Consider the following 57671-nt stretch of genomic DNA (forward strand, 5'->3'; position numbering starts at 1 on the left):
GAATCGGGTATTCGCAAAACCGTGCAGTGGTATTTGGATAATCCCCAGTGGTGGCAGCGGGTGTTGTCGGGGGATTATAAATTGGACCGGATTGGTGATGGCTAATTTTTTAGTCATTCTGCATTTGCAACGTAGTCATTCTGAACTTGATTCAGAATCTGATGCTACGGAGCTGGCTGGGTGCTGCCCGATGAGATACCGGATCAAGTCCGGTATGACGGTGTTTAAAAGCTCGGTATGACGCATTTTTTCCGTCCGGTATGACGGCGATGTTTTTGAAGTCATTCTGAACTTGATTCAGAATCTGGTGCTACGGAGCTGGTTGGGTGCCGCCCAATGAGATACCGGATCAAGTCCGGTATGACAGCTTTTAAGTGCTCGGTATGACGACTAGGTTTTAATTGTACGCTTGGCGCGCCACAGCGCAGCCGCTAAAGGAAACACCATGAGTAAAAAATACAAAGGCATTATCCTCGCCGGCGGTTCGGGCACGCGCTTGCACCCAATTACCATGGGCTGCTCTAAGCAGTTATTGCCAATCTATGACAAGCCAATGATTTACTACCCCTTGTCAGTGCTGATGCTGTCGGGCATTAAAGACATACTGGTTATCTCTACCCCCACTGACTTGCCTGGTTTTCAGCGCTTATTAGGTGATGGCAGTCAATTTGGCACTAGCATCAGCTACGCCGAGCAGCCGAGCCCAGATGGTTTGGCCCAAGCCTTTACCATTGGCGCCGATTTTATTGGCAATGACAATGTTAGCCTCGTGCTTGGCGATAACATTTTTTACGGCCAGCGTTTCTCCGATAATCTCAAAAGCGCGATTGCCAAAGAGTCAGGCGCCACGGTGTTTGGTTACCACGTCACCGACCCAGAGCGCTTTGGCGTGGTTGAATTTGACGAGGCTGGCAAGGCGATCAGCATTGAGGAAAAGCCTGCCAAGCCGAAATCGCCCTATGCGGTTACCGGCCTGTATTTTTACGATAACGACGTGGTTGAAATTGCGCGCAACATTAAGCCCTCTGCGAGGGGTGAGTTGGAAATCACCGATGTGAACCTCGCCTACCTCAAACGTGGAGACCTAAATGTTGAAGTGCTGGGTCGCGGCTTTGCTTGGTTAGATACCGGCACCCACGACTCCTTAATCGACGCCGGTCAGTTTGTGCAGACTGTCGAACACCGTCAGGGTCTCAAGGTCGCCTGTTTAGAAGAAATTGCCTATCGTCAGGGCTGGATTAGTACCGAGCAATTAATACAGCAGGGCGAAGCCCTTAAAAAGACCGGCTATGGCGAGTATTTATTGCGTGTTGCCGCGGGGTATAAATGAAGCTGATTCCTACCAAACTTAAAGACTGTGTGATTATCGAGCCCAAGGTGTTTGGTGATCATCGCGGTTTCTTTTTAGAGACCTTTCAAGCCGAGCGCTACCGAGAGATGGCCAGCATTAGTCTGCCTTTTGTGCAAGACAATCACTCGCGCTCTGCCAAGGGCGTGTTGCGCGGCCTGCACTTTCAAAAGACCAAGCCGCAAGGAAAGTTGGTGCGGGTGGTCAGCGGCGAGGTGTTTGATGTGGCGGTGGATATTCGCCAAGACTCGCCGAGCTTTGGATTGTGGGAAGGGGTAATCCTCTCCGAAGAAAATAAACGCCAGTTCTGGGTGCCGCCGGGTTTTGCCCACGGCTTTGTGGTGCTCAGTGACACCGCCGACTTCGAGTACAAGTGCACAGACTATTACGACCCCTGCGATGAAGGCTGCCTTATTTGGAATGATCCCGCGATGGCAATTGATTGGCCGCTGGAAAACCCCACCCTGTCTGCCAAAGACAGCGCCGCCCCCACTCTTGCCGAGCTATTTCAGCAATGAGTGAGCCGCATGCTATGCATTTGCTGGTGACCGGCGCCAATGGCCAGCTAGGCCAATGCTTGGCCGATCAGCTCCGAGTGCAAAATATTACCCACACTCTGCTGAGCCGCGAAGACGCCGACATCAACGACACCGTGGTCTTGGAAAAGCTGATTGCTGATAAAGGGATCACGGCGATCATTAATGCCGCCGCGTATACTGCGGTGGATAGGGCGGAGTCTGAGCCGGGTTTAGCCAAGCGCGTCAATGAAGATGGTCCACTAGCTTTGGCCAAACTCAGCGCCCGCTTTGATATACCTCTGCTGCATGTGTCGACCGACTATGTATTTGATGGCACTAAAATTACGCCCTACGAGGAATCTGACGCTACTGGGCCCACTGGTATGTATGGGCAGACCAAACTGGCTGGCGAGCAGGCGATTAGCCGCCACGCCACTAAATATATTATTATGCGCACCGCTTGGGTGTTTAGTGAATACGGCAATAATTTCTTTAAAACGATGCTGCGCTTGGCGAAAGAGCGCGACACTCTCGGGGTGGTGGCAGATCAGTTTGGCTGTCCTACGTATGCTGGTGATATCGCCAAGGCCTTGATCGCCATCGCAAGTCAGCTGCATTCCAGCGCTGGGGGGAATGAGGCGCGCTACGGTATATACCATTATGCTGGCGTCGAGGCGGTTAGTTGGCACGGTTTTGCCGAGGCAATTTTTGAGCAAGCACATAAGCAAGGCGTTATTACTCGCCGACCCACGGTAAATGCGATTGCCACCGATGCCTATCCAACGCCGGCAAAACGCCCGACATATTCGGTGTTGAGTTCGGCTAAGCTTGCACAAGATTACGGTGTGCCGGCGAGTGAGTGGCGGCTGGCACTTGAGGGTTTGTTGCGCTAAAGCGCATGGCTAGGACGCGGGGAATTAACATTTTTGTAAAATGGTTTACGAAAATGTCGTAATGAATAAGGTGGAGTACACGGCGAGCATGCAAGATCTTTTTAGTGAGATGACCTTAGTCACCATTACGTATAACAGCGCCGAGGTGCTGCCTGAGCATATCGAATCTTTGCGTAATAGCGCGAAAAATAAACTGCCGCGCTGGTTGATCGTCGACAATGCAAGTACTGACGGCAGCGAAGAGCTGCTCGAGCGATACGGGCAAGATGTTGAGTTAGTAAAGTGTCCCAAAAATCTTGGTTTTGGCAGTGCCTGTAATTTAGGTATTAAGGCCAGCACAACCCGCTATGTGGTGGTATTAAATCCCGACACCCAGCTAGATGAGGCTGAGTTAGAAAAGTTGCTGGCCGAGCTGAAAAATAACGGCGCGGCGATTGCTGGTCCCGCGCTAGAGCCAACGACGGATAAACGTGTTGAAGCGGCTGATTGGCTCGTTGGCGCGGTACTGCTATTCGATACCGAATTGATGAACGCAGTTGGTTATTTTGACGAGCAATTCTTTCTGTATGAAGAAGACGTCGATATTTGTAAGCGCGCCAATGACGCTGGTCTAAAAGTAATCCACTGCCGTAATGTGAGTATTCCCCATGTTGGTGGTGGCTCAACGGTGCGCAATAAAGCGGTCAACGAATTTATTCATTTTCACAAAGGGCGATCTTTTGTGTTGTACGCCCGCAAACATGGCTCGCCGGCTAGCGTCGTTGAAAAATATGTTGGCGATAATCGCCGCCGCAAATTAATTGCCTTGCTGACTTTTGGCCGCAACCGCTATTTACGTGCCCGCGCCAAGCTTGCCGGCGTTGCGTCGGTTTTGGCTCCCGGTGAAACATGCTGAGTGGATACGCTAATTGTCGGGAGTGATTTGTGGTAGTACTTCAGTGGCTCGTGATCGTAACGGTCTAATGCGTGGTGTACAGATGAAAATATATATTGCCACTCACAAAGATTTTGCCGGTGAGGTACCTAGGATATATCAACCCATTTTAGTGGGTAGTGATATTAATCAGGCTAGCTCGCCAATTAAAAAAGATAATACTGGCGATAATATTTCATCTAAAAATCCCTATTACTGCGAGCTTACCGCGCTGTATTGGATGTGGAAGAACGAAGCGGCTGACATTCAGGGCCTTGTTCACTATAGGCGATTTTTTTCTGGTATTGATATGCGGGGAAGCCTTTTTGGCTTGCTGAGCGAAAGTGAGATCAGTCATTACCTTGCTAATCATGACGTGATTCTCATCAGGCCCTATGAGTTTAAAGATCGTAGTGTGGGCGAACAGTATAAGGCATTTCACGTTGATAAAGATTTGCAGGCCATGAAACAGCTGATAGCTATTCGCTGTCCGGATTATAGCGCGGCCTTTGAGCAAACTATGCAGGGCAATAAATTGATCCGTTACAATATGTTTGTCGCTAGAAAAATGCTGGTGCAGGATTATTGTAGTTGGCTTTTTCCTCTGTTGTTTGAACTTGAAAAACAGGTCGATCTGTCAACTTATGACAATTATCAAAAGCGAGTTTTTGGCTTTTTAGCCGAGCGTTTATTCACAGTTTGGCTAATGAAAAACAAGCCAAAAGCAAAATATTTGCCCGTGCGTAATATTGGTCGTCGCGGGCGAAGTTATTCGCTGCGGTTATGGCTGGCGGCTGTTTTTCGGCGGCTTTTTTCGTGAATGTTTTTCATTTTCACGCCGGCGTAGCGGCGCAAGGCTGTTTGCTAGGGAAGGCAATGATATGAGCGAGGATGTTGTAGCCGTCACATTTTTGGTGCTGTGTTATAACCAGCAAGCATTTATTGATGATTGCGTGAAGGGCGCGCTGGCGCAAGATTATCCCGTGGCGGAGTTTATTTTTTCGGATGATGCTTCCAGTGACGGCTGTTATGAAAAATTATGTCTCGCGGTAGAGCGCTACGGTCAAGGTCGCCCAGTCGTTGTTAGGCAAAATCCAAAAAATATGGGTTTGATTCCGCATTTTAATTTAATGATGTCGCAGGCCAAGGGTGAGCTCGTGGTATTGGCTGCCGGCGACGATATTTCTTTTCCCGAGCGGGTTTCGCATCTGGTAACGCGTTATCTGTCCACGGGAAAACCGGCGCTATTGTGCTCTGATGTGGCGGCGATTGATCAAAATGGCGATGCGGCGGCCTATGAACCGCCTGGCGGATTTATGTGCCCAGCACTAAATGTTCGCGAAGCCGCCTTGTCGAAATTCACCTATTTAGGTGCTACTGGCGCTGTATCGCGGTCTTTATGGGAAAATTACGGCGACATTCATTACCCATATGCCTACGAAGATTTGGTATTAGGTTTTCGTGCGGTATTGGATAATAGCGTAGAGTTTATCGATAAGCCGCTGGTGTATTACCGCCTTGGCGTCGGTATATCGACAATTGACGAGCCGAGGGGTATTCATCGCGAGGAGCTGATTAGCTGTCGCCTAAAAGAAGTGCGGCTTAGGCATGATGTTCTCGCGCAGCGATTGCGAGACTTACACCGTTCCGAGCAGGATTTGCCTGCGGTGGTCGCGGTGCTAAACAAGCGTGTAGCGCGCTTGGCGGTTAGGGTGAATTTTTATAGTGCACGCTGGAAATTGTTTTTCGATCTGTTTCGGCGGCCTGCGGCATTTTGGTCCGGATTTAAACGAGAGTATCGTTATCTTCGGGACCGTACTTAATATCGTTGCGGAAGTAACGGCGGCAGGTGTCTTATTAGCAAGCTTGAGACGGTCTGTTAAATGATTTTTAGGAGGAAGCTTGAGTTTAATTGAGCTAATTGATCTACCTGCTTACGGCGATAGCCGTGGCCAATTAGTCGCCCTTGAGTCTGGGAAGAATGTGCCCTTTGAATTCAAGCGAGTCTACTATATTTTTGATACCGCGCAGGGCGTAGCGCGCGGCTTTCACGCTCACAAAAACCTTAAGCAAGTGTTGGTGTGCGTAAGTGGTCGCTGTCGAGTGATTTTAGATGACGGGCGCAAGCGTGAAGAAGTTTGGTTAGATAATCCTCGCCAGGGCTTGCTGGTCTGCGACATGGTCTGGCGCGAGCTACATGATTTAAGTGAGGGCTGCGTATTGCTGGTGCTGGCAGACGAGTATTATTACGAAAATGACTATATTCGGAATTACGACGATTTCTTGGGGAGCTTAGCGTGGAAGCCATAGGTAGTCGTAGTATCTATTTGCGTTTGGTCGAAACACAGGACGCAGAGTTTGTTTATTCCCTGCGGGTAGATCCACGTTATAATCGTCATCTGTCGGCGGTGAGTGGCGGGGCCGAGGCTCAGCGAGCGTGGCTGCAAGCATACAAGCAGCGCGAGGCAGCTGGCCAAGAGTATTATTTTATTATTTGCCGCCGTCGTGACGATATGGCCATTGGCACGATACGCGTGTATGACTTTATTGGCGGCCGTGATTCCTTTGCGATTGGCAGTTGGATCTTAACCGATAATAAAACTGCGTCTTCTGCTCTAGAAAGTATGAGCCTAGCCTATCGCTATGGCTTCGAAGTACTGGGCTTTCGCTCCTGTCATTTAGATGTACGCAAAGAAAATACGAAAGTGATTAGCTTTCACGAAAAATTTGGCGCGGTATTAAGTCATGATGACGCCGACAACGTCTATTTTACGATGGCGCCCGAGGCCTTTAGCAAATTTGCTGAAATGAATAAGCGATTTTTGACAGCGAAGTAAGCTATTTTCAAAACCTATCACATAGCCTTTAGCAGTTTGTGCAGAGTCTCTTTGTGAAACTTTGTCGGGAGACTCTTGGTGGTTCCGTTTTTTAATTTACACGCAATAAACCAACAGTATCGCCAAGAAATATTGGCGGCGATGGCGCGGGTTGTCGATTCGGGTTGGTATATTCGCGGCGAGGAGCTCGCTGCATTTGAAAGCGAGTTTGCCGCCTACTGTGGCAATCGCTTTGCGGTAGGGGTTGGCAGTGGTTTAGATGCCTTAAGCTTGACCTTAAGGGCGTGGATTGAACTGGGCAAACTTCGGGTGGGCGATGAGGTTTTGGTGCCCGCTAATACCTATATAGCGACAATTTTAGCGGTACTAAATAATGGCCTGCGTCCCGTTTTAGTTGAGCCAGATACAAAGAGTTTTAATTTGTGTCCGCTCAATGCGGCTAAGGCAATCACTGATTGCAGTCGGGTTATTTTGCCGGTGCATTTGTACGGGCAATTGGCCGATATGACGGCGATTAATCGGTTGGCAGAACAGCACAATTTACTGGTGCTAGAAGACGCCGCGCAAGCGCACGGAGCGGTAGCCGCAGGGCGGCGAGCGGGAAGCTTGGGTCACGCAGCAGCGTTTAGCTTTTATCCGAGTAAAAACTTAGGCGCTCTTGGTGACGGTGGCGCGGTGGTAACCGCAGACCAGGAACTGGCAGAGACGGTTCGTCTACTGGGCAATTACGGCAGCGCGCAAAAATATGAAAATACCTTAAAAGGTGTAAACAGCCGCCTTGATGAACTGCAGGCGGCGGTGTTGCGCGTGAAATTGCGTTTTCTCGATGTGGAAACCCAACGACGTCAAGCGTTGGCCAAGCAGTATCGCGATCTCATTAGGCACCCCGATATTGCCCTGCCGAGCTTTAAGGATGATGGCTCGCATGTATTTCATTTATACGTTGTTCATACGGCGCGCCGCGATGCTTTACAGGCCTACTTCGCAGAAAATGGCGTGGAAACCCTAATCCACTATCCAATTGCGCCGCATAAACAAAAAGCGCTTAGCGAATGGAATGCCATGTCGCTGCCGCTAACTGAGCACCTGAGTGATACCGCGCTGAGCCTGCCGCTGGGGCCAGCGATGAGCGATGAACAGCTGTCTGAGGTAGTGCAGCTCTGCAATGGCTGGCGCTAGGCTCACGCTTTGTGGTGGCGTAACGCTATTTGCTGTAATAGCGACGCCACAGCTGTAATCGTCGCTTAATTGATAGTGGCGATCGTTTTTTGTCGATGCGATGTACCCGTGAGTTAAGGCAGCGAAGCTGGTTCTTTTGCAGCCAAACATTGAACAGGCGCTCGGCGATAAAACCGTAGATTCTACTCTGATAGCTGTCGTAGCTGGAAATATCACAGAGCTCTTCTAGTTCAAATAAAATAGGAAACAACCAGCTGCAGTAATTGTCGACGAGGGGCTTCTTGGCAACAAACATATTGAAGCCGGAAAAACTGTAACTGGCCATTACTGCGTCAAAATCACTCAAGTAATCTGGGCACTGCTGTGCGATAACATTCCGACATTTTTCTAGGTCTTGAATGTGGTGGGCGTCGCGATATTGCTCATATACGGTTTTACTGTCGTGTACTGACGGATTGGCAATAATAATATCGAAATTATCTAGAAACTTGTGGACCTCTTTTTCGGACAACAAGTTTGGCGTTAGACCGCCGCGGCCACTGCTCAGGCCACTAAAAAAACGGCGGTAATGCACAAGGCCGGTAATCGCGGCGCTGTCATTTTTCCATATCCAATACAGTGCTGTTAGCTCGCAAAAACTGGGATTGCGGTCTGCAATTTGCTCGCCACTATTATCTCTTAGCATCGCTTGGGCAGCGCTATTCACATTGCTGCCGACCAGTATTGGCGTGTAAATATCAGGTAGTTTGGCCGTAAAATCTTTGTGGGTGGCTATGAAGATGCGCACAGGGCTATTCATTAGTTAGTTTCCGCCAAGGGCTGTAGAGAAAGGCTAGATAAATCAATGCCAAATTGGGTTTTTATCCGAGTGCGGATGTCATCAGCTTGGTACTGCTGTTTGCCGCTGCCCTGATCGACCCAAATAGAGTGGCCAGAGTGGCCTTGGAATCCGTGTTGATACCAGTTAGAGCGCTGGTTGATGTTGATCTGCTGGGGCAGTGACTCTTCCGGCAGCGGGTCGGCGATCTTATAGCCTAATTTAACCGCATTATAAAACCAGAGGGCCGCGACATCGGCGCGGCGATAATAATTGCCGAATAGGCAGCCGCTTTTGCGGCTTATCTCGCGGCTTAGCGCAACATCAAGCATGCAGCACCATTCGTTGATGCGACAGGCGAAATGTCCCTCGTCGGCGCTGAAACTAGCTGCTTTGTCGGCTGATGGGGCGGTCATTGGCCAATGCGGCGAGGGGCGGTAGCCGTCCATAATACGCTTGGGGTTGCAGCTGGTGGCGTGGCCGCAGCGCCAGCACTGGCCTAGATCACCAACGGCAGCGGTATTGGGCTTGGCATTGATCGCTTGCAAGTATAAGCCGACGATATCGCGCCGAAACTCGACATCGTCATGAATAATGAACAGAAACTTCTTGTCGGTATTGTCGATGGCGTACTGATAGCGCACATCGTCTTTGTTGTGGGTGCTGCTGTTGTAAAAGCGGTGAATTTTACTGATAAAAAACCACAGCCCCATGTATTTGGGACGGTATTTCGCTAAGTAGATTTGCTTGACGCCCGCGGGCTTGGAATTAGACCTGAGGTGGATCTTCCACGGTTTAAAATACGCCCGTATGGTCTCGTTTTGGTAGTAGGCGAGTGTTGCGTCGCCTGAACAGTCGTCGTTGATATACACGGTGTCGATGCGGTCGCCAGCCACCGCTTTTAAGGTCATTAATGTATAGAGCAATGACTCTGGCTTTTTGTAAGACTGCACTGCAACGTCGACTTTTGCGAATTCCATTTTGTCGCCTTATAAAAAATTCATTGTGGACTATTCGTCTTAGCTCATGGATTGCAGGTCTTTTAGCGCGGAGCCGATAATTTGATGCATATCGTAGTAGCGGTACTCGGCGAGGCGTCCGCCAAAAATGACCTTAGTGTCGGCCTTGGCCAGCGCGCGATAACGTCGGTAAAGACTGTCGTTAAGCTCATTGTTGATTGGGTAGTAGGGTTCCATGCCCTCCTGCCACTCAGCGGGGTATTCCCTAGTAATAATAGAGTGGGGGGTGTCCACGGGGTCGAAATGCTTGTGCTCAATGATGCGAGTATAGGGCACGTCGCGCGCCGTGTAATTGACCACGGCATTGCCTTGAACATTGGGAGTTTCATGGCGCTCAGATTCAAAGCGCAGGCTTCGGTACTCTAGCTTGCCAAATTGATAAGAGAAATATTGGTCGATTGGCCCAGTGTAAATAATGTGCTTAGCAAGGCTGCGATACTCCGCCTGCTTTGTAAAGAAATCGGTGTTGCAGCGCACCTCGATGCCGGTCAGCATTTTTTCAATGATCTGCGTGTAGCCGCCAATGGGTATGCCTTGAAATTGGTCGTTAAAATAGTTGTTGTCGTAGGTGAAGCGCACCGGCAGCCGTTTGATGATAAAAGCAGGTAGCTCAGTGGCCGAGCGACCCCATTGCTTCTCGGTATAGCCTTTAACCAGTTTTTCGTAAATATCGCGGCCCACAAGGCTAATAGCTTGTTCTTCGAGATTGCTCGGCTCTCGACCGTCGAGTTCTTGGCGCTGCGCAGCGATCTTCGCTTGGGCTTCTGCTGGGGTGCGGCTGCCCCAAAGCTGATAAAAGGTGTTCATATTAAAGGGCAGGTTGTATATTTTGCCCTGATAATTAGCGACCGGCGAGTTGGTGTAGCGGTTGAAATCGGCAAATTGATTGATGTAATCCCAAATCTCGCGGCTATTGGTGTGGAATATATGCGCGCCATAGCGGTGAACTTGAATGCCATCGACATTTTCGGTGTAAATATTGCCACCAATATGATCGCGTTTTTCGATGACCAGCACGCTTTTACCGCGTTTTTTAAGCTCGTAAGCGCAGGTAGAGCCATAGAGGCCGCTGCCTACAATAAGGTAGTCGAACATTGCTGGTTTCTCGCAGTCATATTGCTGTTGGCGTGCGTGGCATGCCGAAAAAGAATGTGCGTAATATAACATTTCGCCACTGGAGTCTGCAGGTGTTTCTTTAGCTTGGCATCGAGTCGGCGTTAGGCTGGGAAACCGCGTATAATCGCTGCTCTTCCGCGCGCTTTAGCCGCCTCGGGGTAGTAGGGCTAGACTGAGCTGTTTGCGTTTGCACAATCGCTACAGCTATTAGTGCGCGGCGCTAGATCATAGTGTTTAATCTAGGTGTGCAGCCTTGCTGGGTAGTCGTGACTAATTCGAGCTGTTAAGCATTGGCGCATATTCACAATAATGGTCGTTGAAATTGGATTGTAATGATACTGATTAGCATGGCGGGTACTTTTGGGCTTGGTGATACTGTCGATGGCGCAGGCATAGCGTGCGCGCGGCGCAAGGAACTAGCGTGAAAATTCTATTTACGCTAGGTGTCTATCAAGAAGATCGCCCCGAGCGATGGGCCTCAAAGCACAGTATTTTTGCTAGCCTGTCAAACTCGCTGACTAAGCTTGGTCACGAAATCACTTTTTACTGCAACCCTAAATCGATTAAACAAAAATTCATTTCTGCACAAGATAAGTATTATTTTGAAGGCGAAGCAAGCTTGCCTGAAGTACTGGTTAATAACGATATTCGCTGCGTAGTTGTGTGGGGCGGGCGAACTGAGGCGGACGATCGTCTTCGGTCTGAGTGTCCGGCGGGCACGAAATTTGTCTATGCCGAGGCGGGCTGGTTTCCCCAAGCTGGAACCTGCTACTTTAGTGAGTTTGGCACGAATGCCAATGCTCGCTTTATAAAAGAAGGCCTTGAACCTCACCAGTTTAATCAAACTAAATTTATGCGCGCGCGGCGTAAAGTATTGATTTCGTCAATTGGCCTACTGGGTTATATCAAGTCGCGCGACTTTTTTGAGCAAAAACAGTTTGATTCAACTAAGCCAATATTTGTGCCCTTACAAGATGAGGGTGACACCAATATAGTGCTGTCATCGCCTGTAAAAACTATGGCCGACTTTATAAATGCCTTGGTGGCAAAGTACCCTCACGTTAGCTTCGTTGTTCGCCCCCATCCGCGAGCGAGCTATACCGATTTGCCGCAGCACAACACCGTAACGTATCAAAGCTCGGAGCTTAGCCCATATACCAATTATGTCGATTACGGCGGCGTTGTTGGTATAAATTCGACAATGCTTCTGCAATACGCTTTGTTGGGGGTGCCTGTTGCGGGTGTAGGCCTGGGCATTGCTAGCGGCAGTGGTGCGTATTTTGACCTGGCTTACGATCAGCTTCCTGAGCAGCTTGACGATATCAAATACGATGTCAACTCCTCTGCAAAATTCTTTGACTATTTGTTGCGGAATAAGCAGTTAAATGCAAAAAAATTAAGACATTTAAGCTATGTAAGTAAATCCTATTTACCTAGTATATTTAATAAATAAGGGGAGCATATGCGATTGGATTTTTGGTTTCGTCGATCTTTGCTTGCTTATCGTTTGCGAAAGAAAAAAACGCCGCGTATTTCTCTAAGCGATAGCGCGCGCATACAAGAAAACACACGGATATTTATAGGTAAAGGGTGTAGCTTTTTTGAGCTGGGCGACGGTTCAGAAATACGACGCCTTGTTGATATGCAAGTTGGCGGTGGATTTTCGCTGGGCATTAATTCAGTGGTTGGGGTTGGTTCGTTTATAGAAGCCTTTGGCTCTGTCCGAATTGGCGATCGGGTGTTGATGGGGCCTCATGTCAAAATATTTTCGAGTACACACGAATACGGTAGCCCTGGCGATTTACATAAACCGCTGGCGGTTGGTGACGTAAGTATTGGGGATGATGTGTGGGTTGGTGCTGGAACTGTTATTGCCACCGGCGTGACCATAGGTAATAACTCAGTGGTTGGCGCTAATGCCTTTGTAAATGCGGATGTCCCGAGCAATTGTGTGGTTGCTGGCTCTCCCGCTAGAGTGGTTAAGCGCCTTTAGCCCGGAATACTTAGGCGCACTTTTTCTCGAAATCTGCTGTTTTTGCTCCCGCGTATGCAGAATGGAATGATGTTTTCGCATGCGCAGCTCCCGTTCATATACGCCATCGAGGCGTATTGCCTCGCTTGTTTGGCGTTCTCCCTTGCTAAAGTCGGCTTTCTATTGTGACTTTGACCCATATTGGAGTGGCATTAATCATACAGTGTATAATGCCGGTCCTTTACGCAAGGTTGCTTGTGCTCCCCTATAAATTTCAGGTTGATTATGCTTTTGTTATCGAAGAAAGAAGACTGGCTGGGTAATATCCGTGGGGATATTCTGGCGGGTTTGGTTGTTGCCCTTGCCCTCATTCCTGAGGCCATTGCCTTTTCTATTATTGCTGGTGTCGATCCAAAGGTCGGCCTTTACGCCTCTTTTTGTATTGCGGTGGTAACGGCAATTGTTGGCGGGCGCCCAGGTATGATCTCGGCGGCCACCGGTGCTATGGCGCTGTTGATGGTGACCTTGGTAAAAGAGCACGGGTTGCAGTATTTGCTGGCCGCGACTTTGTTAACTGGCGTTTTTCAGATCATCGCGGGCTACTTCAAGCTCGGTCAGCTAATGAGCTTTGTGTCGCGCTCGGTGGTTACCGGTTTTGTTAATGCCTTGGCGATCCTCATTTTTATGGCGCAATTGCCTGAACTGACCAATGTTACCTGGCATGTCTACGCGATGACGGCCGCGGGGCTTGGGGTGATTTATTTATTCCCGCTGTTGCCGGTGATTGGCAAGGTTATCCCTTCGCCGCTGGTTTGTATTCTGAGCTTGACCGCATTTAGCCTGTTGGTGGGGCTGGATATTCGCACCGTTGGCGATATGGGCGAGCTGCCAGACACTCTGCCCATTTTTCTGTGGCCAGAAGTGCCACTGAATATGGAAACCCTCGCTATTATCTTTCCATACTCAGCGGCCTTGGCAGTGGTTGGTTTATTAGAGTCGTTGATGACGGCAACGATTGTTGACGACCTAACCGATACTGGCAGTGATAAAAATCGCGAGTGTAAGGGGCAGGGTGTCGCCAATATATTTTCGGGTTTACTCGGCGGTATGGCCGGTTGCGCCATGATTGGTCAGTCGGTAATTAACGTAAAATCCGGTGGTCGCGGTCGCTTGTCAACCATGGTTGCTGGGGTAATGTTATTGACCATGGTGGTGTTTTTAAGCGATCTGGTGTCGATCATCCCAATGGCGGCACTGGTTGCTGTTATGATCATGGTGTCGATTGGTACTTTTAATTGGGGTTCAGTGACCAATTTAAAATCTAATCCACTGTCGAGTAATGTGGTCATGATTGCCACTGTTGCCGTGGTGGTCTGGACGCACAACCTAGCCTTTGGGGTATTTGTTGGTGTGTTGTTGGCAGCCTTGTTCTTTGCCAATAAAGTTAGCCACTTTATGTATGTAGACAGTCAGCTGGACGGTGATACTCAGGCGCGCCGCTATCGAGTAATTGGTCAGGTGTTCTTTAACTCAGCCGACAAATTTGTCGCCTTTTTCGACTTTAAAGAAGCTAACGAGAAAGTGATTATCGACCTCAGCCGCGCCCATTTTTGGGATGTTTCTGCAGTGGCGGCGCTTGATAAAGTAGTGTTGAAATTTCGCCGCGAAGGCGCAGACGTTGAGTTAATCGGCTTGAATGAGGCCAGCGAAACCATCGTCGACCGCTTTGGCGTTCACGATAAGCCGGAAGAAATCGAAAAAGTTCTCGGAGGGCACTAATGAATAATAATTACATACTAGGATGTATCGACGGCGCGAGCCTCACTACTGCGGTTTGCGACTACGCAGCTTGGCTGGCCGGTAAAACCGGTGCGCCGGTGAAACTGCTTCACAATCTCGAACATCGCCCGCAGGCGCCAATTGCCGATCTCAGTGGCAGTATTGGCCTTGGCAGCCAGGAAGAGTTGCTCGAGGAGCTGATTAAGGTCGAGCAGCATCGCAGCCGGCTGTTGATGGAAAAGGGCAAGTTAATGCTCGACGCCGCTAGTCAGCGGGTGGAGAGCAAGGGTGTAAGCGATATTGAGACATGGCAGCGCAATGGCAGCCTGCAAGAAACTTTAATCGAGCATGAACAAGATATTCGCGTGCTGGTGATGGGCGTGCGCGGCGAAGAGCACCGTGAGGGCCAACTTGGCGCACATCTCGAGACCGTTATTCGCTCGCTGCATAAGCCGGTACTGGTGGTAAATAAGGCCTTTGCTGCGCCGCAGCAAATCATGTTGGCCTACGATGGCCAAGAAGCTTCGCGCAAAGCTTTAGATATGGTGGTGTCTAGCCCCGCGCTGAGCGATATACACTGCCATCTGGTGTATGTGGGCGATGAGCAAAGTGCCGAGAGCATTCTGGCCGAGGCATCTGCAACGCTGACCCGCGGTGGCGTCGCGCACCAGCTCGTGCACCTGCCCAAGGGCCGCAGCGATGAGCAGTTGTGCCAATACCAAACTGAGCAAAATATTGATCTCACGGTGATGGGTGCATATAGCCATCACCCCTTGCGGGATATGTTGCTGGGCAGCCTTACCGCTAAAATGCTGCAAAAAACTCAACAACCACTGTTGTTATTGCGGTAGCTCGTCCTCAGGCTGAGTGCTGTCCGTCGATAGACGGGAGTCTCAGCTTGCCAATCACCCCCAGTTTTTTATGTCATAGTGGCGGCCGGTAACTAATCTACGGCCGCTAAGTGTGATGGGGTTCTCGTTTTGAGTTTGGTCTGGTTTTGTTTGTCTCCTATCATTGCGACTCGTGAATTTCCGTAACGTTTGAGCGCTATGACGAGCCAAGGAGCGGCCGAGAATAAGCATACAGAAGGTGCTGATGTCCTATCTTGATCTTCACTCAGGCATAACGCGTACACCATTAAAATAGAACTAGGAATCATCATTGCACTATCGAGCTGATATTGATGGCCTGCGAGCGCTTGCCGTTGTCCCTGTAATTCTTTATCACGCTGGCGTGGGTGTCTTTTCGGGTGGGTATATTGGCGTTGATGTGTTTTTTGTCATTAGCGGCTATCTGATTACCCATATGATTCTTAGTGATATGGATGAGGGAAGTTTTAGTCTCTCCGATTTTTATGAGCGTCGTGCGCGCCGTATTTTACCTGCGCTGTTTTTGGTTGTGTTTGCTTGTCTTTTGCCCGCTTGGTATTGGCTGGTGCCAATTGATATGAGCAGCTTTGCCGAGAGCTTAATAGCGGTTCCGAGCTTTCTGTCTAATATTCAGTTTTGGCTGGAGAGCGGTTACTTTGAGCGTAGTGCCGAGCTTAAACCACTGCTCCACACTTGGAGTTTGGGGGTAGAAGAACAGTACTACCTTTTGTTTCCTTTACTCATTCTGGGCTGCTGGCGGTTTGGTAAGCGGCGTTTGAATTTTATGCTAATTGCCTTGGCGGCAGTGAGCTTGCTGTTGTCGCGCTGGGCTGCTCATAAGGCGCCAGAAGCTAATTTTTACCTTCTGCCCACTCGGGCGTGGGAAATCTTCAGCGGCGCATTCATTGCATTTTATTACAGTCGCGGCGGTGTATTAAAAGTCTCATGGCGAGTGCGGCAGAGCTTGGGTGTGTTTGGTTTGTTTATGTTGTTGCTGGGCGTATTTATTTACGACCGCGACACTCGTTACCCTGGGTTTTATGCGCTATTGCCAGTGCTGGGTACCGTGCTGATTATCTTGTTTTCGGCGCCAAATACCTTGGTTTACGGGCTGCTTAGCTCCCGTCTATTTGTTGGTATGGGGCTGCTTAGTTACGGCGCCTATTTGTGGCATCAGCCCTTATTCGCTTTTGCTCGCTACTACTATATTTTCCAAGGCGAGCCACCCGCACTGCTGATGGCGCTACTGGTTCTGCTCTGCATTGTTTTGGCGTATCTCTCGCGGCGCTATATAGAGGAGCCATTTCGTAATAGAGCGAAGGTGAGTTCGCCGGTGTTTCGCCGTGCGGCAGTTTCGGCGGCGCTGGTCCTGATGGGCGCTGGCGCGCTGGGGGTGGCAGATAAGGGCAACGTCTTCCGCTTTGATCCTGATTTGTTGACTACCATTGAAGCGGCGCGCAATAGTCGCAGCCCCGCTGCGGAGCTGTGCCGCACTGATGCCGGCGAAGAATTTTATATTCCGCAAGCGGAATGCTGGTACGGCAGCGGCCAGAAAAAGGTATTGGTGTGGGGTGATAGCCATGTTGATAACACCGCGGCGCAATTGGCGGATTACCTGCCGCAAGCCAAAATTTATCATGCTGGCTACGCTTCGTGTCCGCCAATTAAAGGCATACACCGCGTCGATATTGATTATTCAGATTGTGCCGCCTACACCGACACCGTGTGGCAGTGGGCCAAAACCGAGGGTTTTGATGCAATAGTACTGAGCGCGCGTTGGCGGATATTCGCTGAGGCAAGTAAGTTTGACAATGGCGAGGGTGGAGTCGAAGACTTTGTTGTTAATTTCGTTCCCGATGGCCAATACGGCAATGAGGCGGAGCGCCGTGCTGGCGTTTTGGCGGCCTATAAAGCATCAATTGCCGCTTTGGCTGATGAGTTTGCTAATGTGCCGATATTTTTGGTGTATCAAATACCTGAGGCGGGTTCGGATGTGCCAGATCTCTATTTGCGCGCGGCAACACGTGCGCATGAGCCCCTGCTGCTAAGTACCGATTACGGTGTATACAAGGCTGCAAATCGCCGAACTAATGAGGCGCTAGGCAGTATTGATAAGGCCAATATTCAACGTATTCGCCCTGACGAAGTATTTTGTAATGCCGCGATAGCGGGGCGCTGCGTTGTGGCTCAGGGCGACTCATTATTCTATCTTGATGACGATCATCCCTCATACGATGGCGCCGCACTGCTTGCGAAGTATTTTGCCGAGCTAATCGGGCCTAGTCTTTAGTTCTCTAGAGGCAGTGAGTATGTCTATGTTACTTTGCTGAAACCACGTCGCAAATCTCCGCCCGTAGTACAGGCTGCCAAATAAGCTTAAATGATGGGAGTCGCGGTATAAGGTGTGGCCATCGCGCAGAATACTGCAATTGTCACCGCTGCAAAAAATGCTAGTTGGGTCATTAATCTTAACATTGGCAAAACGAGCGCCTAGTTCCGCGAGTCGGCGCCGATGCAGTGCTTGCCTAGTGATGGCTTCCTGCTTAGAAAACGCACATTCAGTTTTGCCTTTAATACAATCTAGTGGAAAGAAGGTGAGCTCTGGGATATCTACCATTACCACCACCTTGATTTTTAGCTGGTTTAGCAGCTCTAGGGTTTTGGCTAGCCCGCCATAAAAAGCATCCGCTCTGTTTAATTGTGGGTTTTTAATGTCAGTAATGATGCTGTCGCGAGGGTCGAATTTTCTTTGCACATGGTCTGCGGCTATAAATGTATCTAGCGGGTAGGCGTGGGCAAAAGACAGTACCACTAGCTCAAGCTGCTCCTGGCTTCTTATATAGTTAAAAATCTTCTGCAGGCGTTCGGTGCACACTGTTCCGTCGGCGGCCTTTAAATTTACACCGAGCAAAGGCGGGCAGCTAGAATTACCAATTAACTGCCATTGATATTGATCCATGGCCTTGGCAATACCATAAAATTTATCATCAGCGTGGCTGTCGCCAACAACAAGCGCCGTCGGGTGGTTGCTCGTACCATGGCAATAATCGAGGCTTGGCTTATTCTTACTTAGGGATTCTGGGCACTTCACATAACCTAGCCGGCTAGTGTTATAAGCTAGGTCTTTAAATAGGGCTTCGTTGCGTTTTTTTGCAAAGCCGTCGGATGTTATACCCATAACGCCAAAAATACATATGCCAGCTATGGCTGCGCTGGAGAGTGAAAAAATGGTGGCGCGGCGAATAATGGTTTTGAGTCGAAACGGTTGCTCAATATATCGCCACGACAGGTAGGCGAGTGCTAGCGTTACTCCAATTAAGGCCACGTAGCCGGTCGCATGTTGCACGGTGGTGGCGTGCCGATAAAAAGCGAAAACGGGCTGGTGCCAGAGGTAGAGGCTATAACTGATCAGCCCTATGCCGACAAGTAATCGCGTGCTTAGCAGCCGCGCGGCGTAGCTGCCTTTATTCCCGTAAATCAAAATTAAGACGACGCCCAATACCGGCACCAGTGCATAAACGCTGGGGAATGGCGTACTTTCATCAAAAACCAAAATAGAGAATAACAGGGCGGCCAAACCGAGGAAGGCTAAGCTATTGTTATTTTGAATGCCGCGGCGCTGAACAATAAATGCGCCGATTCCTCCAGCGAGCAACTCCCAAGCCCGCGTTGGCGCTAGATAAAAATTAGCTGTAGGGCTGTTTCGCCAGCCCCACTCGCTCAGCAGCAGACTTGCGCTGGCAAGCGTCACAACAAACCAGAATACGCGGGCCTTGCCAAACCGCCATGTTGACACCAAAAACAGCGGAAATAATACGTAATACTGTTCTTCTACGGCTAGGCTCCACGTGTGGAGAAGGGGCTTTAACTCATTGGCGGAATCAAAATAGCCGCTTCCCAGCCAAAACAATATATTCGAGCTGAAACTCGCCGTAGCCACTAAGCTCTGGCTAAAGTCTTTCATTTCTTGTGGGGGGAGCCATGCCCAAGCAAACGGAATGCAGCACAGCATGACTAAGAACAGAGCGGGCAATAGTCGTCGTGCGCGCCGCTCATAAAAACTAATAATACTAAATTTTTGCTGTTCTAGGTCTTCTATGAGGAGGGTGGTAATCAGATAGCCGCTAATAACAAAGAAAATATCCACGCCAACAAAACCGCCATTAAAAAACTCAAATCCGGCGTGGAATAAAATAATGGGGATGACTGCAACGGCGCGTAAGCCATCTATTTCTGCGCGATATTTCAAAATATTATTCCCTTAATAAAGCGCTTAGGTCGATTGCTGTGCGCTAAATCATCGCTTTTTTCTGATCATAGTAACGGCTTCATAATTGTACCTATGGCTGCTGGTTAGACGAATGAATTATTGTTTGGGGCGCGACGAATGTGCGCTAAGTCGCGTATTTTTATCGCTATGACACATTTATGTTAATTTGCAGTGTGAGCATGTCGGCGTGACTGGCTTGTTAGTGTGCGCTTGGTGAGCACTTGCCGTTGCCAGTTTTTTGCTCAAGAAGCGGCCGTTGTCACAATATTTGCTGGTACCGTTGATGCTGTGATTATCTGTATTTTGATGGATTTAAACGCCGGAATTTGTCGTGGCGTGTGCAATTAAAATTGCAGCGAAGGCCGCTGACTATTTGCAAGGGCAGGGTGGTGGCGAGCGCGCCTCATGTTGGGCGTTGGTTGATGGCTTGTCGGCTATGTCACAAATTGTTGGTTTTGTGATGCCACTCGTTGACAAAAAATCAGGTCGTCTTGCGGGCCTGTAGCGTGCAGCTTGGCTAGGTAAAGAGTGGCGGCTGTGTTTTGATTTTAGGCAAAGCAAATGAATTTACTCTGTTTCGCTTTCCGCTAGGTTGGTGTTAATTAGCGCATAGAGCTGCTCGGCAAGGGCTTTGAGTTGCTGGGCATCTTCGACGGGCATGTCTATTTTTCCACTGATATTGTCGGGAATCCGGCGCGCGCGGTCGGCTAGATCCTTACCCTGCTCGGTGAGCACAATTACTTTTTGTCGTGAGTCGGAGCTTGCTTTAACCATGGTCAACAGTTGCTTGCTTTCGAGGCGCTTAAGAATGGGGGTGAGGGTGCCTGCATCAAAGCGGGTGCGCTGTACAAGGCTTTTGATAATGACCTTATCTTCGTCCCAAAGGGCGAGCATCACCAAGTATTGGGCATAGGTTAGCCCCAGCTGATCGAGCAGCGGGCGGTATGCGCGAATCAACGCATTGGTGGCCGAGTACAGTGAGTGGCAAATTTGGTTTTTTAGCTTGAGGGCTGGAATATCGGTCAAGGCTGGTCTCCGAGGTTTAAAATATTTTGCGCGCAAAACATTGACAGGTCAATAATGGCCTGCCATTATTTTGCGCACAAAGTAATTTGGTGGCGGGAATAGATATGAAGGGTAAGGCAATGCAAATCGTCTTAAGCGCTATTGGTATTCTCGTTGTATTGTTTTTGGCGCGAGTGATTATTCAAGGCAATCAGGTTCCCGAATTGGGTGTGCAAGACGGTAAGTTAGCCGCCATTAGCAGTAAGCCCAATAATGTCTCTAGCCAAGTCGACGACCCAGCGAAGAAGGTGGCGCCGCTGCCATTCAAAGATTCCCAAGCAAGTACCCTGCGCGCCCTAAAGACGGCGGTGGCTAGCTACGGTGGTGGCAGCATTGTGGAGGAGTCGGACGATTATCTGTATGTGGTTTTTACCACGTCGTTGATGCGTTACCGCGACGATGTAGAATTTTGGCTTGATACCAAAAACCAGCAGGTGCATTTTCGCTCCTCCAGTCGCGCAGGCTATTCGGATCTAGGTTTGAACCGGGAGCGTTACAATAAATTGGCTGAGCTGTATCGCGAACAGCGCTAAACCTTCTTGCCGCCAAATTAAGGTATTAAAAAAAATTACATTTCCAAAAATCAAAGGAGTAAGTCATGTTAAAAGCACAGTACACCGAGCGCGGACCAATTCCCCAGCAGTCGATTTCTGCGGTTGAATTTGAAGCGCCTGCATTAGCCGAAGATGAAGCGCTGGTAGAATTGATCGCCTCGCCAATTAACCCTTCAGACGTGCTTACTCTCACCGGCGAATACGGCATATTGCCACCCTTACCGGCTATTGGTGGCAACGAGGGTGTGGGTAAAATAGTTAAACTTGGTGGCAAGGGCCCCGCTATTGGCCAAACCGTAATGCTGCCTGTTGGCATAGGCACGTGGGCCACTCACATGGTGTGCAAAACCTCGCAGCTTATTCCTGTACCAAACGAGGCCGACGCCAAGCAGCTGGCAATGATGACCATTAACCCGCCAACTGCACTGCTCATGCTAGAAGAATTTGTAGACCTACAGCCCGGCGACTGGGTTATTCAAAATGCCGCTAACTCGGGTGTAGGCAGTTACTTGGTGCAATTAGCAAAAATTAAAGGCCTTAAAACAATCAACGTGGTTCGCCGCGAATCTGCAGTGGAAGGCGTAAAAGCACTGGGCGGCGATGTGGTGCTGGTAGACGGCCCAGGTCTCGCTAAAGAGGTTGCTAAAATTACCGGCGATAACAAACCGAAACTGGCAATTGATGCCATTGGTGGCGCCGCGACAGATCGCATTGGGGCCTGTCTTGCGGTGAGTGGTACCTTGGTGAACTACGGATTGATGAGCGGTGAGCCCTGCCATTTGTCAGCAAAATCTTTGGTGTTTGGCGATGTTACGCTCAAAGGCTTCTGGCTTGCCCGCTGGTTCCGCACGGCTACACCTGAACAGCAAATGGCGGTATTTGGTAAAATCACGAAATACATTATTGATGGTACGCTAAAATCGAAAATTCATGCCGAATACCCTGTAAGTGAGATCAAACAAGCGGTTGCAGCGGCGGCCGAGGGTGGCCGCGACGGGAAAATCTTAGTAGTCGGCTGAGGTATTAAAATTAGGGGGTGAATAATTTAAAGGCGAGCTGGGCGCAGTTCGCCTTTTTTTAATTATTATCTGATTTTTTGTCTGCTGATCAATAAGCTAGTCGGTTGACTAAGTTGTCATGCTTACATATTTGCAAAGTACATCCGGCTAAGTCTGTGGCGCAATCGAAATACCTTCGTTGCGATCCAGGTGGTTAGCGCCAGTGTTTAGCTATTTGGTGTGGTATCGGTGATGGCTGTTTGGGATGTTTCGGCTAGCTCAAATCAATTTATACCCCCACTTTAAGCCGACTATGATCCGTCCAGCTTAAAATCAGTAACATAAATATCGCACGATAACATCGCTCACTTTTTTGTGTTTCTTTATTGCTAATAATCTGTTTTTAAAGGGATATTTTGGTAATCATCTTTTGTGTGGCTCCAATGTGCAGGCAATAAAAAACCCCAAGTCTTGCGGCTTGGGGTTTGATACTTGGTGGGCCGGCGTCACTTTAATAGCCGTATTAACGCACTGATATTAAAAGGTTTTAAGTTTAAGAGATTAATTTGTGCCCCCATAAGTGCCCCCATAAGTGCCCCCATAAGTGCCCCCAAATTAATTTACTGCAGGCATTTTTGGAATGAATTTATTAGTGGCTCACTAACGAGGGTGTCTGGGTTAAGCGATCTAGTGCGAGCTCAAGTTTGGGCAAGTTGAATATCTTTTGTTTGCGCTTCGCCCACGGCTCACCTGCAGGCCAGTGTTTAACCCCGTCCCAAATAGAATCGACGTTTGGGGCGGCGTGTTCGTGTGTGAGCAGCCAGTCAACGGTAGACAGTAGCTCCATGCCAAAGGGTGATTCAAAGCCGTCGATGAGTTTGGAGGTCTTCTCGAGTGCACTGAGATAGGCCTTGCCTTCGGTTTTAAGGTAAGTCTGAACGACCTCTTTTTTGGCGTCGTTAAACCATATCGAATCAAGAGGGTCACAATCGCTGATTCGCTTCTCGCTTTTTAGGTAGCTGCCATCCAATGCGTCTAATAAATGACGCAGCCGGTCAGCGTAGGGGCCGTAGTAATGTGCCTCAAACTTGAGGTCTAGCGGGTTATCGAGCCCTTCAGATTCAATGGCGCGCTCTAAGAACCACGCCAGCTTCTGGATTTCCATTAAGCTGCATTCCATGCCTAGCACCCAGTAACGACGTACCAATTCCGCAATTAAGGCTCGCGCAGGTGTAAGTGTTTCCACGCCTTTGCTCTTGGCTACATTCTGGTAGCGTGCGCTTGGTTCATAAACGATAACGTTCACGTCTAAGTCGCCAAGAGCTTGATCTATGTGCGGTTTTACATGCGCCCAGTTTAAACCGCCATTGCCAGCGCCAAGGGGCGGGACGGCTATGGAGCGCACTCCGTGTTCGGTTATGAAGTTACGTAAGTCTGCTAAACCGTCGACAATCCACTGTAATTGCGACTTGGCTCGCCAATGTTGTTTGGTGGGAAAGTTGATAATCCACTTCGGCCCCATTAGCTCATTGGTTTCGGTGACAAACACTTTGCCAACCTGAACTTCCTTAGCTTTGCAGGCTGTGGCATAGGCAGCCATATTCGCGGGGAAGCGTTCTTTAAACATCAGGGCTATGCCCTTACCCATAACGCCAACAGTATTCACGGTGTTTACCAGCGCGTCGACGTCTGCATCCAGCAAATTGCCTGTTGTGTAGGTGATCATGACTAATCTCTCAAAAATACCAATTTGGTAAACAGTGTACTTGTAGCGATACGCCAGCAGCCTTGGCCTGCGCTTGTAAGTCTAGCTGTACCTGTGGCGTATAGCATACCGCACCAAGCAGCGCTTGTATTGGTAGGTGTTGATGAATAAGTGCCTCCGCCTGATAGCGTTCTATTTGCTCTGGGTCATCAGGGTTCCGTTTAAAATTACGGACTTGTAGTAGCGGCCAGTCGATTTCAGGTAGCGAGGCTAAGTTATTGAAATATTGAGCTGTTACTGGGTAAGCGTGGCGATCTGTAAAAACAAAGGGCAGCCCCATGGCCGATATTTTGTGAAGATCTGAAACGAGAATGACAATGTCTGGGTTTGCCACCGACCGCACGTCACCGCGCCCTGTGTGAATGTTATACATCATTGGTGAGAAGGGCGTGAAATAAAAAGGTACATAGTCGTTCAACACGCCGCCGGGTGGCAAAGGCACGCTTCTATGCGCTCGGCGGCCTATTAGGTCTTCATTGCCAATGGTCACCCAGTCGTCGAAGTGGGGCGCGCTGTTTCCCGCGTACAGGCCATTGGCCAGTATCCACGGGATGTTCTGGCGATGTGTTATACGCCAGATTAGTGCTTTATCCGCATTTAGGTTCGGGTAATGGCTGGTCATTATTTCACTCGGCTCGCTTCGGTTGTCATAGCTTAACCTTGGTTTGCTGTTTTTTTTGCCTTTCTTGGGGGTGTAGCTGCAGCCCGCTCGGCCTTGATGCGTTCCAGCAGGGCGGCGGCGCTATTGTCGCCGCTGATGAGTTCGGGGTTGTCTTTGCGCCATTGCTCGGTGAGTTCGCCTCTAAAGGCTTTGGCGAGTATCGACTGGGTGAGCTGGTTAACGCGGGTTTGAGCGTTTTTGACTTGCTGCTCGAGTTGGTCGGCGTAGGTGAAGAGTTTTTCTACGCGGCGGACTATTTCGGTTTGTTCTTCGAGGTTGGGTATAGATACAGGATAAGAAAGTATCTGTTTCCCGCTTATGTGTGGAATATCACTGCCAGTTTGATTGGGTATCAAGTAATTGGAGAACGATGGATCTTCCAGAATTAACATTAGAAAATTGGCGTTTAGTCCTCGGAAGTTTTTAAATCGTGCAACCCGTTGCACAAGTAGGCATGGCAAGTCTTCAGGCTTTACGCGGGCTAGTTTTAGACCGGCTGCAACTATGGGGCGATCCATGGCTAGAATAATGTCACCTGCGATTAATCGCAGGTGTTCAAAGGCGCCGACTTTCTCCTCAGGGAAAAACTTGGTTTCTTTCCATCGCAGCGCGCCGGGTTCGATGTTTTGTCCGCGTAGAAGTCGAATTCCAGTTTCTGTAAATTCTTTACTTTTAAATGCATGGCCTATGTCAATATCAGTAAAGTGGGCTAAGGTAGCTACATCTCTTTTGTACTCGACTGCGCCGCGCCACTCCTTAGTCAACTTCCCGCTCACCGCCGCAGCGAGTACGGATTGGCGGAAGCGTTTGAGGGTGGCGGGGATGGCGTCGAGGCGGGCTTTTAGGGTGTCGACCTGAGCCAGTAGTTCGTCGAGTTTGTCGGCGATGATTTTTTGTTCGGCTAGGGGGGGAAGTGAAATTTCGTGCTCTTTTATTAAAGTTTGCGAAATATTTGGCTGTGCCCCACCTTTACTTTTTGCGATAAAAGCTTTTTTTTCATTCTTAAGGAAATAGTAAAGAAATAGGCTTGTTGTAATGCCATTGATTGGATTGCCAACCGCACAGGCTTGGTTTGTCGTCGCGTCTATCCCAAGAATTGATGTCTTACCGATAGTTGCACCATACATTGCAATGGCGACAGAACCTTTGGGGAAGTGTTTTGCACTGGACTTTGCCACCGCAAGTTCTGTAATGAATTCACTACTTTCTCTAATGATTTTAGGGCCGAGGTCGCCGGTTTTTATCCAAGGAATATTGCCGCCGTAGAAAGCGCTGTTGCTACGAGAAGGTGTGCCGCCTGATCCCCAGTTCGCGATTTCACCAAGCGTTGATGTTGGCCAAAAGGTAGTTTGTTCTGGATTCCCGCCTTCGCGGGGATGACCGCTGGGGGGCGCCACTTTTGCATTGCTGTCGGGATTACTCATTAGACCGACTCACTCCCAACACCCAATACATCTTGCAAAAGCTGCTTCTGAGCGTCTGCCTCATCTCCTGCGCCCAATGCCCGCATTAATCCATCCATTTCCCGCAGTGCTTCGGTGAGTTCCGACATGGCTTCTGCTGCCAGTGCTTCTGGCTCGGGCAGATTGGCGGCATCGACGCTGTCTTTGTCTTTTAGCCAGCTTATGTCGAGTGAGTCGCCTTTGGTGTCGCGTATCCAGTCGCGGCTGAATACCCGCCAGCGGCTTTTGGCAAGGTCATCGTTTTCTGCAGCTCCTTCAACGACGTCAGCCTCTTTGGCGTTCCAGCTCCATTCGCCCTCGCTGCGTTTGGAGGTGCCATCGGCTTTTTTGCCAAACACTTTCTCAAAGGGTTTTAGGTGTTCTTCGGTAAAGGGCGTGCGTTTGCCAAAGCTGGGCATATTGGTGCGCAGGTCGTAAACCCATACGTTAGTGGTGCAGTTTTCGTCTTGGAGTTTGTTCTTAGGGTGGCCTTTAGTAAAAAACAGTACGTTGGTTTTAACGCCTTGGGCGTAAAAAATGCCGGTGGGTAGGCGCAGTATGGTGTGCAGATTGCACTTGTTCATTAGGTCGCGGCGCACCTCGTTGCCCACGCCGGCTTCAAACAAAACATTGTCTGGTAAGACCACCGCGGCGCGGCCACCGGGTTTTAAATTGCGATAAATGTGCTGCAAAAATGCCAGCTGTTTATTGCTGGTTTTATAGGTGAGGTCGTCGCGAGTGATGCTGGCATCGCCGCCCTTGGAGGTGCCAAAAGGCGGGTTGGCTAAAATAATGTTGGCCTTGGCGAGATTGGCGCCGACCATACCCAGCGCGTTGCCAAGGTGAACCACGCCTTCGTCGTCGCCTTCCATGCCGTGCAGCAGGCAGTTCATTAAGGCCATGCGGCGGGTGCTGGGCACCAGCTCTACACCGAGAAAGGCTTTGTTGCGTTGAAATTTTTGATCTTTTGCTGGCAGGTTAAATAGGTCGTCGGTGTGCTGTTTAATATAGGCGTCGGCGGCAATTAAAAAACCGGCGGTTCCCGCCGCGGGGTCTTGCACGGTTTCACCGGCTTGGGGCTGAATGCAGCGCACCATGCTATTGATGAGGGCGCGCGGAGTAAAGTATTGGCCTGCGCCAGATTTGGTTTCGCTGGCGTTTTTTTCAAGCAAGCCTTCGTATAAATCGCCCAAGCCATCTTGCTGGGCGCTATACCAGTCGATTTGGTCTAGGGCTTTTACCAGCTGCTCTAGGTGACGCGGCTCGCGCAGTCGGGTTTGAGCGTCGGCGTATACCGCAGAAATTAATAGGTCGTTGTGGACTTGCTTGCCGTTCGCGTCTTTGCCGGAAGACAGCGCCAGCAGTATGCGCTTGTAGTCGTCGAGTAAATTTAAACCCGATTTGCTGTTGAGGTCGGTCCAGCGACAGCCTTCGGGCAGAATGTGAGTTTTGAGCAAGTCAGACTCGGTGTTCTCGTGCACCATTTTCATAAACAGCAGCATCACCAGCTCGGTTACGTAGTCGCTGTAGTTAATGCCGTCGTCGCGGAGTACGTCGCAGAGATTCCAGAGTTTTTGAACAATGTCGTTGTTGGTCATTTACTAGGCCTTAATTGAGAAACAGTGAAACCAGTGCATGGTTAATGTAGTAATTGCTGCGGCCAATTTTTTCTTTGCGAAGTAGGCCAAGTTCCACGAGTTGTTCTAGGTATTTGCTTGCCGTGAGTCTGGTGATTTGCAGGTCGTCCATCATAAATTCGATTTTGGTATAGGGGTGATTGAATAAGTTGTTTAGTAGCTCTTGGCGGTAAATTTTGGGCAGTTCTGTGCGTATTGTGTTTTTGAATTGTGCCATTAGTTGCTTGATTTCGTTCACCAGCCGAATGGTGGTTTGGGCGGTTTGTGACACGCCTTCTAGCATGTAGAGTAGCCACGGCTCCCAATTGTTGTCGTCGCGCACGGCTTGCAGCTCGCGGTAATAGGCGCTTTTGTCTTGAATGATGTAGCGGCTCAAGTACAACACCGGCAGGTCTAACAGCCCCTTGGCCACGAGGTAGAGAATATTAATGATGCGGCCAGTGCGGCCATTGCCGTCGTAAAAGGGGTGAATGCTTTCAAACTGGTGGTGAATGATGGCCATTTTAATTAGCGGGTCGGCATCGCAGAGCTCGTCATCGTTAATGTAGTCGAGCAGGTTGCTCACTAGCCTTTCTACGTCGTTAGGGTCTTGTGGTGGTGTGTAGACGACCTCGCCAGTGAGGGCATTTTTGAGAACAGTGCCCGGCAGGCGCCTAAGTCCGGCGCGGTTCTTCTCGATAATTTCTTGAGTGTCTAAAACGTCGGCCAGTCGGATAATCCCTTTGCCGCGAATACTGCTAAATCCCGCCCTTAGCGCGATAGCGTAATCTTGGACTTCTTTAGCGGCGGGGTTGGTGATGCCCTCATTAAAGAGTGTCGCTTTGAATAGCTCGTCTTGGGTGGTGACAATGTTTTCTATTGCGGAGCTGTCCTTTGCCTCTTGAAGGGTGAGGGTATTAATAAGAATGGCTTCGTTTGGGATGCTTGCCGCAACACCTTTAAGTTCCGCAAGGTAGCGATGGGCTTCCGCGCATTTTTTAAGCACATTGCGGGTTTCCAGCTGCGGCATGTCAGGAAAGGGTAGCGGGGCAATTATCGTTGTCATTGGCAGTCATTATATATGTATAGAATTTTGGATAGTTTATACATATGGAACGTGACATGTATAGAAAGTGTAAAAATTTATGCATGTTTTCTCGTCATGCTTAAAAAATCGCAAAAAATGTACACGTTCTGTCGACGTGCATAAAAAATTGCGTTTTCTATACATATGCTGCATTGCTGTGGATTAAGACGCCGCCCACAGCGCGTCGTTAATGGCGTCGAGTACGGTATCGAGCTGATTATCGAGCACTTTGTCGAATTGCTTGGCGCCGCCTTCAAACGCGGGAATCTGGTTAATGGTGTCGCGGTCGATAATAACTTCGTGGGTGAGCTGTTTGCCAAGCCGAGTTAGCCATTTACGCTGATTGGCTGTCCAGTTGTGCTGGCTAAGAATTTTTTGCACTGCGTTTTGTACCCGCTGCTCAAAAGGGATCATGGCCTCGCCGATGGCGGCGCGGCGAATGTGGCCAATAATGCTGGCGGCAATGTCTTGGTTGGTTTGCTGCCGCCATGCCGATTGCAGGCTGGGTTCGGTATAGCCGTTATTGTCTAAGAGCAGGCGAACGTCTTTGAGTTGCTGGCGGGTTAGGTCGCGGGGCCGGTTAACCACCGCGCTGAGGGCGGCCGAGTCGTTGAGCTGCTGGCGAACAAATTGATTGAAGCTGTCGAGGTAGTCTTGGGGTTTGTCGTAAACCCCGTAGTTTTGCTCCCGCACTAGCAGCTCGTCTTCGTGCTCTGATATTACTGGCATGCGCTCGCTGCCCATAATCGCTTTTACTTGGGCGAGCTGGTCTATAAAGCCACTGTGCTGATTAAGAAAGGCGGCAGCTTGTTTGGGGCCGAGGCTGTGCAGATGTTGGTGGAGTTTGGCGGGTTCAATCCCCCAGCTGTATTGCAGCTCATCTAGCTTTTGGCGCAGCTGTGGCTTGGTCTCGGCTTTCTTTTCGGCTTTGCGCAGCACTTGCATCACTTTTTGGCCGAGCTGGCTCAAAACGGTGTCGGCGTGACTGCTGTCGTGTGCTTCGCCGGGGGCGTTCAGGCTTTGTTCTAGTTTGTCTGGGTCGGTCAGCTCGTCGCAGAGTTGTTCGAGGGTGATGTTGGGGTTGCGCACTAGCGGCTTCATGGTGGAAACCTCCTGTAGCGCTGCATAGATACCAACGGGATCGTATATGCGGAACACGGTTTTGCCAATGTCGTCGCAGCGGCGAGTAGCGCGGCCCACCATTTGCTCGTAAAGAATGCGTGAGCGCACTCGGCGCATAAATACCAAGTGGGCGATTGTAGGAACGTCGATGCCGGTGGTCAGTAAATCGACGGTTATCGCGATATTGGGGTAGCGCTCGTTTTTGTAGCGGCGAATGAGCTGGTCAACTTTGTCGCTTTGGCCGGTAATTTTGGCGACGGCGGCTTGGGGGTAGTCGCCGTTGTACATATCAACAAAGGCCTCACCCAGCAGCCGTTTGACCATGTCGGCATGAAGGTCGGTGGCGCAGAAGATTAGGGTCTTTTCATCGCCAAAGGGGTCTAGCTCTTGCACCAGCTGTTGGCAGATGACGTTGTTGAAGTTCTCGCTGATCACGCCGCGATTAAAGGCGTCGACCTCAAATCCTAGGTCGTCTTCTAATTCAGAGGCTTCTACTTCGCCGGTGGCGGTGTTGATTGCGCTGACGGTGTCGCCTTTTTCAAACTTAATGCCGTTCTGGCTGAGTAAGGTTTCGTAGCGAATCGGCGGTTCGTGGTCGATTAGCCAGTCGTCGGCGACGGCTTCGCGGTAGGAGTAGGTGTAGACCGGTTTGCCGAAAATGTCGCTGGTGTGTTTGGCGGGGGTGGCCGTGAGTCCGACCTTGATAGCATCGAAGTAATCTAATACGCGGCGGTAGCTAGACAGGTATTGGCTGGTGTCGCGCAGCGCGAGTTCACCTTCGGTCATCTCCTGGTCGAGGGTATAGCCGCGATGGGCTTCGTCAATGATGATGCAGTCGAACTGGTCAACCGGTGGAGGGGTGTCGGACATAAATATCCGTTTCACCATCGCTTGCACCGTGGCCACCTGAATGCGGGTCTCGGCCTCGGCGGCCATGTCACCGAGTTCTTTTATATTGTAGATTTTGCTGAGGGGTTGATTCTGTTCCAGCGGCGCTTCATTGAATGCGTCGATAGCTTGCTGACCAAGGGCGCTACGGTCGACTAAGAACAGAATACGTTTGAAGCGCTCTGCTTTGAGAAAACGGTACATCAAACCGATGATGGTGTGGGTTTTACCGGTGCCGGTGGCCATCGCCAGCAGGCATTCGCGCTGATCGCGTTCTAGGGCGGATTCAACAGCGACAATGGCCTTTTCTTGGTAGTCGCGTAATTTTAAGTAGGTGAAGCCTTCGTTTTGCAATATTTGCTGGGCTTTGTCCTTGTCTCTAGCGAGTAAGTCTAATAGGCCTGAGGGGCTGTGGAAGCTTTGCAGTGCGCGGCTAAGATTGCTGGTTTCTCGTACATCGCGAAACCATGTGCCGGACTGTTCTTTCAGTTGTTTGATGTATTCGCGGCCATTGCAGGAGTACACAAAGGGGATTTGATAATGGCCGTCGCTTTCGTCTGGCCACGCGATTGTGCGACCAGCGAGTTGCCATGCTGGTGTTACCGAGGCATCGGGTTTAAAGCCTTTGGCATAGCGCTCGGCTTGGGGAATCATGCCCGCGACGTTTTTGTTTTCTCGTTTGGCTTCCACTACCGCGATGGGCGTCAATCCAACAAACAAGATGTAGTCTGCTGGGCCAGTTGCGGTTGGCCATTCAGCGATGGCTTTGTTCTTGCCTTTCTCAGGTCGAGCTCCTGATTTATATGTTAGCTCTTGAGTGTCTGCCTTCCAGCCTGCATCGATCAGCAGTTGGTCGATAAGCACGCGGGTGAGTTCTTCATCCAACACCAGTGTTTTGCTGGCAGATTGGGTTTTGTTGAGAACTGACTGACGCTGTTTTTCTATTGGTGCGGTGTTGGTGGCGAGCTGTTCTTTTAGTGCGGTGATCTGCGCTTCAAACTTTGTTCTTTGCGCGGCAAGCGCCTGTTCCGCTGCCTCGGCCTGCTGCTTAAAGTGCTGGGCCTCTTCGTCCATCAGTTCGGCAAGCTGCTGGTATTCGGTCTTCTCCTGCTCTAGCAGGGCATCACGTTGCTGTTCGACATCATGCTGACCCGCTTTGCTGCTTAGTTCAGCATTGAGCTGATCGATGTGTATTTGCAGCTCACGGAGCTTCAGGCTTGGGTCTTGTGGCGCGATAAAAGCCCCAGCTTTAAATGCGCTGCCTTGCTTGCCAAAGGACTTGTGATACCAAATGGCGAGCTGCCGAGCGACCTTCAAGCCCTGCATCGCTTCTCGGTGCTGGGTTTGAAACTGGTGGGTGGCCTTGTTGCCCTCGATGCGCAACACATGGAAGAGGTTGCGTACATCGGGCTCTAGGCTAATGTCGCGATTCAAACGAAATAACAGATTGGCTTGACTGGTGGTGTCGTCAAAGTCGATACCGGCACGCAGAGACACGTCTTGGGCAAGGGCTTCGCCAAACTGACGTAGTTTAATCAGGGTGGTGTTTGGGTCAGCATAGAAGGCATTTTCAGCAGTGGCGGCAAGCTGAATTAGGATGGGGTCGTGTTCGCTAAGAAAGGCGAAGTTGCTGCTCTGTGGCGCGTCTGCTGCTATTGCCATTATTCCCTCAGTACGGGTATTTATGCTTACTTCCGTGTTCTGGCCTCGACTATAGGCGAATCCCTTTACTGGAACAAATATTTACGAGACCTTGTGAGCACTGTACTGACATCTTGGTGACGTGATAGTCGGTAGCGAGGTTTTTGCGATCTGTGCTTTTTGCAAAACAAGAAAGTTTGAGGCAAGTTACTTTTGATATATTTCTATTTTAAAAAGGGCAATAAAAAACCCCAAGTCTTGCGACTTGGGGTTTGATACTTGGTGGGCCGGCGTCACTTTAATAGGCTAATTAAAACATTGAATTTTAACAGTATATTTATTTTTGTATTTAAATGTACCCCCAAATATACCCCCTGTACATCAGCGCGAGGGGCAGGGCAGGGGGTGATATCAATAGCCCCAGACAACATAAATTAAGTTAGTATAATTACCCTGTTGTAGGAATTATGCTTACCATCCTCAAAAGCTGAGCATTGGAATACGGGTATAAGATAGATTAGAACTCTTTAAAACCAAATGGATATGGAGATAAAGAAATACAAATGAGCTCACCTTATCGAAGTAATATGGAATATGCTCGATCTCTCCAAGAGAAGTACGAGTATTATCAGGTCGGTTTAAATTTCACTCTGCTAGGCTTATCGATCCAGACGGCACAATTTGGTGAGCATAAAATACCAATTCTTTTTGAGCTATCCGGCTGGAGTTGCCTATTGGTCGCTGGTGTAATTGCGCTTCTTCGGTTTCGAATGCAGCCGGTTGGTCATAAAAATGCAGCCTTATTGCAACGGAATCGCTCAATGTTGCAAAGTTTTAAAGAAAGAGCGCAGGGCGGAAGTCGAGAGGTTTTGTTGTCAGACACCGAAGAATTAATTTCGATCGATCAAGCAATTATAAAAATCGAAGAATCAATTTCTAAAAATGAGCCGATAATTCAAGATTTGGAAAGCACCTTAATACTGCAAGCTCGCTGGCACACATCGTTGTTTATTGGCGGCTTTATATTTGTTTTTCTTGCAAGGGGTTATGAGCCAGCAATTAGGCTGTTCGCAAGTTAAACGACTAATTCGAAGCAGGTGATACAAACAGGGGCGGCGATTGTGAAAGAAAAAATTGCGATAGGGATAGGTATTGTCTCTTTTGGATTCATCGATTATGGATTAGGCCTTCTTGCAGATATTCTAGGCTTACCTAGGTATTTTGATCTTGGCGACGGCGCGATAGTGACAAGAGGTTCGGGCCGCTATTCGTACGATCAAGAGACCATAGGCGGAAGTACCGATATTAGCTATTATTTTCTATTTGTTAGTGCAATGTTTGCTTGGAGGGTTTACCACTGGGCTCTCTCAGGGAAAATTCGTGGCAACATACCATTAGAAAGTCGTATCACGTGGTCGTTTTGGTTTTTTGGCATGACTGCCTACATTGTTGTGACAACTCCAATATGGAAAATAGATATGCCGAGCATAGTGCAAAGACTAGTTGTATTGATCTGTGCTGGAGGAATAGCATGGGTCGCATATAATAAGCATGGTAAGGTTATGATGAATATACGGAGCTCTGACGGCAATGATGCCAAATAATAATTAACCATATTGAGGCTCTCCATTCGTCACGAGTAGGGGGTAAACATCAGGTCAGAAATTATTTATGACAACTCTGGATTTCCTGCTTTTAATATTTGCTACACCAGCATTGATTGCATTAGTAGCGCTAATTATCATGCTATACCGAGGGAAATCTAGCATGATCTTTCGGTTCACAAAGTTTGGGAAGCTTTTAATATTAGAGAAAATATTTTTCATCCTTGCGGGATGTGGTCTGATTTTATGTTTCTATGCCGGGGCGGAAGTTAGCTTGCGGTGGGTTCCAGAAAGTTTTGGTATAAAAACTGATGTAGGTGATTTTGTCCCACTCTCGGCTCTTTTTGCAGGCGCATTTAGTGTCTTTGGCGGAATCGCGTTACTCAGTGTATCTATCGAGGCGGTTAGAACATCCATATTGCAAAAAATCAAGCTAGAAGAATTTAAGCTTATAAATGATGCTCATAGATTCCAGTCTAATATTTTAAACACCCAAATGTTTCGTGATGAGTTAAAGACCGCAATAGCGAAACTCGAGAGTGACAACCCCCAAATCAAAATTCTTCGTGATGGTATAGTTAGATCATTTGAAGAAGAAAAGCGCGACTCTCTTAATAGGGTTCTAAGCCTAATCGATAATTGATAATCATTATCATGTAAAAAAGTCTGCCGCGCCGGTCTTGCACAACTAAGGTTGTAGAGATTTACTCCCCCCTCCCTCTTTTGAGCCAGACAACCGGGCACCCCTTTAGGGGGGTGTCCTGTGTGTCTTCTAGGCTAGCTGAGCCGACAGGACATATATAGCTAAATGTCCGCTTGTCCGCTATCAATGCCTTTAAGCCCGACAATGTCTTTGATCAACATATCAGAAGGCCATAGCTCTGCCAGCTTTGAGGTGACGGGCCAATACTTTTCATCAACAACTGCAAGGCATCCTTGGTCTATCAATTTAGTCACACTGCGAAGAAATGCTCTTTGGCGTGCATCGGCACTGCCATCGACTGCATCGTAAAATTCCTGCCGAAACTCTCTTTTGCTTAATGGAATAAACAACCCAATTTGCAATGGCCAAGAGACTAATGCTTCTAGTGCTGCGCGTAAATGCCCAGTTAATCTGGGTGGACTCTCATTTGATCCCACACTAAATCCAATCACATCAAATACAATTGATGTTTCCCGGTCACCATCATCTTTGCGCCAATCTAACTCCACTTCCTTCACGTCAAAGGAAAGGCTGTCAGGTTTAGGGGCATCTTTCATTTTTTCACACGAAACGATTCGACCACCTGCTTGGGAGCTCTTTACGATATATTCAATATCTGCCCCGGCTCTCATTGCGCTCGATCCCCGAGCCCGGCCACCTTCAGCGTGGCCGGAGTGGTGAACTGTAAGCACCGTTGAATTAAACGTATCCTTTATTCTATCGGCGGCCTGTAGATATAAGCCTACGTCCTTTGCAGAGTTTTCATCACCGGCTCCGAAGTTTCTGTTCAGCGTATCAACCACCACCAACGCAATGTCCCCATACTTTTTTCTGACCTCATCAAGTGATGCCATTACATCATTAAACACGATTGGGTCAAGAAGAGCGGCGCTAGTGTCAGATACGACCAATGGAGAGTTACTTAGGTCAACTCCACGGTCAATAGACCACGCCATCAATCTCCGTCTAATGCCGTGATGCCCCTCGCCAGCGATAATTACAACAGTCCCCTTGGTAACACGTTTGTCATACCAATCGCCCCCTGTCGCGACAGAGCAACACCAGTCAATGGCAAGCAGTGACTTGCCAGTACTAGGAGCGCCAACCATGAAAACTACTGACGCTGGCATCACCCAATCCTTTATTAGCCAGCGTAGCGGCTTTGGTTCGCGCAATAGCTCCGATACCGGGCTGAAACGAAAAGGTCTGGATTCATGATGCGTTGATGAATGCGTGAATATTTTACTCAGTGGGTTTATCCACCCCCGTTTTTTTGCCTCTAAAAATACAGCCTCATAGCCAGTTCGGGAGGGTGCGAAGCTAAGCCACTTTTTATTAGCTTCGGCAGCGTTGTATTTTTCGTCAGTCTTAGACCATTCAATCCAAAGCTTGCGGCCGGCATCCCCGATTGAAGCTAATGCCATACCCAGTTTTACCCAAAGACCATACTCATCTGCGGGAATATGATGCAGCGCTGACTTGAGGTGGCTCTTTTGCTCTTCAGTAACAGCCCATCCAGTGTTGTCCCAATCATCGTCGGTTGAGGTAGCCCCAGTTTTTTTGAAATTGGGAGAATGCTTAGGTCTAAGTACGCTCTCAACATAGCTGGATATATCCGCTACATCACCACCAACGTTTTTGCCCGTAAAAGTAAAAAAGCGACTCCCACTATAGGCCTCGATACCTGTCGTGTTACTTGCTAATGGCGGAAATGATTTCCCTAAGCCTATAGCGTGAAATCCATCCCCAGAAGGAGATTTTTCAATATAGCCCGGCATGCTTTTAGCCAGCAAGGCAAGATCGGGATTAGCGCTGACATTATCCAGATCGATCCCCTGCCACCGCTTACCACCATCAAGGCCCAAGGCGAACCCCAAGCCATTATATTTTTTAGGGTTCATTTTTAAGACTGTAATGGCATCAGAAAATGATGCCATTAACGATATATCTAAATTGCTATCCAAGGGGCCTGCGCGACGGTTCCCATTTGCATAATAGGGAACCTTTCTCGGCTTTTCCCCTTTGGCTTCTTCACTCCTCCATAAGAGCCAGCGCTTTGCTTCTTTCATCTCTTTGGGTGTGTTTTTTTCTAGTCGTTCTACTATTGCGCTCACTACTCACCACCTCCATGTTGTGCGGCAGTAATACGGTCATCTATCCATTTATCGATGCTTGACTCAACCCATGCCACAGTGCGTCCCGCTAAAGGAATTGGGGCTGGGAAATCGGATGACTGGATCAAATCGTAAATGGTACTGCGAGCAAGGCCTGTGCGGCTTATTACCTGTGGAAGCCTTAGGAGATTTGTTCGGTTTGATTGTGACATGCTGGTATTCCTCGTTGGTTTGTGAACTCCAGCGGAATACTAATTATCTGCAAATTGTAAAGATAAGACGTAAGAAATCTGTTTTATTCTTTTACGTATTTGACGTCCCTAAATCCGTAGTGTGGTCATGGTTTTCGACCGCAGCGTTCGCTACGTTATTCATCGCAGTCTTAATTTGGCGTTCGGGAAATTCGCCGTTGATGTTAAGGATATACTTTAGCCAGTGATCTACTATCGAATAGAACTTTGAGGTAGGGGAGTATGATACATTTTGCTCTTCGCCATAAATCTTAGGAAATTCCCTGACGATAAAGTCCAGTGCAAAGGTATAGCGAGTAGAAGTAGCGCTCCCTCTTCCCGCTTCGGGAAATGTGCTCAGAAATTCGTCAGTGGACTTAATATATTTTTCCAGCGTAGTAAGCTCAAGTCCCGATGGGAACGCTTTAAGTACACCGGCAGTGATAGGATCCATATCCATCATCACTGAACGTGCTTGCTTTAACTTAGCTAATAATAACGCTAAGTTTTTTTTGATTTTGGAAATATTGGCAATGTCTGTGTCATTTCTAAATAGTTGGCGTTTAGTCGCTTCGACCAACATGCGCTCGACAGCCGGTAATTTGGCATCGTCTTGAACCACAATAGATAGGTTTGAACGTTGTTGCTCACTAAATTTGAAGTCAATAGCATTCCAGTCAAGCATTACCCAAACCGCACTGGCACAACATTGCCCCTAAGTGCTTGGATTTTCAGGTTTTCTAAATAGTCAGCCCAAGCCTGCATCATCTTTTTCCGTTCAGGTAGGTGGGCGGTGCGGTTATAGGCTCTGCCGTGAACATCCTTAACTGCGTGAGCTAGTTGATGCTCTATCCAATCCGGTCTGAAATGTAGCTCTTCGTCTAGTATCGTTCGTGCCATAGCGCGAAAGCCGTGGCCGCACATTTCCTCTTTTTCGATCCCCATTCGGCGCATGGCTGAGAGTATGGCGTTGTCGCTCATCGGGCGGCTAAGTGTCCTAGCGCTGGGGAATACGTATTCACTTTTACAGGTGAGTGGTCGCAGTTCCTGCAGTATGTCTACCGCTTGTTTGCACAAAGGCACGATATGCTCTGATTTGGTTTTGGTGACGTAGTAGCGCCATTCAGCCTTATCGAAATCCATTTCAGCCCATTTGGCGTTGCGTAATTCGCCGGGACGAACAAAGGTGAGTGGAGCAAGGCGTAGGGCCGCGTTTACGACGGCGGTTCCCTTGTAGCCATCTAGGGCGTTCAAGAGGGGGCCTACTTCTTTAGGGTCAGTGACTGCTGCACGGTGCTTCTTGATTGGATTGGCTAGGGCGCCGGATAAATCTTGTGATGGGTCACGTTCACATCGGCCTGTTGCCACACCATAGCGGAATATTTGGCCGGCAATCTGTTTTGTGCGTTTTGCTGATTCGAGGGCGCCACGATCTTCAATCTTTCGTAATACCGCTAGTAGCTCGGGAGGGGTGATCTCATTCAGCGGTCTGATGCCAAGCTGAGGGAATAAGTCTCGGGTCATCATCCGCTCGACTTTAGACCAGTGATTTTCAGCCCAAATAGGCTTTTGCTTGCTGAACCATTCTAAGGCGACAAGCTTGAAGCTATTTTCGGCGGCGGTGCTCCCTGTCAATTTGATGGCTTTGCGTTGGGCTGATGGGTCGATGCCGCTACTTAGTAAGTCTTTTGCATCTCGGTGCTTGGCTCGTGCAGATTTTAGCGATAGGTCTGGATACACCCCTAGCGCCAATAGCTTTTCCTTGGTGAAGTATCGGTATTTGAAGCGCCAATACTTTTTCCCATTGGGGTTAACCAGTAGAAACAGTCCACCCCCGTCGCTTAGTTTATAAGGGCTGACCTTCGGTTTAGCTTCTTTGACTGCAGTGGCTGAAAGCTTCATTGGCTACCTGAGTTTGGGGGTATCAACTATTGGTGGTGTCGATATACCCCCAGTTATACCCCCTTTTTAGGCCGGATTGCAATAGATCCCCTAGGACGCCTGCAGACCGTTTAGGCACAAAAAACCCCAGATTTACTGGGGTTTCAGGCCTTCCTTGGTCTCCCTTGGAAGTATTTTTGGTGGAGCCGGCGGGAATTGAACCCGCGTCCGCCAGTCCGCTGCTTAAGGCTCTTCACATGCTTGGTTTCCGTCAATTAATTTAGCCGCAAACAGCCCGACGGGCAGGACGTAATTGGCGATTCTGATAAGGTGTTTCGCGGCTCGGTCTCAGACATACCTTACTCGCTAGCTTGTTCTATATGACAGTCGCGTCCCATTTACAAGCATCTGGTAGCGACCGCTAACCGGGGTTTAAGCGGCTAGAGCGTAGTTGTCGTCGTTGGCAACTATTAGGTTTACAGCTTTGGATTAACGTGATTCGCTGTCATCACGGCATGCACCATAAGTTTTGTAACCGGCGTCGAATCCAAATCGGCCCCAGAGGGTGGATTGTACTCCTTTGGACCGGTGACGACTAGGATTGTTCGCTGTGGTTTTGTCGGATGCTTAGTTTTATGTTTAGACTTTTGTTAAGTAACTCGGCTTCGTCGTCTAAATCAGCGGCGATGAGCGGGTTGGCTTGCAGCCAGTCTTCGGGAATACTCAGGTTGAGTTTGGTGGCGTCTTTGCTGCTTAGGGTGATGGTGTCGGGCAGTTGTTTGGCTTGGCGACGCCGATAGAATATACATGCTAGGCGCAGTACGCAGACCAGCGGCCAGTCGGCGGTAACGCCGTAGCTAGGGCTGCCCACTGGCTTGGGTTTACGGCGGTGGTTGGCAACTAAAAAGCTGAGTCGGGCTTGTTCTTGCCGCGAGAAGCCCGGCATGTCGGCGTTACCGAGAATATAGGCGCCGTGCTTGTGGTAGCCGCCGTGGGCAATGGCAAGGCCCAATTCGTGCAGTTGGGCGGCCCAGCGTAATAGCGGGTCTGCTTCTTGGTCGGGGGTGGTGATGTGTTGGGCTACGGCGGGCAGCCAGCGGGCGCAGAGCTCCGCTATGCGGTTGCCCTGAGCTGCGTCGATGCTATATTGGCTAATTAGTTGTTTGATGGTGTCTTCGCGTTTGTCGCGGTGGTGAAGGCGTCCGGCGAGGTCGTGAACAATGCCTTCGCGAATGGCGTAATTAGAGACGTGCAGGCCTTCCATGTCTAATTCTTCGAACAGGGCGTAGAGCACGGCAAAGCCGCCAACAAAAACGTCGCGGCGGTCTTCACTCAAGCCTTTTATGTTTAGCTCGCGGCTATTGCTGGCACTGAGTACTTGGTTTTTTAGCTGCTCTACGCCGGAGGCAGAGATGTAGCCAGCATCACTTAGCTCTTGGTCTGCCAGAATTTTACCAATACTGCGAATGGTGCCTGAGGAACCAACGGCTTCTTGCCACTGTCCACGGAAGGGTTCAACGTAGGGGCCAATCATCTGCCGCGCGGCGTTAACTGCTTTTTTGAAGGATTTTTCGTTGATGTCGCCATTTTTGAAATAGCGCATACTGAAGCTGACGCAGCCCATGGGGAGGCTTTCGAGCTGGCGTGGGGTGTTATTACCCACCACAAGCTCGGTGGAGCCGCCGCCAATATCGATAACAAGGCGATGTTTTTGTTCTGGGGCAAAGTCGTTGGCTACGCCGAGGTAGACGAGGCGGGCTTCTTCGGTGCCTGAGATGATGTTGATAGTTAGGCCGAGCACGGCTTCGGCCTTGGCCATAAACTCGACGGCATTGCTGGCTGCACGCAGGGTGTTGGTGCCGACTACGCGAATTTGCCGGCGTGGAACACCGCGCAGGCGGTCGGCCATTTTGGCGAGGCTGTCTAGGGCGCGGTCTTGGGCTTCGTCGCTGAGCCGGCCGTCGTCGTCGAGACCCGCCGCCAATCTAACCATATCTTTATGGCGGTCGATGACGCGAATTTTGTTGTCGCTGAAGCTGGCAATGAGAAGGTGGAAGCTGTTGGAGCCAAGATCCAGTGCTGCGTAAGAGTCGCTATTTTGAGCCATGTTAGTATGAATTCCCTATTGGCTGCTCAGTGTATCGGCTGAGCCAGCGAAAATCGACACTGGGTTTGCGTCATAAAAATGACATGGCGCATCGCTACACTAGCGTGTATTTTTTTTGATAGATTATTTAAATGGATTATTTGAAGGGTGGGCAGGGCGTGGATAGTACATGGGTTGCCAAAGAGTTGAGTTGGTTGTCGTTTAATGAGCGGGTATTGCAGGAGGCTGCAGACCCGAGTGTGCCGATTATTCAGCGCATCCGTTATTTAGGTATTTTTTCAAATAACCTTGATGAGTTCTTTCGAGTGAGGGTGGCAGACGTGCGCCGCTTGGCGGCGTTTTCACCCGCGTCTAAGCAAGATGAATACAAAAATCTGCTTGAGGAAATTCGGCAGAAAGTACTTAAATTGCAGCAGCGTTTTGACGCGGTATACCGTGAAAATTTAAAAGAATTGCGGCGCCGTAAGATCTATCTGATCAACGAAAAGCAGTTAGATGAGGCGCAAACCAGTTATGTGCGCTCTTACTTTCACTCTCATATTCAGCAGGAATTGGTGCCGATTATTCTCGACGATGCCAATCCTATCCCTGAATTAAATGAATCCTCTATTTATCTTGCGATTCGCTTGGGCTACGAGACTCAGACCCGCTTTGCATTGCTGGAGATTCCCACCTCGCGGCTTGATCGTTTTATTCGCATCCCTGGCCGCAAAGGTAAGCGTGGCAAGGTCCTAATTTCTTTAGAAAATATGATTCGGGTGTGTCTGCCCGAGGTGTTCAGGGGGATTTTTCCCTTGGAAACGTCAGATGCCTACACTATTAAGCTAACGCGTGACGCTGAGCTGGAGTTGAGTGAAGAGGTGACCCACACCTTTGTTGAGAAGATGACTCAGAGCCTAAAGCGTCGTAAAAAAGGCGATCCAGTGCGCTTTGTGTACGATGCAGCGATGCCCAATGACTTACTGGATTATCTCGTTAAGCGTATGGGGCTGGGCAAACTCGATTCTATGATCCCCGGTGGGCGCTACCACAATTCCAAGGACTTTATGCGCTTTCCCAATTTGGGGCCAGCGTATTTGGATGCCAAGTCGCGGGCAACTATACCAGTGCCCGTAATTGACCGAGCAGCGAATATTTTGAGCTGCCTGCGCGAGCAAGATATTTTGCTGTATTACCCCTATCACAGTTTTAATTACCTGACCGATTTGCTGAAAACAGCGGCGATCGATCCCGCAGTGAAAAGTATTAAGGCTAGTCTGTACCGGGTGGCGTCTAACTCTCATGTGGTTGATGCGCTGCTGAATGCCGTGGCCAATCACAAAGAAGTAACAGTGGTTGTTGAGTTGCAGGCCCGCTTTGATGAAGAGGCGAATATCGCGCTGTCGCAGCGTTTAACCGACGGCGGCGTGAATGTTATTTTGGGCGTGCCAGGTTTAAAGGTGCACAGCAAACTGATTTCGATTGTGCGCCAAGAAGGCAGTGTGCAGCGCTATTACAGCCATGTGGGTACTGGTAATTTCAACGAAAAGACTGCCACGGTGTACACCGATTTTAGTTTGCTCACCTACGACCAAGCGATTGGTGACGAGGTAGCCAAAGTATTTGATTTTATTGCCTTCAACTATAAGCGTCATGAGTTTAACCATCTTGGGGTGTCGCCGCTGAATAGCCGTGAGCGCTTGCTGGGCTTGGTTAAAGAGGAGATTCAAAATGCTAAAAAGGGTAATGAGTGCGGCATCACCCTTAAGTGTAATAATTTGGTCGACCGCGAGCTAATCGACCTGCTCTACGAGGCCAGTGCGGCTGGGGTGCCGGTGCGCTTAATTGTGCGCGGCATGTGTTCCTTGGTGCCGGGGGTGGCGGGGCTGAGCGACAATATTGAGGCGATTAGCATTGTTGACGGCTTCTTAGAGCATCCACGGGTGTATATTTTTCGCAATAATGGCGAGCCCCGCTATTTTATTTCCTCGGCAGATTTAATGACCCGCAATATCGATTTTCGAGTTGAGGTGACTTGCCCTATTTACAATAAACCTTTGCAGGATATGTTGCAGACGATTATTGATTTGCAGTGGGCCGACAATGTTAAGGCGCGGATAATTGATGCTTCGCAAAGCAATGCGTTTCGGGTGCGTAAGAAGAGTGGAGGTAAAATTCGTTCGCAGGATCAGACCTATAAGTTTCTGAGCACGGGTAAATTGCCGCGCTTGGCGCGCTTAGACTATCGCGCCAAACCGAAGTCTCCAAAAAAGAAACACAAGAAATAAGGTGTGCGGCGCTTACTGCGAAATAATCAGTAATTCGCCGCTGAGTTTTTTTGGACTGTAAATTTCGCGGCTGACGAGTTCAGCGCCAAAGGCTTTTTGGCAGCGTTTTGCCAATTTATGGAATGGTGGGCGACCGGGGTCGGCAATAATAATTTTGCCCACACCGGCTTCGTGGGCAGCGCTTATGGCGGAAAACAAGGGTTTAACTAAGGTGTCCCAGAAACAAATGTCGCCGCCGAGCATCAGGCTGTGACCCTTTAGATCTTCAGTTTTAAGATGTTCGTAGCGGGCAGTGCGCGTCTTGATTTTGACATCATTGAGTAGGGCGTGGGCGTCGAGGTAGGGAAATACGTGCTCGTCGGCGTCTACAGCGGTCACTTTTGCCTTGAAGTGCTGCGCGCAGGAAATTCCTAAAATACCCCAGCCACAGCCGATTTCCATCATTTTGGCCCGTTTTTTAGGCGGGTTTTCCAGCAGGTAATCCATTATTAAAAAAGACGAGCCCCACACCTGGTAGCCGTGAATCTCTGGCCCAGGTAAATTACGCTGCATACGTCGTATTAGTTTGTGGCTTTTTTTGAGAATGAGAACGTCGTTAACAATGTTAATGTCTTTTAACGCTGAGCTGTCGGCCATTGTTTGGGCGCATCCTGTGCTGTGTGGTCTCGCTAGCGGAATTGTTTGGGGCGAATGATTTCAATGAGCTTGGCGCTATCGGCGCGCAGTTGATCCCAGTACTCGATATTAATTTCTAGTTCCATAAAGGTACAGGTGCCGACGTGGCCAATTTTGCCATCGTATAAATAGTTGGCAAGGTCAGCAAGTGCAGGGTTGTGGCCAATAATAAGCGCGTTACTTTGGGTTTGCGGTAGGTCTTTAATCCAGGCGAGGAGTTTTGGCGCCTCAAAGGTGTAGAGAGCCTCGTCGTGGACGATATCAGCGGCATCTAAAATGCTAGAGTCGGCCTGAAAGCGCTTGAGGGTTTCCTGCGCGCGCTTTGCAGTGCTGCAGTACACATAATTAAAGATGTGTTCGCGGCGCTGGATTTCGCTAGCAATGAGTTGGCAGTCGCGCTTGCCACGTTTGGTGATCGGTCGCTCAGCGTCACTGAGTTGGTCATCATCCCAACCTGATTTAGCGTGGCGCAGCAAATAGAGAGTTTTCATTGGCGTTGGGTGCGATGCTCGGTTTAGGAGTTATGTGCGCGGACAATGCGCATTTTCTGGCGTTCCCAGTCGCGGTTCTTTTCAGACTCGCGCTTGTCGTGATCTTGCTTGCCTTTGGCCAGTGCAATTTCTGCTTTGACCATGTGCTTTTTCCAATACAAGGCGGTGCACACGCAGGTGTAGCCTTTCTGCTGCACGGCCTCCTCTAGCTTGCGCAGTTCTTTTGCGTGTAGCAAGAGCTTGCGAGTGCGGGTTGGATCGGTCACATAGTGGGTAGACGCACTGAGTAGCGGCGAAATATGACCGCCCATCAGAAAGGCCTCGCCGTTCTGTAGTATCACGTAGGTGTCGACGATCTGGATTTTGCCTTGTCGCAGGCTTTTGACCTCCCACCCCTGCAGTACTAAGCCTGCTTCAAACTTGTCGGTAAGGGTATAGTCGTGCCGCGACTTTTTGTTTAGTGCGATCGTGCTGCTGGTGTTTTTTGGTTTGTTTTTACTCATGGAGCCGATTATAGAGGGAGTTGCTGGCAAAACCTATTGGCCTCAGGTAAAAAGACCCCTGCTTTGCAGAATTGATGTTGGCGGCTTATGGTTTTAAAGAAACGAAAAATACAGGGGATCTGGTCTAGCCGCTGGACATTTCTTGCTGCCGCCACCGGTTTGGTGGTCAGTTTAGGTAACTTTTGGCGCACGCCACAAGAGCTTGGGCATAATGGCGGCGGTGCATATCTGCTACTTTATCTTGGCTTTGTGGTGTTGGTGATGCTCCCCATAGCGGTGGCGGAGGTGCGTATTGCGGTACGTGCGCGCGGCAACCCTATTCATGCCATTGACCAGTTGGCGCATTATGCCAAGGCGAGCAAGCACTGGTCATTAGCCGCTCAAATAGCCTGTATTGCGGCGTTGATGCTGGCGGCCAATTACGCGGTAGTGTCGTCGTGGCTATTGGCCTATGTTGCCAAAATGTCGACTGGGGTAATGGATGGCGCTAGTCTGGATGTGGTTGCCGCTGAGTTAACCGGCTTACTCGCGGCGCCAGAGCAAATGCGATTTTGGCAGCGAATATTTTTGGTGGCGGCAATATCGCTGTCGGCCATGAACGTGGTGCGGGGTATGGCGGGGGTGCTACGGGTACTGCTGCCGGTGCTGTTGCTGGTGCTGCTGAGTATTGTCTATTACAGCTACGCCTTGGGAGACTTCACATCTGCCTTGCAGTGGATGTTTACTCTGCGGGTAGAAGATTTGAGTTGGCGAGGGGTATTCTCGGCCTTGCAGCACGCGTTTTACACTCTGAGCATTGGTACTGGCGCATTAATGGCCTACGGCGCGTATTTCCCCTCTGGGCGCTCTATTTCTCGGCAGTTGATGGCCTTGGTAATTATTGATGCTGGGGTTTTAGTGCTCGCGGGTTTGGCGATACTGGCGCTGGTGTTTGATCAGCATATTGTTCCGGGTAGTGGTCCGGCGCTGTTATTTATTAGCCTGCCGTTTTCTTTCGGTAATTTGGTGTTTGGCGATATTGCCGGCACTGCCTTCTTCTTATTGTTGTCGATTTTGTCATTAACCACGGTAGTGGCGCTCATGGAGCCACTGGTCGCGTATATGGTTGAGCGCTGGGCGGTATGGCGGCCGGCAGCGGCGATAATGGCTGGGGTCTTGATCTGGGTGGGTGGCGATGTGGCGATTAGCTCCTTGGCACCCGCCAGTGATTTGCGCTGGCTGTCGCGTAGTTTTATGGAATGGGTCGATATATTGGCGGCCAATATCTTGCTGCCCTTATCGGCCTGGTGCTTTGTGTTATTTGCCGCGTGGCGGGTGCCCAAGGTAGTTTATGGGGTGCGGGACGGTTGGTTTGAGGGCGTGTTTTTTTGGCTTTGGCAGGCCTTGTTGCGGTATATTGCGCCGCCTGCAATATTGGTGGTGTTAGTTGTGGGCTTATACCTGCGAGTGACCGCCTAAACTAATTGGGACCGAGAATGACCGAGATTCGGCGCAGCGCGCTATTGCCCTATTCCGCAGATGTTGTTTATGAGCTAATCAACGATGTTGCGGCTTATCCCCAGTATATGGATGGCTGTGTCGGCGCTGAAGTACTGGCGCGCAGCGATGATATGATGGAGGCGCGTTTAGATTTGGCTAAAGCTGGCATTAAGTTGAGCTTTATTACCCGCAATAAGTTGGTTGCCGGTCGCAGTGTGAGCTTAAGCCTGGTTGATGGCCCGTTTGAGGATTTGCGCGGCGAGTGGACACTGTTGGCGCTGAGTGACGAGGCCTGCAAGGTGAGCTTGCATTTACGTTTCTCGCTGACCAACAGTTTGGTTGGTGCGGCCACCAAGCAATTATTCAATTCGGTGGCCAATAATTTAGTGGATGCCCTAGTAAAGCGAGCGAACGAACAGTATGGACGATAATAGCAAAACGATTCATGTTGAGGTTGCTTACGCGTTGCCAGACAAGCAGCGCATTGTGGCGCTGGAGTTACCTGAGGGTACTACCGTTAGGGCCGCAGCCTTGCAGTCTGGTCTGGATAAGCAGTTTGTAGAGTTGGATCTGAGCGCTGTTGATTTAGGCGTGTTTGGCAAAGGTGTGAGTAAGCCTGAAGAGCAGGTATTAAAAAATGGCGACCGCGTAGAAATCTACCGGCCACTCATTGTCGATCCAAAAGAGGTGCGCAAACAGCGGGCCGCCAAAGTAAAAGCCCGCAAGGCCGCTGAATAATTATTCAGCGACAGGTGCTGGTACGGTTGCTGGATCAGTTGCAGTGCCGTCGCTGTTTTGTGCCGGCATGGGCTCTACCGGTTTAACGTCGGTTGGTTTAACGTCGGTAGTGAATTTGACCAGCGTGTCGCCTTCAAAATAAGCCGTTAGCTGGTGGCGCTCTACCGGTTCATCTGGCTTGCTCAAAGTGTAAATATAGTCCCAGCGGTTGGGGCTGAAGGTGTCGCGCACCATGGGCGTACCCATCACGTATTCTACTTGGCTGCGGCTCATGCCAACCTTAAGCTGGTCTACCATTTCCGAGGTGATAATGTTGCCCTGGTCGATGGGCAGGCGGTAAACGCCGGGGAATTCCAGCGAGCTGCATGCCGCCAAAGTTACAAGCAGGCATGCTGTGGCAAATCGTCTATACATGCTAAAGGGTTCCAATCGCTTACAGAGGCGTGGGATAATAGCGCAATCCCCACCGCAACGCTAAGGTCCAAGGCATATGTCGATAGAAAATAAAGAGCTCCGCAAAGCAGGGCTTAAAGTTACTTTGCCTCGCGTCAAGATTTTACAGTTGCTGGAACAGGCTGAGAGTGAGAATCAGCATTTTAGTGCGGAAGACGTGTATCGGGCCCTAATGGAGTCAGGCGAAGATGTTGGTTTGGCCACCGTTTATCGTGTACTCACTCAGTTTGAAGCCGCAGGTTTAGTAATTAGGCATAATTTTGAGGCGGGTCATTCGGTTTTTGAACTGGAAAAAGGTGAGCACCACGACCACATCGTATGCTTGGAAACCAATGAGGTTATTGAGTTTTGCGACGACATAATCGAAGCCCGTCAGCGTCAGTTAGTTGAAGAGCGCGGTTTTGAGTTGGTTGATCACAGCTTGGTTTTGTATGTGAAGCCGAAGAAGGCGTAACGCTTTAACGCTGAACGGGAGACGCAAAATCCGCTTTTTTTGCCTCTCCCGTTTGCCACTGAGCCGAAATTGCTAGTCTGACGCCCCATGTATGATGATTCGTTTAATGTTACGACACGTAATATCGTGAGCCCCGCATGCTAGATGCTACGAATGCGAAAACCTGTTTTTGACTTAGCGTCTCCCGTCAATCATACAGCACCCCGAGGTCAAGCATCTCCCGCTTAATGCCTTACCCCCAGCATCTCGCGTGCATGCGCTAAGGTGTTCTCGGTAATCGAAATCCCGCCTAACATCCGTGCAATTTCATCAATTTTTTGCTCATCTTTTAGCGGCTGCAGCTCGGTGCGCAGGTGCTTTTTGTCGCCCACTTTTTGCACGCGAATATGATGATCGCCTTGGCTGGCAACTTGGGGCTGGTGGGTTACGCACAGTACTTGGCTGCGTTTGCCCAGTTCATTCAGTAGTTTGCCAACGATTTCGGCAGTGGCGCCGCCAATGCCAACGTCCACTTCGTCAAAAACAATAGTGGGTATGGCCGCTACTTGGGCGGTGACCACCTGAATGGCAAGGCTGATCCGCGATAGTTCGCCGCCAGAGGCGATTTTGTTGAGCGGGCCCTTGGCAGAAGTGGGGTTGGTGCTAATCAGAATTTCAACTTCTTCGCGGCCGCAGCTGTGGGGTTCGTCGCTCAGGGCCTGCAGGGCAAAATCGACTTCGCAGTGTTTCATGCTCAGGGCGCGAAGTTGTTCTTCTACTCTTTTTTTCATAGTGGCAGCGGCTTTGCGGCGCTTTTCGCTGAGTGTAGCGGCCTTGTCATTATAGGCTTGCAATGATTTGCGCTGCTCGATGCGCAGCTGCTCTAATTTTTCATCGCTGGCGTTGAGGCCCTCTAGTTGTTCCGCTAAGGAGGCGTGCAAAGCAGGTAGCTCTGCGGGTTGCAGGCGGTGTTTACGGGCAGTTTGGTAAATGGCGTCTAAGCGGCTCTCAACCTCGACTAGGCGGTCGGGGTCGAGTTCGGTGCCGTCTAATACGGTTTGCAGCTCGCGGGCAGCTTCTTCAATTTGAATGCGGGCGCTTTCTATTAGTTGGGCTGCATTGCTTTGTGCTGCGCATTGGTGCTGGCTGCTGTTTAGTGACGATAATGCCTGGTGGAGTATGCCCATGGCGTTAACCTCGCCCTCTCTGCAGAGCTGGAGGCTGTGATGATTGGCGGCGAGAATCTGTTCGGCATTTGCCAGTTGCTTCTGCTGGTTTTCTAGCTCTTCTAGCTCATTGGGCTGTAGGTTTAAGCGATTTAACTCTTCGAGCTGATAGCGGAGCAGCTGTTCCTGCGCGTTTTGTTCGGCGACATTGCTTGCTAGGGTCGCTAGGGTTTTGCTGCTGCGTTGATACTGGCTGCAGTGCTCGCTGACCTGCTGAGCCAGTGCGCTGGTGCCGGCAAAGGCGTCGAGCAATTCGCGCTGATAGGGTTTTTGTAACAGTGATTGATGGGCGTGCTGGCTGTGGATGTCGATCAGTAAATTGCCGAGTTCTCGAATCGCTTGCAGAGTAACGGGCTGGCCATTGATGTAGGCGCGGGAGCGGCCCTCGCTGGTGATAACTCGACGTAACATGCATTCGCTGCCGTCATCGAGTTCGCGCTCTTTTAACCATGTTACTGCGCCGGCGATTTGGCTGATGTCAAAGAGGGCGTGAATGTCGGCGCGGTCTGCGCCGGGACGCACAATATTGTTGTCGGCGCGGTCGCCGAGGGCGAGGCCGAGGGCATCGAGCATAATCGACTTGCCGGCGCCGGTCTCGCCGGTAAGTACAGTCATGCCGGGGTGTAGTTCGATGTCGAGGCTTTCGGTAATAGCGTAGTTGCTGATGTTGAGGTGGCTCAGCATGATGCTCTCTCACGGTGGGTGTGGGAAATTTGTCTGTATATTTATACAGTAAAATGCTGTGGCCGAGCAAGTGTCTGAGTGGGCTTGTTGAAAAATCTTTGTTGCCGCCTTGAAATATGGTGCTACAGCCCCATATCCCAGTCAGCGCGGCCTCGCTGCCGCAAGAAATCAGAGAGTGACGGAGATAGCTGAAGTGGCAGAAGATCAGGATAAATCGGCATTGCAAGATGAAGATGCGCAGGTAGAGGCGATTGTTGGTGAGATTCAAGATGCGCTTGATGGTGCTGAGGCTGAGTCGGCGTCCGCGCCGGCTGCAGAAAAGAGCCTTGAAGTGCAGCTGGAAGAGGCCAAGCAGGCTGCCGCTGACGCCAAAGAGCAGGCGCTGCGCGCCGTAGCCGATGCCCAAAATATTCGCCGTCGCGCCGAGAAAGACGCGGAAAACGCTCGCAAGTTTGCCTTAGAGAAGTTTGCTGGGGACATGCTGGTGGTGGCCGATAATCTGGATCGCGCCTTGGCTTCAGCTGATCGGGCTAATGAGTCCTTGAAGCCGATGATCGAAGGCGTGGAGCTGACGCATAAGTCGATGCTCGACGCTTTGGCTCGCCACAATGTTGAATTGATCAACCCTGTAGGCGAACCGTTTAACCCTGAATTTCATCAGGCGATGGCGATGGTGCCAAACCCAGATGCCGAGCCTAATTCGGTTATGGACGTCATGCAGAAGGGTTTCACCCTGAATGGTCGTCTATTGCGCCCAGCCATGGTGGTGGTCGCTAAAGCGCCGGAATAATTTTTAAAATTGTGTAAAAAATGGTCTATGTCCCCTTGAAATATGTGGATAAGGGCCAATATCTGACAACAAGACATAGTGTTCGCCAAAAGTGGCGACTAGGTAAATCGGAGATTTAACATGGGTAAAATAATCGGTATAGATTTGGGTACCACTAACTCTTGTGTTGCTGTTATGGATGGCGACAAGGTTAAGGTTATCGAGAATGCAGAAGGTACACGCACCACTCCTTCGATTGTTGCTTACACTGAAGACAAAGAAATTCTGGTTGGTCAGAGCGCAAAGCGTCAGGCCGTCACCAATCCGCATAACACCTTGTATGCGGTGAAGCGCTTGATCGGTCGTCGCTTTGAAGACGACGTGGTTCAAAAAGACATTAAGATGGTGCCCTACAATATCTGCAAAGCCGATAACGGCGACGCGTGGGTAGAAGTGAAAGGCGAGAAAATGGCGCCACCGCAAATTTCTGCGGAAATTCTCAAGAAAATGAAGAAAACCGCTGAAGACTACTTGGGTGAGAAAGTCACCGAAGCGGTTATCACTGTACCTGCTTACTTTAACGACTCTCAGCGTCAGGCGACTAAAGACGCTGGTCGTATTGCTGGTCTGGATGTAAAGCGTATTATCAACGAGCCTACTGCAGCGGCATTGGCCTACGGTATGGACAAGTCTAAGGGCGATCGCACCATTGCGGTATACGACTTAGGTGGTGGTACTTTTGATATTTCGATTATCGAAATTGCTGAAGTAGATGGCGAGCACCAGTTTGAAGTGCTGTCGACTAACGGCGACACCTTCTTAGGTGGTGAAGATTTCGATATGCGCCTGATCGATTATTTGGCGGAAGAGTTCAAGAAAGAAAACAGTATTGACCTGAAAGGCGATTCACTGGCTGTGCAGCGTCTGAAAGAAGCCGCAGAGAAAGCCAAAATCGAATTGTCTTCTAGCCAGCAAACTGAAATCAATCTGCCTTACATCACTGCCGATGCGACTGGTCCTAAGCACTTGGTTGTGAAGTTGAGCCGCGCTAAGCTGGAATCACTGGTTGGCGATTTGGTTGCTCGTTCACTAGAGCCAATGAAAGTGGCTCTGAAAGATGCTGGTTTGTCTGCATCTGAAATCGACGAAATCATTTTGGTTGGTGGTCAGACTCGTATGCCTTTGGTGCAAACCAAGGTAACAGAGTTCTTTGGTAAAGAAGCGCGTCGCGATGTAAACCCCGATGAAGCGGTTGCCATGGGTGCTGCCCTGCAGGGCGCGGTACTGTCTGGCGAAGTGAAAGACGTATTGCTGCTTGACGTTACTCCGCTGAGCCTAGGTATTGAAACCATGGGTGGTGTGGCGACGCACCTGATTGAGAAAAACACTACGATTCCTACTAAGAAATCACAGGTGTTCTCAACCGCAGAGGATAATCAGTCTGCCGTAACGATTCACGTCGTGCAGGGTGAGCGTAAGCAAGCCAGCGCCAACAAATCGCTTGGCCGTTTCGACTTGGCCGACATTCCACCTGCGCCACGTGGTCTGCCGCAAATTGAAGTTACCTTCGATATCGATGCCAACGGTATTTTGCATGTGTCTGCTAAAGACAAGGCAACCGGCAAAGAGCAGTCTATTCGCATCACGGCCTCAAGTGGCTTGAGCGATGATGAAATCGAGCAAATGGTACGAGATGCTGAAGCTAACGCTGAAGCTGACAAAAAGTTTGAAGCACTGGTCGTTGCGCGCAACACAGCTGAAGGCATGGCTAATGCGACTCGCAAAACTTTAGAAGAAGCCGGTGATAAGGCTTCTGATGAAGAGAAAGCGGCGATCGAAGCAGCGTTGACCGAAGTTGACGAAGCGCTTAAGAGCGACGACGTTGAGGTGATTGAAGCTGCGACCAAGAAGCTGACTGAGGCTTCTGGTGGTTTGGCTGAGAAAATGTACGCTGAGCAAGCTGCTCAGGCGCAGGCTGAAGGCGGTGCAGAGTCGGCTCAGGCAAGCGGTGCAGATGACGTGGTCGATGCTGAGTTTGAAGAAGTAAAAGACGACGACAAGAAGTAAACTCGACGCGAGGCTGTGCCTCGCTTGGGTGTAACGCTGGACGGGAGACGGAAGACGCAAAGGCTAAGGTCAGCGTGTTTTGCGATCTCCCGTTTGGCATGAAGGGTAGAATCATTTATAGGGGTAGTGGGCGGCGCGTTAAAAAGCGTCCCCCGCCTCCCGTCTAGCGTGAAGCGAAGCTATGTCAAAACGAGATTATTACGAAATTCTGGGCGTGTCGCGAGACACTGACAGCAAGGATATTAAAAAAGCCTACCGTCGTATCGCGATGAAGAACCACCCTGACCGTAACCCCGAAGATCCCAAGGCGGATGACATCTTCAAAGAGGCTACCGAGGCCTATGAGGTGCTGTCTAACGAGGAGAAGCGCGCGGCCTATGATCGTTTTGGTCATGAGGGCGTTAACGCCGGTGGTGGCGGTGGCGGCGGTGGAGCTGGGTTTAGCGATATTTTCGGTGATGTGTTTGGCGATATTTTTGGCGGCGGTGGCGGCGGTCGCCAGCGCGGCCCACAGCGCGGTTCTGATTTGCGCTACACACTCGATATTGATCTTGAGCAGGCGGTGCACGGTTCCACTGCCAAGATTCGTATTCCTACGCTAGTTGCCTGTAAACCTTGCGATGGCAGTGGTGCGAAAAAAGGCAGCAAGCCGGTCACTTGTAGCACCTGTAATGGTGTTGGTCAGGTGCGTATGCAGCAGGGTTTCTTTGCTGTTCAGCAAGCTTGCCCGCACTGTCGGGGTTCCGGCACCATCATTGCCGATCCATGTACCAGCTGTCGCGGTCAGGGGCGCGTTGAAGAGACCAAAACCCTGTCGGTGAAAGTGCCTGCTGGCGTTGATACCGGCGACCGTATTCGCTTGAGTGGCGAAGGTGAGGCCAGTCCTAATGGCGGTCCAGCTGGCGACTTGTATGTGCAAATGCAGGTGCGTCCGCACGCAATCTTTAAGCGCGATGGCAAAAATCTACACTGCGATGTGCCAATCAGTTTTGCCGATGCGGCGCTGGGTGGTGAGCTGGATGTGCCAACCTTAGAAGGTCGGGTTAAGCTTAAAATACCGCCAGAAACCCAAACTGGAAAGTCCTTCCGCTTGCGTGGCAAGGGTATTACTCCGGTGCGCGGCGGTAGTACTGGTGACCTGATTTGCAAGGTGACCGTTGAAACGCCGGTGTCATTAAGCAAGCGTCAGAAAGAGTTGTTGCAAGAGCTGCAGGCCAGTCTTGCTGGTGACGACAAGCAGTCGCCTCGCGCAAAAAGCTGGTTTGACGGTGTAAAAACCTTTTTTGATGATATGAAAATCTAATTTCGCCAAAACTAGTCGAGGGCTGATTTGCTGAATCTGCCCTCGACTTCCCCTCTGTTTTTCTCCATTCTGGGCTGCATATAAAAGCCGCGGAAATAAGTATGGATAAGACCCTAAATCAATTCGTCGCGAACTACCTGTGGTCTGAGAAGGTTGCGGACTACTCCGCGCCGCGCCGCAAATTGATTCATATACTGCGCTACGTCTACGTGGTGCTAGACGACCTTGCCAAGGGCGAGCTAACCCTGCGCGCCATGAGTTTGGTGTACACCACCCTCTTATCGTTAGTGCCATTGTTGGCGGTGAGCTTTTCTGTGCTCAAAGCCTTTGGTATGCACAATAAGCAGTTAGAGCCAATTATGCTCCAGTTTCTTGCCCCTATGGGGGCGCAGGGCGTGGAGATCACTAATAAAATTATTGGCTTTATCGACAATGTTAAAATTGGTGTGCTTGGTACCTTTGGTGTGGCCTTATTGTTTTATACCGCGATTTCACTCATTCAGAAGATCGAGGCGACTTTCAATTATATTTGGCGTTTAGATCAGCATCGCAGCATTGGTCGACGCTTTGCCGACTACGGCAGTGTGATGTTGATAGGGCCGCTATTGGTGTTCTCGGCTATTGGTCTGTCGGCCAGCGTGCTCAGCGGCAGTTTTGTGCAGGCGATTAGTCATCAATTGCCCTTTGTGCAGCATTTAATTACCTTTGCCACCGAAGCTGCGCCTTATTTAATGATCATTGCAGCCTTCACCTTTTTCTATATGTTCATCCCCAATACTCGGGTTACCGTGCGTGCTGGCTTGATTGCTGGGGTCGTTTCGGGGTTTTTGTTTCAGAGCTTGGGTTGGGGTTTTGGCAGTGTGGTGGTGTCGGCCAGTGGAAGCGGGACTTACGCGATTTACTCGGGCTTTGCCATTCTCATTTTGTTTATGATGTGGATGTATATCAGCTGGCTGATTCTACTGGTGGGCAGTAGTGTCGCTTTTTATGTTCAGCATCCGGAGTATGTAGCGCCAACTCGGCGCAGTGGCGATTTGAGTATTAAGCAGCGTGAAACCTTGGCGTTGCAAATAATGGGCGTGATCGCCGAACGTCATTACAAGTCGCGGAAACCGTTTTCTGCTAGTGATTTTGTATTACGCCTGCGGGTCCAGATTCAGGGGGTGACCCGGGTGTTGCGAGCGTTAAAAGAGGCGGGTTTAATCACCGAGAACAGTGATGAGCCGCCGCGTTATTTGCCCAATGCGCCGTTGGAGAAAGCCAGTCTAAAGCGGGTGCTTGATGCAGTGCGCAGTGAGGGCACTGCGTCGACGCTGGGTTTGGGGGCGCCGCGCAGGCCGGTGCATGGTGTCGCTGCAGTGACTAAGGCGATTGATGAGGCCTTAAATACTGCTTTGGCATCGACTAGCGTGCGAGATATGGCAATTGAAGATGAGGGCTTGGCGTTCGGCGATGCGGATGTTAAGCCGAATACCGACAAGAACAACTGAAATTTAAGTGTGGTGGAAGATATGACAGTACGGGTAGCAGTAACGGGTGCCGCAGGGCGGATGGGTCGGATTCTGATTGAGGCTATCGCGCTCAATGAAAGCTGTGTATTGGCGGCCGCCATTGAGCGGCCAGAGAGCTCTTTGATTGGCGCTGATGCCGGTGAGTTGGCGGGCCTGGGTAAAAATGGCGTTGCGATTGTCGGTGATTTGAGCGCGGTGCTCGACGACTTTGACGTGCTGATCGATTTTACGGTGCCAGCGGCTACCTTGGCGAATGCTCAGCTGTGCGGCGCTGCAGGTAAGTCCATGGTTATTGGTACTACTGGCTTTAACGCCGAGCAAAAAGCCGAGCTTGAGGCGGCCATTGCCCCGATTGCGATTTGTCAGGCGTCTAACTTCAGTACTGGCGTAAATCTGTGCTTTAAATTGCTGGATATGGCGGCGCGGGTCTTGGGTGATGATGTTGATATTGAAATTGTTGAAGCTCATCACCGCCATAAAATAGACGCGCCATCTGGTACGGCCTTGAGTATGGGGCATGTGGTGGCCGATGCCTTGGGGCGAGACTTGGAAAAGGTCGCGGTGTACGGTCGCGAGGGCCAAACCGGCGCCCGCGAGCGCGAGACCATTGGCTTTGCCACCGTGCGTGGCGGAGATGTGGTGGGTGATCACACGGTGTCTTTCTTTGCTGAGGGCGAGCGGGTTGAGATTACCCATAAAGCGAGCTCGCGGATGTCATTTGGTCGCGGCGCGGTGCGGGCGGCGGCGTGGGTGAGTGCGCAAGCTGCAGGTCGCTACGATATGCAGGATGTGCTGGGTCTTAAGTAAAATACTTGAATATAGCGCTTAAAAGCTGAATTTCTGGTTGAAGTGTCGCGCTGACCGCAATTGCTGGTATTTATTGCGGTGGACGGGCGGGGGTGGTTTCGCGTAAAATCGCGCATCAGATTAGGGTGCCGAGCTTTATAAGCTCCGTATCCCCGCAAGGAGCGAGGTGAAGTACGTCTTCATCTCGCTTTTTTGCACGCGTATTTTCCTCTGTGGTCCCTAGGTTGTTGTTCCGGCGCGTTTGTCGGTGGCAACTCTCGGCCGCAAGTTTGATCCAGGAGGTAGTCTTGACGGTTCCAGCCATACTTGCCCTCGAAGACGGCAGCATTTTCCGGGGCATCGCTATTGGTGCCGAAGGGCATTCGGTTGGCGAGGTCGTGTTTAATACCGCGATGACAGGGTATCAGGAGATCTTAACTGACCCCTCATACGCCCGCCAAATCGTGACCCTTACCTATCCTCATATCGGCAATACCGGTGTGAACAGCGAAGACGAAGAGGCAGCTGAGATTTGGTCTGCCGGCTTGGTGATTCGCGATCTGGCGATGACAGCTAGCAGCTTCCGCAGTGAGCAAAGCCTCTCCGATTATTTAAAAGCCCGCAATATTGTCGGCATTGCCGATATTGACACCCGTCGTCTTACTCGTATTTTGCGAGACAAGGGCGCTCAGGGCGGTTGCTTAATGGCCGGTGATATCGACGAGGCCAAGGCCCTGCAATTAGCCAAAGACTTTGCCGGTTTGAAGGGCATGGATCTGGCTAAAGAGGTGACCACCTCCGAATCTTACCAGTGGCGCGAAGGTAGCTGGCAGCTGGGCGAAGGCATTCGCAGCATGAGCGATGCCGAGTTACCCTACCATGTTGTGGCCTACGACTTTGGCGTAAAGCGCAATATTCTGCGTATGCTTGCCGATCGCGGTTGCCGCTTGACGGTTGTGCCGGCCAAAACACCGGCTGCCGACGTATTGGCGATGAAGCCCGATGGTGTGTTCTTGTCTAATGGTCCTGGTGATCCAGAGCCGTGCGATTACGCAATTGCGGCAATCAAAGAGATCTTGGCAACAGGTCTGCCGGTATTCGGGATCTGCCTAGGTCATCAGTTACTGGCTTTGGCCTCGGGTGCCAAAACCGTCAAAATGAAATTTGGTCACCACGGCGCCAACCATCCGGTGCAGGATTTAGCGACTAAGGTTGTGCACATCACCAGTCAAAACCATGGTTTTGCGGTAGATGAGGCTTCTCTGCCCGCGAATTTAG

At 50.1% G+C, this 57671-nt stretch carries 52 protein-coding genes and 1 other RNA gene (1 of these 53 running past the window's edge); 31 read left to right on the forward strand and 22 right to left on the reverse strand.

Going from position 1 to position 57671, the window contains the following annotated elements; genetic code table 11:
• The first annotated feature begins 445 nt into the window (after positions 1 to 445).
• The 9 genes from rfbA (at position 446) to AB4876_RS16075 (ending at position 7688) form a co-directional block, all read left to right on the forward strand.
• Complete coding sequence (gene rfbA, locus AB4876_RS16035; protein ID WP_368382764.1) at positions 446 to 1330, forward strand: glucose-1-phosphate thymidylyltransferase RfbA; 885 nt, start codon at positions 446 to 448, stop codon at positions 1328 to 1330.
• On the forward strand, positions 1327 to 1866 hold the full coding sequence (rfbC, locus tag AB4876_RS16040; RefSeq protein WP_368382765.1) for a dTDP-4-dehydrorhamnose 3,5-epimerase: 540 nt from the start codon (positions 1327 to 1329) through the stop codon (positions 1864 to 1866). Before rfbA ends, rfbC begins: the two co-directional genes overlap by 4 nt.
• Positions 1863 to 2759: a dTDP-4-dehydrorhamnose reductase gene (rfbD, locus tag AB4876_RS16045; RefSeq protein WP_368382766.1), complete on the forward strand. Its 897-nt coding sequence runs from the start codon at positions 1863 to 1865 to the stop codon at positions 2757 to 2759. Before rfbC ends, rfbD begins: the two co-directional genes overlap by 4 nt.
• 61 nt (positions 2760 to 2820) lie before the next feature.
• Positions 2821 to 3654, forward strand: coding sequence for a glycosyltransferase family 2 protein (locus AB4876_RS16050; RefSeq protein WP_368382767.1), 834 nt, complete (start codon positions 2821 to 2823; stop codon positions 3652 to 3654).
• 22 nt (positions 3655 to 3676) lie between these two features.
• On the forward strand, positions 3677 to 4492 hold the full coding sequence (locus tag AB4876_RS16055) for a DUF4422 domain-containing protein (protein ID WP_368382835.1): 816 nt from the start codon (positions 3677 to 3679) through the stop codon (positions 4490 to 4492).
• 61 nt (positions 4493 to 4553) lie between these two features.
• Positions 4554 to 5495 (forward strand): glycosyltransferase, encoded by a 942-nt coding sequence (locus AB4876_RS16060; RefSeq protein ID WP_368382768.1) that lies wholly within the window; start codon positions 4554 to 4556, stop codon positions 5493 to 5495.
• 79 nt (positions 5496 to 5574) lie between these two features.
• On the forward strand, positions 5575 to 5982 hold the full coding sequence (locus tag AB4876_RS16065; RefSeq protein ID WP_368382769.1) for a sugar 3,4-ketoisomerase: 408 nt from the start codon (positions 5575 to 5577) through the stop codon (positions 5980 to 5982).
• Positions 5970 to 6509 carry a GNAT family N-acetyltransferase gene (locus AB4876_RS16070; protein ID WP_368382770.1) on the forward strand — a complete coding sequence of 180 codons (540 nt, stop codon included), beginning with the start codon at positions 5970 to 5972 and terminating at the stop codon, positions 6507 to 6509. Before AB4876_RS16065 ends, AB4876_RS16070 begins: the two co-directional genes overlap by 13 nt.
• Positions 6510 to 6587: 78 nt before the next feature.
• Positions 6588 to 7688: a DegT/DnrJ/EryC1/StrS family aminotransferase gene (locus AB4876_RS16075; RefSeq protein WP_368382771.1), complete on the forward strand. Its 1101-nt coding sequence runs from the start codon at positions 6588 to 6590 to the stop codon at positions 7686 to 7688.
• Positions 7689 to 7713: 25 nt separating this feature from the next.
• On the opposite strand, the gene AB4876_RS16080 is transcribed toward AB4876_RS16075, so the two are convergent.
• Genes AB4876_RS16080 through glf form a run of 3 tightly spaced genes read right to left on the reverse strand, consistent with a single transcriptional unit; the run spans position 7714 to position 10619 of the window.
• Positions 7714 to 8487 (reverse strand): DUF4422 domain-containing protein, encoded by a 774-nt coding sequence (locus AB4876_RS16080; protein ID WP_368382772.1) that lies wholly within the window; start codon positions 8485 to 8487, stop codon positions 7714 to 7716.
• Positions 8487 to 9485, reverse strand: coding sequence for a hypothetical protein (locus AB4876_RS16085; RefSeq protein ID WP_368382773.1), 999 nt, complete (start codon positions 9483 to 9485; stop codon positions 8487 to 8489). Before AB4876_RS16085 ends, AB4876_RS16080 begins: the two co-directional genes overlap by 1 nt.
• 39 nt (positions 9486 to 9524) lie before the next feature.
• A complete protein-coding gene (glf, locus tag AB4876_RS16090) occupies positions 9525 to 10619 on the reverse strand; it encodes a UDP-galactopyranose mutase (RefSeq protein ID WP_368382774.1) in 1095 nt (364 codons plus the stop codon).
• Between the two features lie 442 nt (positions 10620 to 11061).
• On the opposite strand from glf, the gene AB4876_RS16095 reads away from it, so the two are divergent.
• The 5 genes from AB4876_RS16095 to AB4876_RS16115 all read left to right on the forward strand — a co-directional run bounded on the left by AB4876_RS16095 (position 11062) and on the right by AB4876_RS16115 (position 17550).
• A complete protein-coding gene (locus tag AB4876_RS16095) occupies positions 11062 to 12093 on the forward strand; it encodes a hypothetical protein (protein WP_368382775.1) in 1032 nt (343 codons plus the stop codon).
• A 9-nt stretch (positions 12094 to 12102) separates the two neighbouring features.
• Positions 12103 to 12633, forward strand: coding sequence for an acyltransferase (locus AB4876_RS16100; RefSeq protein ID WP_368382776.1), 531 nt, complete (start codon positions 12103 to 12105; stop codon positions 12631 to 12633).
• Positions 12634 to 12897: 264 nt separating this feature from the next.
• A complete protein-coding gene (locus AB4876_RS16105) occupies positions 12898 to 14391 on the forward strand; it encodes a SulP family inorganic anion transporter (protein WP_368382777.1) in 1494 nt (497 codons plus the stop codon).
• Complete coding sequence (locus tag AB4876_RS16110) at positions 14391 to 15242, forward strand: universal stress protein (protein ID WP_368382778.1); 852 nt, start codon at positions 14391 to 14393, stop codon at positions 15240 to 15242. The genes AB4876_RS16105 and AB4876_RS16110 overlap by 1 nt, the downstream gene beginning before the upstream one ends.
• Before the next feature lie 310 nt (positions 15243 to 15552).
• A complete protein-coding gene (locus AB4876_RS16115; protein ID WP_368382779.1) occupies positions 15553 to 17550 on the forward strand; it encodes an acyltransferase family protein in 1998 nt (665 codons plus the stop codon).
• On the opposite strand, the gene AB4876_RS16120 is transcribed toward AB4876_RS16115, so the two are convergent.
• Positions 17530 to 19509: an acyltransferase family protein gene (locus tag AB4876_RS16120; protein ID WP_368382780.1), complete on the reverse strand. Its 1980-nt coding sequence runs from the start codon at positions 19507 to 19509 to the stop codon at positions 17530 to 17532. The two genes, AB4876_RS16115 and AB4876_RS16120, sit on opposite strands and share 21 nt — an antisense overlap.
• Positions 19510 to 19861: 352 nt before the next feature.
• Here AB4876_RS16120 and AB4876_RS16125 point away from each other — a divergent pair, with 352 nt between their 5' ends.
• On the forward strand, positions 19862 to 20035 hold the full coding sequence (locus AB4876_RS16125) for a hypothetical protein (RefSeq protein WP_368382781.1): 174 nt from the start codon (positions 19862 to 19864) through the stop codon (positions 20033 to 20035).
• Positions 20036 to 20097: 62 nt separating this feature from the next.
• Here AB4876_RS16125 and AB4876_RS16130 read toward each other — a convergent pair whose 3' ends face one another.
• A complete protein-coding gene (locus AB4876_RS16130; protein ID WP_368382782.1) occupies positions 20098 to 20556 on the reverse strand; it encodes a MarR family winged helix-turn-helix transcriptional regulator in 459 nt (152 codons plus the stop codon).
• A gap of 104 nt (positions 20557 to 20660) precedes the next feature.
• Between AB4876_RS16130 and AB4876_RS16135 the strand changes: the two genes are divergently transcribed.
• Both AB4876_RS16135 and AB4876_RS16140 read left to right on the forward strand, forming a co-directional pair.
• Positions 20661 to 21128 carry a DUF1499 domain-containing protein gene (locus tag AB4876_RS16135; protein WP_368382783.1) on the forward strand — a complete coding sequence of 156 codons (468 nt, stop codon included), beginning with the start codon at positions 20661 to 20663 and terminating at the stop codon, positions 21126 to 21128.
• A 65-nt stretch (positions 21129 to 21193) separates the two neighbouring features.
• Positions 21194 to 22168 carry a zinc-dependent alcohol dehydrogenase family protein gene (locus tag AB4876_RS16140; protein ID WP_368382784.1) on the forward strand — a complete coding sequence of 325 codons (975 nt, stop codon included), beginning with the start codon at positions 21194 to 21196 and terminating at the stop codon, positions 22166 to 22168.
• Positions 22169 to 22796: 628 nt separating this feature from the next.
• Here AB4876_RS16140 and darG read toward each other — a convergent pair.
• The 6 genes from darG to hsdR all read right to left on the reverse strand — a co-directional run bounded on the left by darG (position 22797) and on the right by hsdR (position 32390).
• Positions 22797 to 23873, reverse strand: coding sequence for a type II toxin-antitoxin system antitoxin DNA ADP-ribosyl glycohydrolase DarG (gene darG / locus AB4876_RS16145; RefSeq protein WP_368382785.1), 1077 nt, complete (start codon positions 23871 to 23873; stop codon positions 22797 to 22799).
• A 10-nt stretch (positions 23874 to 23883) separates the two neighbouring features.
• Positions 23884 to 24534: a type II toxin-antitoxin system toxin DNA ADP-ribosyl transferase DarT gene (darT, locus tag AB4876_RS16150; protein ID WP_368382786.1), complete on the reverse strand. Its 651-nt coding sequence runs from the start codon at positions 24532 to 24534 to the stop codon at positions 23884 to 23886.
• Between the two features lie 32 nt (positions 24535 to 24566).
• Positions 24567 to 25997 carry a restriction endonuclease subunit S gene (locus AB4876_RS16155; protein ID WP_368382787.1) on the reverse strand — a complete coding sequence of 477 codons (1431 nt, stop codon included), beginning with the start codon at positions 25995 to 25997 and terminating at the stop codon, positions 24567 to 24569.
• Entirely contained in the window at positions 25997 to 27613 is a 1617-nt protein-coding gene (locus AB4876_RS16160) for a class I SAM-dependent DNA methyltransferase (RefSeq protein ID WP_368382788.1), read from the reverse strand. The genes AB4876_RS16155 and AB4876_RS16160 overlap by 1 nt, the downstream gene beginning before the upstream one ends.
• Before the next feature lie 10 nt (positions 27614 to 27623).
• Complete coding sequence (locus AB4876_RS16165; protein WP_301030440.1) at positions 27624 to 28697, reverse strand: Fic family protein; 1074 nt, start codon at positions 28695 to 28697, stop codon at positions 27624 to 27626.
• A 183-nt stretch (positions 28698 to 28880) separates the two neighbouring features.
• Positions 28881 to 32390, reverse strand: coding sequence for a type I restriction-modification system endonuclease (gene hsdR / locus AB4876_RS16170; RefSeq protein ID WP_368382789.1), 3510 nt, complete (start codon positions 32388 to 32390; stop codon positions 28881 to 28883).
• A 542-nt stretch (positions 32391 to 32932) separates the two neighbouring features.
• Between hsdR and AB4876_RS16175 the strand changes: the two genes are divergently transcribed.
• From AB4876_RS16175 to AB4876_RS16185, 3 genes are all read left to right on the forward strand, one after another.
• Entirely contained in the window at positions 32933 to 33448 is a 516-nt protein-coding gene (locus AB4876_RS16175; protein WP_368382790.1) for a hypothetical protein, read from the forward strand.
• Positions 33449 to 33490: 42 nt separating this feature from the next.
• Positions 33491 to 33973, forward strand: a complete 483-nt coding sequence (locus AB4876_RS16180) for a hypothetical protein (protein WP_368382791.1) — start codon at positions 33491 to 33493, stop codon at positions 33971 to 33973.
• Positions 33974 to 34040: 67 nt separating this feature from the next.
• Complete coding sequence (locus AB4876_RS16185; RefSeq protein ID WP_368382792.1) at positions 34041 to 34616, forward strand: hypothetical protein; 576 nt, start codon at positions 34041 to 34043, stop codon at positions 34614 to 34616.
• A gap of 161 nt (positions 34617 to 34777) precedes the next feature.
• On the opposite strand, the gene AB4876_RS16190 is transcribed toward AB4876_RS16185, so the two are convergent.
• The 6 genes from AB4876_RS16190 to ppx all read right to left on the reverse strand — a co-directional run bounded on the left by AB4876_RS16190 (position 34778) and on the right by ppx (position 41008).
• Entirely contained in the window at positions 34778 to 36790 is a 2013-nt protein-coding gene (locus tag AB4876_RS16190) for an AAA family ATPase (RefSeq protein ID WP_368382793.1), read from the reverse strand.
• Entirely contained in the window at positions 36790 to 37002 is a 213-nt protein-coding gene (locus AB4876_RS16195) for a helix-turn-helix transcriptional regulator (protein ID WP_368382794.1), read from the reverse strand. The genes AB4876_RS16190 and AB4876_RS16195 overlap by 1 nt, the downstream gene beginning before the upstream one ends.
• 91 nt (positions 37003 to 37093) lie before the next feature.
• Positions 37094 to 37705, reverse strand: coding sequence for a hypothetical protein (locus AB4876_RS16200; RefSeq protein WP_368382795.1), 612 nt, complete (start codon positions 37703 to 37705; stop codon positions 37094 to 37096).
• Positions 37705 to 38922, reverse strand: a complete 1218-nt coding sequence (locus AB4876_RS16205) for a tyrosine-type recombinase/integrase (protein ID WP_368382796.1) — start codon at positions 38920 to 38922, stop codon at positions 37705 to 37707. Before AB4876_RS16205 ends, AB4876_RS16200 begins: the two co-directional genes overlap by 1 nt.
• A gap of 177 nt (positions 38923 to 39099) precedes the next feature.
• Positions 39100 to 39461, reverse strand: a transfer-messenger RNA (tmRNA) gene (ssrA, locus tag AB4876_RS16210).
• A gap of 35 nt (positions 39462 to 39496) precedes the next feature.
• On the reverse strand, positions 39497 to 41008 hold the full coding sequence (gene ppx / locus AB4876_RS16215) for an exopolyphosphatase (RefSeq protein WP_368382797.1): 1512 nt from the start codon (positions 41006 to 41008) through the stop codon (positions 39497 to 39499).
• Between the two features lie 158 nt (positions 41009 to 41166).
• Between ppx and ppk1 the strand changes: the two genes are divergently transcribed.
• The gene (gene ppk1, locus AB4876_RS16220; protein WP_368382798.1) at positions 41167 to 43275 is read left to right on the forward strand and encodes a polyphosphate kinase 1; all 2109 of its coding nucleotides are present in this window, start codon (positions 41167 to 41169) and stop codon (positions 43273 to 43275) included.
• Between the two features lie 12 nt (positions 43276 to 43287).
• Here ppk1 and AB4876_RS16225 read toward each other — a convergent pair whose 3' ends face one another.
• From AB4876_RS16225 to smpB, 3 genes are read right to left on the reverse strand one after another with little or no spacing between them, the layout of a single operon-like run.
• Positions 43288 to 43911 carry a class I SAM-dependent methyltransferase gene (locus AB4876_RS16225; protein WP_368382799.1) on the reverse strand — a complete coding sequence of 208 codons (624 nt, stop codon included), beginning with the start codon at positions 43909 to 43911 and terminating at the stop codon, positions 43288 to 43290.
• Positions 43912 to 43943: 32 nt separating this feature from the next.
• A complete protein-coding gene (locus tag AB4876_RS16230) occupies positions 43944 to 44441 on the reverse strand; it encodes a SixA phosphatase family protein (protein ID WP_368382800.1) in 498 nt (165 codons plus the stop codon).
• Between the two features lie 23 nt (positions 44442 to 44464).
• The gene (smpB, locus tag AB4876_RS16235; protein WP_368382801.1) at positions 44465 to 44944 is read right to left on the reverse strand and encodes an SsrA-binding protein SmpB; all 480 of its coding nucleotides are present in this window, start codon (positions 44942 to 44944) and stop codon (positions 44465 to 44467) included.
• Between the two features lie 87 nt (positions 44945 to 45031).
• On the opposite strand from smpB, the gene AB4876_RS16240 reads away from it, so the two are divergent.
• The 3 genes from AB4876_RS16240 to AB4876_RS16250 are packed head-to-tail and all read left to right on the forward strand — an operon-like array spanning position 45032 to position 47161.
• Positions 45032 to 46402 carry a sodium-dependent transporter gene (locus tag AB4876_RS16240; protein ID WP_368382802.1) on the forward strand — a complete coding sequence of 457 codons (1371 nt, stop codon included), beginning with the start codon at positions 45032 to 45034 and terminating at the stop codon, positions 46400 to 46402.
• A gap of 17 nt (positions 46403 to 46419) precedes the next feature.
• Positions 46420 to 46854 carry a type II toxin-antitoxin system RatA family toxin gene (locus AB4876_RS16245; protein WP_368382803.1) on the forward strand — a complete coding sequence of 145 codons (435 nt, stop codon included), beginning with the start codon at positions 46420 to 46422 and terminating at the stop codon, positions 46852 to 46854.
• The gene (locus AB4876_RS16250) at positions 46844 to 47161 is read left to right on the forward strand and encodes an RnfH family protein (protein WP_368382804.1); all 318 of its coding nucleotides are present in this window, start codon (positions 46844 to 46846) and stop codon (positions 47159 to 47161) included. Before AB4876_RS16245 ends, AB4876_RS16250 begins: the two co-directional genes overlap by 11 nt.
• Here AB4876_RS16250 and AB4876_RS16255 read toward each other — a convergent pair whose 3' ends face one another.
• On the reverse strand, positions 47162 to 47575 hold the full coding sequence (locus AB4876_RS16255; RefSeq protein ID WP_301030504.1) for an outer membrane protein assembly factor BamE: 414 nt from the start codon (positions 47573 to 47575) through the stop codon (positions 47162 to 47164).
• A gap of 76 nt (positions 47576 to 47651) precedes the next feature.
• Between AB4876_RS16255 and fur the strand changes: the two genes are divergently transcribed.
• Positions 47652 to 48068 (forward strand): ferric iron uptake transcriptional regulator, encoded by a 417-nt coding sequence (gene fur, locus AB4876_RS16260; RefSeq protein WP_368382805.1) that lies wholly within the window; start codon positions 47652 to 47654, stop codon positions 48066 to 48068.
• Positions 48069 to 48292: 224 nt separating this feature from the next.
• Here the strand turns inward: fur and recN are convergent, their stop codons facing one another.
• Positions 48293 to 49957 carry a DNA repair protein RecN gene (gene recN / locus AB4876_RS16265; RefSeq protein WP_368382806.1) on the reverse strand — a complete coding sequence of 555 codons (1665 nt, stop codon included), beginning with the start codon at positions 49955 to 49957 and terminating at the stop codon, positions 48293 to 48295.
• A 184-nt stretch (positions 49958 to 50141) separates the two neighbouring features.
• On the opposite strand from recN, the gene grpE reads away from it, so the two are divergent.
• The 6 genes from grpE to carA all read left to right on the forward strand — a co-directional run.
• Positions 50142 to 50747, forward strand: a complete 606-nt coding sequence (gene grpE / locus AB4876_RS16270; protein WP_368382836.1) for a nucleotide exchange factor GrpE — start codon at positions 50142 to 50144, stop codon at positions 50745 to 50747.
• A 120-nt stretch (positions 50748 to 50867) separates the two neighbouring features.
• Positions 50868 to 52793 (forward strand): molecular chaperone DnaK, encoded by a 1926-nt coding sequence (gene dnaK / locus AB4876_RS16275; protein ID WP_368382807.1) that lies wholly within the window; start codon positions 50868 to 50870, stop codon positions 52791 to 52793.
• Positions 52794 to 52974: 181 nt separating this feature from the next.
• Positions 52975 to 54096, forward strand: coding sequence for a molecular chaperone DnaJ (dnaJ, locus tag AB4876_RS16280; RefSeq protein WP_368382808.1), 1122 nt, complete (start codon positions 52975 to 52977; stop codon positions 54094 to 54096).
• A gap of 101 nt (positions 54097 to 54197) precedes the next feature.
• Positions 54198 to 55586, forward strand: coding sequence for a YihY/virulence factor BrkB family protein (locus tag AB4876_RS16285; protein WP_368382809.1), 1389 nt, complete (start codon positions 54198 to 54200; stop codon positions 55584 to 55586).
• Between the two features lie 21 nt (positions 55587 to 55607).
• Positions 55608 to 56414, forward strand: a complete 807-nt coding sequence (gene dapB, locus AB4876_RS16290) for a 4-hydroxy-tetrahydrodipicolinate reductase (protein ID WP_368382810.1) — start codon at positions 55608 to 55610, stop codon at positions 56412 to 56414.
• A gap of 287 nt (positions 56415 to 56701) precedes the next feature.
• Positions 56702 to 57671, forward strand: the 5' portion of a protein-coding gene (gene carA / locus AB4876_RS16295; RefSeq protein ID WP_368382811.1) for a glutamine-hydrolyzing carbamoyl-phosphate synthase small subunit. Its footprint extends 161 nt past the window's final position; only the first 970 of its 1131 coding nucleotides appear in the window; it begins with the start codon at positions 56702 to 56704; its stop codon lies off the right edge, out of view.

Origin of the sequence: Zhongshania guokunii, assembly GCF_040892635.1 — a bacterium.
Lineage (GTDB): Bacteria > Pseudomonadota > Gammaproteobacteria > Pseudomonadales > Spongiibacteraceae > Spongiibacter > Spongiibacter guokunii.

Coding starts and splice junctions, on each gene's coding strand:
- AB4876_RS16250 (WP_368382804.1), top strand. CDS start 46,844: ATGGACGATAATAGCAAAACGATTCATGTTGAGGTTGCTTACGCGTTG.
- AB4876_RS16100 (WP_368382776.1), top strand. CDS start 12,103: ATGCGATTGGATTTTTGGTTTCGTCGATCTTTGCTTGCTTATCGTTTG.
- AB4876_RS16085 (WP_368382773.1), bottom strand. CDS start 9,485: ATGGAATTCGCAAAAGTCGACGTTGCAGTGCAGTCTTACAAAAAGCCA.
- AB4876_RS16165 (WP_301030440.1), bottom strand. CDS start 28,697: ATGACAACGATAATTGCCCCGCTACCCTTTCCTGACATGCCGCAGCTG.
- glf (WP_368382774.1), bottom strand. CDS start 10,619: ATGTTCGACTACCTTATTGTAGGCAGCGGCCTCTATGGCTCTACCTGC.
- rfbD (WP_368382766.1), top strand. CDS start 1,863: ATGAGTGAGCCGCATGCTATGCATTTGCTGGTGACCGGCGCCAATGGC.
- AB4876_RS16135 (WP_368382783.1), top strand. CDS start 20,661: ATGAAGGGTAAGGCAATGCAAATCGTCTTAAGCGCTATTGGTATTCTC.
- AB4876_RS16175 (WP_368382790.1), top strand. CDS start 32,933: ATGAGCTCACCTTATCGAAGTAATATGGAATATGCTCGATCTCTCCAA.
- AB4876_RS16285 (WP_368382809.1), top strand. CDS start 54,198: ATGGATAAGACCCTAAATCAATTCGTCGCGAACTACCTGTGGTCTGAG.
- dnaK (WP_368382807.1), top strand. CDS start 50,868: ATGGGTAAAATAATCGGTATAGATTTGGGTACCACTAACTCTTGTGTT.
- dapB (WP_368382810.1), top strand. CDS start 55,608: ATGACAGTACGGGTAGCAGTAACGGGTGCCGCAGGGCGGATGGGTCGG.
- AB4876_RS16185 (WP_368382792.1), top strand. CDS start 34,041: ATGACAACTCTGGATTTCCTGCTTTTAATATTTGCTACACCAGCATTG.
- AB4876_RS16110 (WP_368382778.1), top strand. CDS start 14,391: ATGAATAATAATTACATACTAGGATGTATCGACGGCGCGAGCCTCACT.
- AB4876_RS16105 (WP_368382777.1), top strand. CDS start 12,898: ATGCTTTTGTTATCGAAGAAAGAAGACTGGCTGGGTAATATCCGTGGG.
- AB4876_RS16080 (WP_368382772.1), bottom strand. CDS start 8,487: ATGAATAGCCCTGTGCGCATCTTCATAGCCACCCACAAAGATTTTACG.
- AB4876_RS16155 (WP_368382787.1), bottom strand. CDS start 25,997: ATGAGTAATCCCGACAGCAATGCAAAAGTGGCGCCCCCCAGCGGTCAT.
- AB4876_RS16195 (WP_368382794.1), bottom strand. CDS start 37,002: ATGTCACAATCAAACCGAACAAATCTCCTAAGGCTTCCACAGGTAATA.
- AB4876_RS16050 (WP_368382767.1), top strand. CDS start 2,821: ATGAATAAGGTGGAGTACACGGCGAGCATGCAAGATCTTTTTAGTGAG.
- AB4876_RS16240 (WP_368382802.1), top strand. CDS start 45,032: ATGGTTTTAAAGAAACGAAAAATACAGGGGATCTGGTCTAGCCGCTGG.
- AB4876_RS16205 (WP_368382796.1), bottom strand. CDS start 38,922: ATGAAGCTTTCAGCCACTGCAGTCAAAGAAGCTAAACCGAAGGTCAGC.
- recN (WP_368382806.1), bottom strand. CDS start 49,957: ATGCTGAGCCACCTCAACATCAGCAACTACGCTATTACCGAAAGCCTC.
- darT (WP_368382786.1), bottom strand. CDS start 24,534: ATGACCAGCCATTACCCGAACCTAAATGCGGATAAAGCACTAATCTGG.
- AB4876_RS16160 (WP_368382788.1), bottom strand. CDS start 27,613: ATGACCAACAACGACATTGTTCAAAAACTCTGGAATCTCTGCGACGTA.
- AB4876_RS16225 (WP_368382799.1), bottom strand. CDS start 43,911: ATGGCCGACAGCTCAGCGTTAAAAGACATTAACATTGTTAACGACGTT.
- fur (WP_368382805.1), top strand. CDS start 47,652: ATGTCGATAGAAAATAAAGAGCTCCGCAAAGCAGGGCTTAAAGTTACT.
- AB4876_RS16245 (WP_368382803.1), top strand. CDS start 46,420: ATGACCGAGATTCGGCGCAGCGCGCTATTGCCCTATTCCGCAGATGTT.
- AB4876_RS16200 (WP_368382795.1), bottom strand. CDS start 37,705: ATGCTTGACTGGAATGCTATTGACTTCAAATTTAGTGAGCAACAACGT.
- hsdR (WP_368382789.1), bottom strand. CDS start 32,390: ATGGCAATAGCAGCAGACGCGCCACAGAGCAGCAACTTCGCCTTTCTT.
- darG (WP_368382785.1), bottom strand. CDS start 23,873: ATGATCACCTACACAACAGGCAATTTGCTGGATGCAGACGTCGACGCG.
- AB4876_RS16140 (WP_368382784.1), top strand. CDS start 21,194: ATGTTAAAAGCACAGTACACCGAGCGCGGACCAATTCCCCAGCAGTCG.
- smpB (WP_368382801.1), bottom strand. CDS start 44,944: ATGAGTAAAAACAAACCAAAAAACACCAGCAGCACGATCGCACTAAAC.
- AB4876_RS16255 (WP_301030504.1), bottom strand. CDS start 47,575: ATGTATAGACGATTTGCCACAGCATGCCTGCTTGTAACTTTGGCGGCA.
- dnaJ (WP_368382808.1), top strand. CDS start 52,975: ATGTCAAAACGAGATTATTACGAAATTCTGGGCGTGTCGCGAGACACT.
- rfbA (WP_368382764.1), top strand. CDS start 446: ATGAGTAAAAAATACAAAGGCATTATCCTCGCCGGCGGTTCGGGCACG.
- AB4876_RS16060 (WP_368382768.1), top strand. CDS start 4,554: ATGAGCGAGGATGTTGTAGCCGTCACATTTTTGGTGCTGTGTTATAAC.
- rfbC (WP_368382765.1), top strand. CDS start 1,327: ATGAAGCTGATTCCTACCAAACTTAAAGACTGTGTGATTATCGAGCCC.
- AB4876_RS16230 (WP_368382800.1), bottom strand. CDS start 44,441: ATGAAAACTCTCTATTTGCTGCGCCACGCTAAATCAGGTTGGGATGAT.
- ppx (WP_368382797.1), bottom strand. CDS start 41,008: ATGGCTCAAAATAGCGACTCTTACGCAGCACTGGATCTTGGCTCCAAC.